The sequence below is a fragment of the Alicyclobacillus sendaiensis NBRC 100866 genome, from assembly GCF_001552675.1.
Classification (GTDB): domain Bacteria; phylum Bacillota; class Bacilli; order Alicyclobacillales; family Alicyclobacillaceae; genus Alicyclobacillus; species Alicyclobacillus sendaiensis.
The window spans coordinates 55462-107795 of the sequence record NZ_BCRQ01000001.1; the positions used below are offsets into that span (position 1 = coordinate 55462).

General features: G+C 63.9%; 49 protein-coding genes, 1 other RNA gene, 1 CRISPR repeat array and 2 riboswitches (1 of these 53 running past the window's edge). Of the genes, 34 read left to right on the plus strand and 16 right to left on the minus strand.

Going from position 1 to position 52334, the window contains the following annotated elements; all coding sequences use genetic code 11:
- The 3 genes in view from AS26_RS00345 to AS26_RS00355 are tightly spaced (at most 21 nt apart) and all read right to left on the minus strand, a layout consistent with a single transcriptional unit that may run on beyond the window.
- Nucleotides 1-240, minus strand: the 5' portion of a protein-coding gene (locus AS26_RS00345) for a DUF2273 domain-containing protein (RefSeq protein WP_062305196.1). It extends 15 nt beyond the left edge of the window; only the first 240 of its 255 coding nucleotides appear in the window; the start codon lies at nucleotides 238-240; the stop codon falls past the left edge of the window.
- Nucleotides 233-787 carry an alkaline shock response membrane anchor protein AmaP gene (gene amaP / locus AS26_RS00350; protein WP_245629525.1) on the minus strand — a complete coding sequence of 185 codons (555 nt, stop codon included), beginning with the start codon at nucleotides 785-787 and terminating at the stop codon, nucleotides 233-235. Before amaP ends, AS26_RS00345 begins: the two co-directional genes overlap by 8 nt.
- Before the next feature lie 21 nt (nucleotides 788-808).
- Nucleotides 809-1549, minus strand: a complete 741-nt coding sequence (locus AS26_RS00355) for an Asp23/Gls24 family envelope stress response protein (RefSeq protein ID WP_062305198.1) — start codon at nucleotides 1547-1549, stop codon at nucleotides 809-811.
- A gap of 720 nt (nucleotides 1550-2269) precedes the next feature.
- On the opposite strand from AS26_RS00355, the gene AS26_RS00360 reads away from it, so the two are divergent.
- The 14 genes from AS26_RS00360 to csb2 (AS26_RS00425) all read left to right on the plus strand — a co-directional run bounded on the left by AS26_RS00360 (nucleotide 2270) and on the right by csb2 (AS26_RS00425) (nucleotide 20852).
- The gene (locus tag AS26_RS00360) at nucleotides 2270-2530 is read left to right on the plus strand and encodes a metal-sensitive transcriptional regulator (RefSeq protein ID WP_062305287.1); all 261 of its coding nucleotides are present in this window, start codon (nucleotides 2270-2272) and stop codon (nucleotides 2528-2530) included.
- 35 nt (nucleotides 2531-2565) lie between these two features.
- Complete coding sequence (locus AS26_RS00365) at nucleotides 2566-2769, plus strand: heavy-metal-associated domain-containing protein (protein ID WP_062305202.1); 204 nt, start codon at nucleotides 2566-2568, stop codon at nucleotides 2767-2769.
- A gap of 139 nt (nucleotides 2770-2908) precedes the next feature.
- Complete coding sequence (locus AS26_RS00370) at nucleotides 2909-3721, plus strand: Dam family site-specific DNA-(adenine-N6)-methyltransferase (protein WP_174519907.1); 813 nt, start codon at nucleotides 2909-2911, stop codon at nucleotides 3719-3721.
- Nucleotides 3722-3799: 78 nt separating this feature from the next.
- Nucleotides 3800-4591 (plus strand): COG4705 family protein, encoded by a 792-nt coding sequence (locus AS26_RS00375; protein WP_062305206.1) that lies wholly within the window; start codon nucleotides 3800-3802, stop codon nucleotides 4589-4591.
- A gap of 78 nt (nucleotides 4592-4669) precedes the next feature.
- A riboswitch (purine riboswitch) is annotated at nucleotides 4670-4772 on the plus strand.
- Nucleotides 4773-4937: 165 nt separating this feature from the next.
- Entirely contained in the window at nucleotides 4938-6407 is a 1470-nt protein-coding gene (locus AS26_RS00380; RefSeq protein WP_062305208.1) for a purine-cytosine permease family protein, read from the plus strand.
- Between the two features lie 123 nt (nucleotides 6408-6530).
- Nucleotides 6531-6642, plus strand: a riboswitch (TPP riboswitch).
- Between the two features lie 169 nt (nucleotides 6643-6811).
- A complete protein-coding gene (thiC, locus tag AS26_RS00385; protein ID WP_062305209.1) occupies nucleotides 6812-8536 on the plus strand; it encodes a phosphomethylpyrimidine synthase ThiC in 1725 nt (574 codons plus the stop codon).
- A 124-nt stretch (nucleotides 8537-8660) separates the two neighbouring features.
- Nucleotides 8661-9437: a CRISPR direct-repeat array (repeat unit 37 nt; unit sequence GCTTCAATGGGGCCGCCGACGATCACGGCGGAGTGAC).
- A 410-nt stretch (nucleotides 9438-9847) separates the two neighbouring features.
- Nucleotides 9848-10483: a CRISPR-associated protein Cas4 gene (cas4, locus tag AS26_RS00390; RefSeq protein WP_062305211.1), complete on the plus strand. Its 636-nt coding sequence runs from the start codon at nucleotides 9848-9850 to the stop codon at nucleotides 10481-10483.
- The gene (gene cas1c, locus AS26_RS00395; protein ID WP_062305212.1) at nucleotides 10471-11511 is read left to right on the plus strand and encodes a type I-C CRISPR-associated endonuclease Cas1c; all 1041 of its coding nucleotides are present in this window, start codon (nucleotides 10471-10473) and stop codon (nucleotides 11509-11511) included. Before cas4 ends, cas1c begins: the two co-directional genes overlap by 13 nt.
- 11 nt (nucleotides 11512-11522) lie before the next feature.
- Complete coding sequence (gene cas2 / locus AS26_RS00400; protein ID WP_062305214.1) at nucleotides 11523-11813, plus strand: CRISPR-associated endonuclease Cas2; 291 nt, start codon at nucleotides 11523-11525, stop codon at nucleotides 11811-11813.
- Nucleotides 11814-13000: 1187 nt separating this feature from the next.
- Nucleotides 13001-13249, plus strand: a complete 249-nt coding sequence (locus tag AS26_RS00405) for a hypothetical protein (RefSeq protein WP_062305215.1) — start codon at nucleotides 13001-13003, stop codon at nucleotides 13247-13249.
- A gap of 27 nt (nucleotides 13250-13276) precedes the next feature.
- Nucleotides 13277-15895: a type I-G CRISPR-associated helicase/endonuclease Cas3g gene (cas3g, locus tag AS26_RS00410; protein ID WP_062305217.1), complete on the plus strand. Its 2619-nt coding sequence runs from the start codon at nucleotides 13277-13279 to the stop codon at nucleotides 15893-15895.
- Complete coding sequence (cas8g1, locus tag AS26_RS00415; RefSeq protein ID WP_062305218.1) at nucleotides 15885-18233, plus strand: type I-G CRISPR-associated protein Cas8g1/Csx17; 2349 nt, start codon at nucleotides 15885-15887, stop codon at nucleotides 18231-18233. The genes cas3g and cas8g1 overlap by 11 nt, the downstream gene beginning before the upstream one ends.
- A gap of 16 nt (nucleotides 18234-18249) precedes the next feature.
- Nucleotides 18250-19221, plus strand: a complete 972-nt coding sequence (gene cas7g / locus AS26_RS00420; RefSeq protein WP_062305220.1) for a type I-G CRISPR-associated RAMP protein Csb1/Cas7g — start codon at nucleotides 18250-18252, stop codon at nucleotides 19219-19221.
- The gene (gene csb2 / locus AS26_RS00425) at nucleotides 19218-20852 is read left to right on the plus strand and encodes a type I-G CRISPR-associated protein Csb2 (protein ID WP_062305222.1); all 1635 of its coding nucleotides are present in this window, start codon (nucleotides 19218-19220) and stop codon (nucleotides 20850-20852) included. Before cas7g ends, csb2 (AS26_RS00425) begins: the two co-directional genes overlap by 4 nt.
- A gap of 84 nt (nucleotides 20853-20936) precedes the next feature.
- Here the strand turns inward: csb2 (AS26_RS00425) and AS26_RS00430 are convergent, their stop codons facing one another.
- Nucleotides 20937-21722, minus strand: coding sequence for a sulfite exporter TauE/SafE family protein (locus AS26_RS00430; protein WP_083515931.1), 786 nt, complete (start codon nucleotides 21720-21722; stop codon nucleotides 20937-20939).
- Between the two features lie 185 nt (nucleotides 21723-21907).
- On the opposite strand from AS26_RS00430, the gene AS26_RS00435 reads away from it, so the two are divergent.
- The 6 genes from AS26_RS00435 to AS26_RS00460 all read left to right on the plus strand — a co-directional run bounded on the left by AS26_RS00435 (nucleotide 21908) and on the right by AS26_RS00460 (nucleotide 25767).
- On the plus strand, nucleotides 21908-22216 hold the full coding sequence (locus tag AS26_RS00435) for a rhodanese-like domain-containing protein (protein WP_062305223.1): 309 nt from the start codon (nucleotides 21908-21910) through the stop codon (nucleotides 22214-22216).
- A gap of 54 nt (nucleotides 22217-22270) precedes the next feature.
- Nucleotides 22271-22666, plus strand: coding sequence for a DsrE/DsrF/DrsH-like family protein (locus AS26_RS00440; protein WP_062305225.1), 396 nt, complete (start codon nucleotides 22271-22273; stop codon nucleotides 22664-22666).
- Nucleotides 22667-22822: 156 nt separating this feature from the next.
- Nucleotides 22823-23419, plus strand: coding sequence for a sulfurtransferase TusA family protein (locus tag AS26_RS00445; protein WP_062305227.1), 597 nt, complete (start codon nucleotides 22823-22825; stop codon nucleotides 23417-23419).
- Complete coding sequence (locus AS26_RS00450) at nucleotides 23416-24555, plus strand: MBL fold metallo-hydrolase (RefSeq protein WP_083515932.1); 1140 nt, start codon at nucleotides 23416-23418, stop codon at nucleotides 24553-24555. The genes AS26_RS00445 and AS26_RS00450 overlap by 4 nt, the downstream gene beginning before the upstream one ends.
- A 94-nt stretch (nucleotides 24556-24649) precedes the next feature.
- On the plus strand, nucleotides 24650-25450 hold the full coding sequence (locus AS26_RS00455) for a sulfite exporter TauE/SafE family protein (protein ID WP_062305228.1): 801 nt from the start codon (nucleotides 24650-24652) through the stop codon (nucleotides 25448-25450).
- Nucleotides 25451-25506: 56 nt separating this feature from the next.
- Nucleotides 25507-25767 carry a metal-sensitive transcriptional regulator gene (locus AS26_RS00460; protein WP_062305230.1) on the plus strand — a complete coding sequence of 87 codons (261 nt, stop codon included), beginning with the start codon at nucleotides 25507-25509 and terminating at the stop codon, nucleotides 25765-25767.
- Here AS26_RS00460 and AS26_RS00465 read toward each other — a convergent pair.
- Entirely contained in the window at nucleotides 25751-26569 is an 819-nt protein-coding gene (locus AS26_RS00465; protein ID WP_062305231.1) for an acyl-CoA thioesterase, read from the minus strand. The two genes, AS26_RS00460 and AS26_RS00465, sit on opposite strands and share 17 nt — an antisense overlap.
- A 392-nt stretch (nucleotides 26570-26961) precedes the next feature.
- Between AS26_RS00465 and csb2 (AS26_RS00470) the strand changes: the two genes are divergently transcribed.
- The 6 genes from csb2 (AS26_RS00470) to AS26_RS00495 all read left to right on the plus strand — a co-directional run bounded on the left by csb2 (AS26_RS00470) (nucleotide 26962) and on the right by AS26_RS00495 (nucleotide 32473).
- Complete coding sequence (csb2, locus tag AS26_RS00470; RefSeq protein WP_062305233.1) at nucleotides 26962-28488, plus strand: type I-G CRISPR-associated protein Csb2; 1527 nt, start codon at nucleotides 26962-26964, stop codon at nucleotides 28486-28488.
- A gap of 109 nt (nucleotides 28489-28597) precedes the next feature.
- Complete coding sequence (locus AS26_RS00475; RefSeq protein WP_245629526.1) at nucleotides 28598-29992, plus strand: hypothetical protein; 1395 nt, start codon at nucleotides 28598-28600, stop codon at nucleotides 29990-29992.
- A gap of 127 nt (nucleotides 29993-30119) precedes the next feature.
- The gene (locus AS26_RS00480) at nucleotides 30120-30317 is read left to right on the plus strand and encodes a hypothetical protein (protein WP_062305234.1); all 198 of its coding nucleotides are present in this window, start codon (nucleotides 30120-30122) and stop codon (nucleotides 30315-30317) included.
- A gap of 262 nt (nucleotides 30318-30579) precedes the next feature.
- A complete protein-coding gene (locus AS26_RS00485; RefSeq protein ID WP_062305235.1) occupies nucleotides 30580-31113 on the plus strand; it encodes an RNA polymerase sigma factor in 534 nt (177 codons plus the stop codon).
- Complete coding sequence (locus AS26_RS00490; RefSeq protein WP_062305237.1) at nucleotides 31113-31622, plus strand: anti-sigma factor family protein; 510 nt, start codon at nucleotides 31113-31115, stop codon at nucleotides 31620-31622. Before AS26_RS00485 ends, AS26_RS00490 begins: the two co-directional genes overlap by 1 nt.
- On the plus strand, nucleotides 31619-32473 hold the full coding sequence (locus AS26_RS00495; protein ID WP_062305239.1) for a DUF8173 domain-containing protein: 855 nt from the start codon (nucleotides 31619-31621) through the stop codon (nucleotides 32471-32473). Before AS26_RS00490 ends, AS26_RS00495 begins: the two co-directional genes overlap by 4 nt.
- A 139-nt stretch (nucleotides 32474-32612) precedes the next feature.
- Here the strand turns inward: AS26_RS00495 and AS26_RS00500 are convergent, their stop codons facing one another.
- On the minus strand, nucleotides 32613-33269 hold the full coding sequence (locus tag AS26_RS00500; RefSeq protein WP_245629527.1) for an undecaprenyl-diphosphatase: 657 nt from the start codon (nucleotides 33267-33269) through the stop codon (nucleotides 32613-32615).
- 181 nt (nucleotides 33270-33450) lie between these two features.
- Between AS26_RS00500 and AS26_RS00505 the strand changes: the two genes are divergently transcribed.
- Nucleotides 33451-35799: a glycoside hydrolase family 3 N-terminal domain-containing protein gene (locus AS26_RS00505; protein WP_062305241.1), complete on the plus strand. Its 2349-nt coding sequence runs from the start codon at nucleotides 33451-33453 to the stop codon at nucleotides 35797-35799.
- 130 nt (nucleotides 35800-35929) lie between these two features.
- Nucleotides 35930-37126 carry an ROK family transcriptional regulator gene (locus AS26_RS00510; protein WP_245629528.1) on the plus strand — a complete coding sequence of 399 codons (1197 nt, stop codon included), beginning with the start codon at nucleotides 35930-35932 and terminating at the stop codon, nucleotides 37124-37126.
- 34 nt (nucleotides 37127-37160) lie between these two features.
- Here AS26_RS00510 and AS26_RS00515 read toward each other — a convergent pair whose 3' ends face one another.
- Nucleotides 37161-37379 (minus strand): hypothetical protein, encoded by a 219-nt coding sequence (locus AS26_RS00515; RefSeq protein WP_062305243.1) that lies wholly within the window; start codon nucleotides 37377-37379, stop codon nucleotides 37161-37163.
- Between the two features lie 314 nt (nucleotides 37380-37693).
- Between AS26_RS00515 and AS26_RS00520 the strand changes: the two genes are divergently transcribed.
- The 4 genes from AS26_RS00520 to AS26_RS00535 all read left to right on the plus strand — a co-directional run bounded on the left by AS26_RS00520 (nucleotide 37694) and on the right by AS26_RS00535 (nucleotide 41287).
- A complete protein-coding gene (locus AS26_RS00520) occupies nucleotides 37694-38305 on the plus strand; it encodes a DUF47 domain-containing protein (RefSeq protein ID WP_062305245.1) in 612 nt (203 codons plus the stop codon).
- 11 nt (nucleotides 38306-38316) lie between these two features.
- Complete coding sequence (locus AS26_RS00525) at nucleotides 38317-39300, plus strand: inorganic phosphate transporter (protein ID WP_062305246.1); 984 nt, start codon at nucleotides 38317-38319, stop codon at nucleotides 39298-39300.
- Between the two features lie 129 nt (nucleotides 39301-39429).
- Nucleotides 39430-39675: a hypothetical protein gene (locus AS26_RS00530; protein ID WP_062305248.1), complete on the plus strand. Its 246-nt coding sequence runs from the start codon at nucleotides 39430-39432 to the stop codon at nucleotides 39673-39675.
- 343 nt (nucleotides 39676-40018) lie between these two features.
- Entirely contained in the window at nucleotides 40019-41287 is a 1269-nt protein-coding gene (locus AS26_RS00535; protein WP_062305250.1) for an MFS transporter, read from the plus strand.
- Nucleotides 41288-41291: 4 nt separating this feature from the next.
- On the opposite strand, the gene AS26_RS00540 is transcribed toward AS26_RS00535, so the two are convergent.
- The 3 genes from AS26_RS00540 to AS26_RS00550 all read right to left on the minus strand — a co-directional run bounded on the left by AS26_RS00540 (nucleotide 41292) and on the right by AS26_RS00550 (nucleotide 46059).
- Complete coding sequence (locus AS26_RS00540; protein WP_062305251.1) at nucleotides 41292-42341, minus strand: Gfo/Idh/MocA family protein; 1050 nt, start codon at nucleotides 42339-42341, stop codon at nucleotides 41292-41294.
- Between the two features lie 13 nt (nucleotides 42342-42354).
- On the minus strand, nucleotides 42355-44754 hold the full coding sequence (locus AS26_RS00545; protein ID WP_062305253.1) for a bifunctional diguanylate cyclase/phosphodiesterase: 2400 nt from the start codon (nucleotides 44752-44754) through the stop codon (nucleotides 42355-42357).
- A 72-nt stretch (nucleotides 44755-44826) separates the two neighbouring features.
- On the minus strand, nucleotides 44827-46059 hold the full coding sequence (locus AS26_RS00550; protein ID WP_062305254.1) for a WD40 repeat domain-containing protein: 1233 nt from the start codon (nucleotides 46057-46059) through the stop codon (nucleotides 44827-44829).
- A gap of 242 nt (nucleotides 46060-46301) precedes the next feature.
- On the opposite strand from AS26_RS00550, the gene AS26_RS00555 reads away from it, so the two are divergent.
- A complete protein-coding gene (locus AS26_RS00555) occupies nucleotides 46302-47294 on the plus strand; it encodes a Gfo/Idh/MocA family protein (protein WP_062305256.1) in 993 nt (330 codons plus the stop codon).
- 55 nt (nucleotides 47295-47349) lie between these two features.
- Here the strand turns inward: AS26_RS00555 and AS26_RS00560 are convergent, their stop codons facing one another.
- The 5 genes from AS26_RS00560 to AS26_RS00580 form a co-directional block, all read right to left on the minus strand.
- The gene (locus tag AS26_RS00560; protein ID WP_062305258.1) at nucleotides 47350-47886 is read right to left on the minus strand and encodes an acyl-CoA thioesterase; all 537 of its coding nucleotides are present in this window, start codon (nucleotides 47884-47886) and stop codon (nucleotides 47350-47352) included.
- Nucleotides 47887-48021: 135 nt separating this feature from the next.
- Complete coding sequence (locus tag AS26_RS00565) at nucleotides 48022-48849, minus strand: metal ABC transporter permease (RefSeq protein ID WP_062305260.1); 828 nt, start codon at nucleotides 48847-48849, stop codon at nucleotides 48022-48024.
- On the minus strand, nucleotides 48846-49721 hold the full coding sequence (locus AS26_RS00570; protein WP_062305262.1) for a metal ABC transporter permease: 876 nt from the start codon (nucleotides 49719-49721) through the stop codon (nucleotides 48846-48848). Before AS26_RS00570 ends, AS26_RS00565 begins: the two co-directional genes overlap by 4 nt.
- Entirely contained in the window at nucleotides 49718-50539 is an 822-nt protein-coding gene (locus tag AS26_RS00575; RefSeq protein ID WP_062305263.1) for a metal ABC transporter ATP-binding protein, read from the minus strand. Before AS26_RS00575 ends, AS26_RS00570 begins: the two co-directional genes overlap by 4 nt.
- Entirely contained in the window at nucleotides 50536-51477 is a 942-nt protein-coding gene (locus tag AS26_RS00580; RefSeq protein ID WP_062305265.1) for a metal ABC transporter solute-binding protein, Zn/Mn family, read from the minus strand. Before AS26_RS00580 ends, AS26_RS00575 begins: the two co-directional genes overlap by 4 nt.
- A gap of 133 nt (nucleotides 51478-51610) precedes the next feature.
- Here AS26_RS00580 and AS26_RS00585 point away from each other — a divergent pair, with 133 nt between their 5' ends.
- Nucleotides 51611-52066 carry a Fur family transcriptional regulator gene (locus AS26_RS00585; RefSeq protein WP_062305267.1) on the plus strand — a complete coding sequence of 152 codons (456 nt, stop codon included), beginning with the start codon at nucleotides 51611-51613 and terminating at the stop codon, nucleotides 52064-52066.
- A gap of 46 nt (nucleotides 52067-52112) precedes the next feature.
- On the opposite strand, the gene ssrS is transcribed toward AS26_RS00585, so the two are convergent.
- A non-coding RNA gene (ssrS, locus tag AS26_RS00590) (6S RNA) lies at nucleotides 52113-52290 on the minus strand.
- Nucleotides 52291-52334 lie beyond the last annotated feature (44 nt).

Genomic DNA, 52334 nt, shown 5'->3' on the forward strand with positions numbered 1-52334 from the left:
CGGGCGCCTGCGGTTGGCGAGGAACCCCAAGAGGCGCTCTGCGATGCCGGCCAAGGAACCTTCCTGTTCCCAGATGCGCCCGAACCAATAGAAGAGCGCAATGAGCACCGCCAGTAGCACCATTCTCCAGAATCCTACAATCATCCACGCCACCCACACAGCGAAACCCAGCATCAGGCCGTGATATCGATGCGGCAAGTTGATCAGCCATTCCCACGCTTCACGCAAGGTTTCACGCACCGCTACCACTCCAAACGCGCATGGCTCGGTTGCCATCGCCGAGTTCGGTCACCTGGACGAGGACCCGCTCCACAGGCACGTGCGTTGTCTCTTCGAGATACGATTTCACCGCGTTTTGCGCCTCTTTCGCGACGGCTGCGATGTCGATGTCCGGCAGGACGCGCATGCGCAGTGTCAGAATGAGACCTCCTTGACCCTGGCGAACGACCGTTTCAAACGAGGACACGCCCCGGAGTTGGGAACCGCGCCGGTTGGCGAGCTGGATGATGGTGTCGTAGGCGATCCGGATGGGGCCGTGATCGCCCGTGACCATGACGGCGTCCAGCTTTGGGTCCCGCCGCCGCCGGAAGAACAGGAATCGGATGGCGATGAGGGCGGTGACGCCGCCCACCACCATCGTCACGACGTTGTACGGATACCGGGTCAACTCCATTTGGGCCCAGCCAATGGGGACGGCTGCGCCGACGAGAGCGACGGCGACGCCCAGGATCAGGGACACGATGGACAGAATGAACAGGAGCAGGCGGTCAAACAGGTTCACCTTCATTCCCCCTCATATGGACGAATGCTACTCGCGCATTTGGTCCTTTGCCTTGACCGCCGCGCGATCTGCGGCGTCCTTCGCGGCGTCCGCAGCCCGGCTCGCGACGTCTTTGACGGCTTCCGCACCTTGCTGCGCTGCGTCCTTCGACGCCTCGTACGCCGATTGCGCCGTCTGTTTCACCGCTTCAGCGCCCTGCTGAGCTTTTTCCGCCGCTGCGTCCATCACCTGCTGCGCCTTTTCCTTTGCCGTTTCCATCGCGCCCGCAGCAGCTTCCTTGGTCGCCTGCGTGGCCGACTGAACTTTGCTCTTCGCCGTGTCGTACCCTTGCTTGACCAGAACCGTGCCCTGCTGGATCAGATTTGAAACCTTGCTTGGGAAACCGAATCCTTCGCCTTCTTCGTCTTCGTCTCGGAGCGACAAACCGATGACATGCACGTGGACAGCTGCGACGCGCAGCCCCGTGTATTGCTCGACCGAGGCCTGGACGTGCTCCTGAATCTGTGCCGCGACATCCGGGATTCGATACCCATACCGGAGCACGACCTGAACGGTCAGCGTGCAGGCGTCATCGGCGAATTCAACTTTCACGCCGCGCGTCAAATTGCGCCGACCGGTGATCTGCTCTGCCAACCCGCTCACCGCGGAACCGGCCATCTTCGCCACGCCTTCGATTTCAGACATGGCCGCGCCGGCGATGGTCTGAATCACATCCTCCGCAATGTGAATCGTGCCGCTTTGCGCCAGGGTATACTCCAAGTTGGCCATTCGCCTTCTCCTCCTTCAGGTGGAATGTGCGATGAGTGTCACTTCCTGCGGTCGCCCTTGTCCGCCGCCGGGGAAGTCGACTCACCACCTTTCCCGGAGTCTCGTTTGTGTGCGATTGTATCAAAGAATATCTAAAAAGGAAATCCGTATATCAGATCTATTGAATATGTATATCTATACATGTTGTGTAAATGCATCTTTTCATTGGCGATCTCGGCGCGACCACCGCGGTGTCCTCGAATCCTGTGTGCGAGAGCGTCCTTTGTGGGTCGAAACCTGGAGGTCGTTCGCGATTGAGAACGTACAACGAGGAATGATCTCGCCGCCGGGTAGGGCTGAGGATGCAAGATGCACGTGGATCAAAGCCTCGCGGGGCCGAGGGCATCTTCTGAGGTGCCGTCCATCTCGTCGGCGCGCAGGATTCCACGCTGAATGCGATGCCCTACGTGCCTCGGTATGTTGACACCAGCATAACCCAAGGATGGACAAAGGACAACCTCTGCGTGTCGATGATCGACGACATCCGTCGTCTTCATCACGTCCGTCGCTCGGCGAGCGGCACCCCGGCGGCGCGCGGGAGGTGGATACCGTACAGGGGTTTCGTATACAATAGGCGTAGCGAGGCACAGTTGATGCCCGGCGGGTCCGGGCGCCGGAGGGAAAGACGTGGACCCATTGCACGCGGACGAATCGCATGGACATGCGCACAGCTACGAGCCGATGAAGCCGGATCTGCTTCGCCGCCTGCGGCGAATTGAGGGCCAAGTGCGCGGGCTCCAAAAGATGGTCGAAGACGGGCGATATTGCATCGATATTCTGGTCCAGATTGCCGCGGTGAAAAGCGCTCTGCACCAAGTCGGGCTGGCTATTCTCGAATCCCACACGCGCGGATGCGTCGCCGAGGCGTTGCGCGAGCGGGATCGCGAAGAAGAAAAAGTCGAGGAGCTGATTCAGGTCCTGCGCCAGTTCACCAAGCTGTAAGGGAAGCAAGAACCGCGGCGAGGGGAGGTGAGCTGATGGCGACGACAACCCTGCGCGTGAAGGGCATGACGTGCGACGGCTGCGTCCGCTCGGTGACGCGCGCGCTGACGGCGGTCGAGGGCGTCTCCAGCGTGGACGTGAGCCTTGAGAAGGGGGAGGCTGTCGTCACGCATGCCGATTCCACGCCCGTGACCGCGCTGCGGTCCGCGGTGGAAGAGGCGGGATACGACGTGGAGTGAGCGGATCGGTCTCGGTCGGGATCCACTCCTTGGCCGAGATCGATCCGTGTTTCCTCTTGCGGTAGACGGCGGATCTGCCTCCGTTTAGAATAGGGGGCAGACGAGCCGCCTCGTGCGGCCGCGAGGGGAGGCGGCGGGCGTGAAGCCTTTTCTCAAGTGGGCAGGGGGCAAGTACCGCCTTCTTCCTTATATTCAGCGGGTGCTGCCGCCCGGGCGGCGTCTGATCGAGCCATTTGTTGGGTCTGGCGCCGTGTTTCTGAATACCAGCTATCCCACGTACGTGCTGTCGGACATCAATGCGGACGTGATCGCCCTGTACCGCGTGCTGAACGAGTACGGCGAGGCGTTCATCGAGGAATGCCGGCAGCTGTTCATTCCTGAGAACAACTGTCCGGAGGTCTACTACGCGCTCAGGGAGGAGTTTAACGCTTCGCGCGACGTGGTGAGGCGATCCGCTCTGTTTGTGTACCTGAATCGGCATGGCTACAACGGGCTTTGCCGGTATAACGCCGACGGGCGCTTCAACGTGCCGTTCGGCCGGTACAAGCGGCCCTATTTCCCCGAGCGGGAGATGCGATATTTCTACGAGAAAGTCCGGTGCGCCGAGTTGTTGTGCGTCGACTTTCGCGAGGTGATGCGCATGGCCGAGCCGGGCGACGTGGTGTACTGCGATCCGCCGTATGTCCCGCTCTCGAAAACGGCAAACTTTCGCCAGTACGCGGCGCAGGGGTTTGGCGAAGCGGAGCAGCGGGATCTCGCCCGCATTGCGGAAGAGCTCGCCGATCGCGGCATTCCCGTCCTCATCTCAAATCACCTGACGCCCTTCACGGAGCGGGCGTACCGCCGCGCCGAGTGCCGCCCCCTTCAGGTTCGCCGCGCCATCAGTTGCCAGGGTGCTCGCCGAGGCTACGCGCCAGAAGTACTCGCCCTGTTCGCGCCGCGATCGCGTTGAACCTGTTGGGCCGCCGCGGCGTCCATCACCGTGGATCATGGACGGCGCGCAAGGGACGCGCACACAGGGGGGATCGGCATGTCCACGGCGCGCGCGAGTACGCGGCGCATACGGCCGTTGGTCATCAAGGTGCCGGAGATCACGGTGTGGTTTTGGATTGTGAAGCTGCTGACCACGGCCATGGGAGAAGCGACCTCGGACTTTCTGGTCTTGCACCTCAACAAGTACCTGGCGGTGGTGCTCGGCGCCATCGCGTTTGGCATTGCGTTTTGGCTCCAGTACCGCGCCAAGCGGTATGTGCCCTACATCTACTGGACGTTCGTCACGATGGTGGCTGTATTCGGCACCATGGTGGCCGACGCCATCCACATTGTGCTCGGCGTGCCCTACTGGGCGTCCACCACGGCGTTTGCCATCCTATTGGCCGTGGTGTTCATGGCCTGGTATCGCGTCGAACGCACGCTCGACATTCACAGCATCGTGACGAGGCGCCGCGAGTTGTTTTATTGGGCCGCTGTCCTGGCCACCTTCGCCATGGGCACGGCCTGCGGCGACATGACGGCCACCACGCTTCACCTGGGTTACTTCGCGTCAGGCATTCTGTTCGCCGTGCTATTTGGCGCGCCTTTTTTGCTGAAGCGGTGGGCGGGCATGAACGAGATCTTCGCGTTTTGGTTCTCGTATGTCATGACGAGACCGCTTGGCGCGTCGTTTGCGGATTGGCTGGGTGTGGAGAAGGCGTACGGCGGCTTGGGCTTCGGGCGCGGCGCTGTGGCACTGGCCACCACGCTTTGCATCATCGCGGCCGTCGGTTATTTGACGATCACGTCGAAAGACCGGCCCAACGAATCCCTCGTGTCGAATTTGTAACAATTGCACAAACGTCACCGTTTCGCCGCCCGCGTGAGATATCTTCCATTGATTCGCGCCTCGGCGCTCGATACACTAGGCGTGTGATCCAAAAGGCCTCGTATAATGCCGGGAATATGGCTCGGCAGTCTCTACCAAGCGACCGAGAATCGCTTGCGCTACGGGGCCGTTGTCATAGAGCGGTGCCGCGATTGGGCGTTCCCGCGAGCTTGGGACCATGGCTCGTGTGCGAGCGCATCGTGCCCGATCTCTCCGTCAACGGCCTCATGGCGAGACGAACCGACGGGTTCGGTCGCCCGAGGTCTTTTCTGTTTTTCATCACCAAACAAGAGGGGGAGTTCGGCCCATGGCCACCGCGGACGAGCTTCGTCAAACGGCACAGGTCGACGAGGCGTTTCGACTCGAAACAGAGGGCAACGGCATCATCGCGGAACACCATCGCCACGGGATGCCGCGCGAATTGTTCTACGTGTGGTTCGCCGCAGTCCTGACGTTTACAGGTGTCGTGACCGGGCAGCTTTTCACGGGCGTCTTCGGTTTGAACGTGTGGGAGAGCCTTCTCATCGTCCTTTTGTGTTCCATTTCGTTTGCGGCGCTCGGGCTGTACGTGGCGACCGGTCCGCGCGCAGGCACGGTGACGCTCACCATTTCTCGGGCCGCGTTCGGCGTGCACGGCGGCAAGATTCCCGCGTTTTTCAGCTGGTTCACCGCAGTCGGTTGGGAGAGCGTGACCATGGTGCTCACCGTCTGGGCGATGCTGAGCCTCGCGCAGTACGTCGGGCTTCCGTCGACCGGCGTCGGTCCCACGCTTGTGGCGCTCGTCATCACGCTGTTTCTGACGTATCTCGTGCCGATTCTGGGCCATGCCACGCTTGTGGTCATGCAGCGCGTGCTCGCCATCATTCTCGCCGCCTGCACGGTGCTCGTGCTCTTCGCTGTGTTGCCTGATGTCAAATGGAACTTCAACCCGCCCGCGAGCGCGCTCGCTGCCCACGGGGTGTTCCCCACCTTCCTGCTCGCGCTCTCCGTTGGACTTGCGAGCACCTTCTACGGTTGGGCGAACTTCGCAGCTGATTATTCCCGCTACCTGCCGAAGGAGACCAAGACGAGCCGCATGGTGTGGGCGACGTTCCTCGGGGGCGGCTTGGCCAACTTCATCATGATGGGGCTCGGCGTGGTGCTCGGCACCGTGATCAGCGCCAAGGACTTCTCTCAGAATCCCGTTATGGCCATCGCGAAGGCCATTCCGGAGTGGGCCGCCATTCCGTTCCTGATTGTCGTGGTGCTCGGCGACATCTGCGCCAACTACCTCAATGCATACAGCTCCGGCATGAGCTTTCTCTCCATGGGGATTCGGCTGAAGCGCCACTTCGCCGTTGCCTTGGACGGCGCCATCTGCACGGCCATCGGCATTTACGCTCTGTTCTTCTCCAACAACTTCGTCGACTTCTTCGAGAACTTCCTGGATCTCATGATCACGGTCATGGGACCCTGGGCAGCCATTTACATGGTTCACCATTTCATCGTCCGAGGTCGGTATTTCGCGCACGATCTCGTCGATGCATCGCCGACCTCCGTCTATTGGTACAACGGCGGGGTCAACTGGCGGGCCATCGCCGCCTTCGTCGTGGGGGCTGCGGCAACCTTCCTGTCGGTCAACAGCGCTCTGTGGCAGAGCCCGCTGACCAACGCTTGGTTCGGCGGCGCAGACGTGTCCGCGTACGCCGCACCGATTGTGACCGGGTTGGTGTACCTGCTCCTTGCGCCGCGAGGCGAACGCGCCGACGCGCGCAAGGTGGAGGCCAAGGCGTCCTGATCTCCTGCGGCTCCTTCACAGGCCGCGCGCCAGTCGGTGCGCGGCCCTTCGCGTGATCGAGAGATCAGAGATTTCGGAATACAGATTGCTCCCCGCGCATATTCGTCCTATCATGGAACTGTCAGCTGCACACACGGGAGCTCGGTGTCACCGGGCTGAGAGGGCGGCTATGGAGCTGCCGACCGTTGAACCTGATCTGGGTAATGCCAGCGTAGGGATTGCGATGAAGTGCAGAATCTCCGTCGAGCGCTGATCCGCGGCAGGCGGCGCGTTCCTTTGGGTGTGGCCCATGAAGCGTGGCCATGCTGTGCCAGCCGACGGTATGGCGCTTTGCCCCTGCGAACTCCCCAAAGGTCAGGGCCGTCGGGCGCCCATCCGCCCCTCCCGAATGAGGAGGGTTTGTCGTGAAGAGCACAGGCTTTGCCCCGTATTTCCCAGCAAGCCGCAAGGTTTACATTTCCGGATCGCGCCCGGATCTGCGCGTGCCCATGCGCGAGATCGAACTCGAACCCACGCGCACGGCCTCCGGATGGCGCGACAACACACCCATCCGCGTCTACGACACCAGCGGGCCCTATACCGATTCGCAGATGGACATCGATCTGCGCGCCGGGTTGCCACCGCTTCGCGCGGCTTGGATTGACGAGCGCGGCGACACCGAGTGGAAAGCGCCGACGAGGCCGGCCGATGTGGACGAGGCGCTTTTGCCTTTCCGCCGGCATGCGCGGCGCGCCAAGCCGGGCCGAATCGTCACACAGATGCATTACGCCAGACGGGGCATCATTACGCCCGAAATGGAGTTTGTGGCCATTCGCGAAGGGATGGATCCGGAGTTCGTGCGCCAGGAAGTTGCAAGCGGTCGAGCCATCATTCCGGCCAACATCAACCACCCGGAACTCGAGCCGATGATCATCGGGCGGAAATTCCACGTCAAGGTCAACGCAAACATCGGGAATTCCGTCGTATCCTCTTCCCTCGAGGAAGAAGTCGAGAAGATGCGATGGGCCATTCTGTGGGGCGCGGACACCGTGATGGACCTCTCAACGGGGAAGCACATTCACGAGACGCGCGAGTGGATTGTTCGAAACGCGCCCGTGCCCATTGGCACGGTACCCATCTATCAGGCGTTGGAGAAGGTCGGAGGCAGCATCCCGGACTTGTCGTGGGAGGTTTATCGAGAGACCCTCATCGAGCAGGCCGAACAAGGGGTGGATTACTTCACCATTCACGCAGGCGTGCGACTGCAGTACATTCCGCTCACGGCCAATCGGGTGACGGGCATCGTCTCCCGCGGCGGATCCATCATGGCTGCGTGGTGCCTGGCCCATCACCAGGAGAACTTCCTGTACACTCACTTTGACGAGATTTGCGAAATTCTCGCCGCATACGACGTGTCGATTTCGCTGGGCGACGGCCTGCGGCCGGGATCGATTGCCGACGCCAACGACGAGGCGCAATTTGCCGAACTGGAGACGCTGGGGGAATTGACCGAACGCGCATGGGCTCACGACGTCCAGGTGATGATTGAAGGCCCGGGTCACATTCCGTTGCACCTCATTGAGGAGAACGTCATCCGCGAGCGTGAACTCTGCCATGACGCGCCGTTCTACACGCTCGGCCCCATCGTGACGGACATCGCGCCTGGCTATGATCACATCACCTCGGCCATCGGGGCAGCCATGATCGCGTGGCACGGTACGGCCATGCTTTGCTACGTCACGCCGAAGGAACACCTGGGTCTGCCCAACCGCGACGATGTGAAAGACGGCGTGATCGCCTACAAAATCGCGGCGCATGCAGCCGATGTGGCGAAGGGACATCCTCGGGCACAGCACTGGGATGATGCGCTTTCGAAGGCGAGGTTTGAATTCCGCTGGCGCGACCAGTTCCATCTCGCGCTCGATCCCGTCCGCGCCGAGCAGTTCCACGACGAGACGTTGCCGGCGGAGCCTGCGAAGACAGCGCACTTCTGTTCGATGTGTGGGCCGAAATTCTGCAGCATGCGGATCACCCAAGACCTTCGCGCGTACGCCGAGGCGCGGGGGCTGGAGCTGGACGACGCGATTGCCGAAGGCATGCGGGAGAGAGCCGAGGCATTTCGAACCGGCGGGAGCGACGTGTATCGCTGAGCGCTCGCCACCCATGCAAAAGGCCGCTTCGCTGAAGAAGCGGCCTTTGCTGTTGCGATTGAGTTGCCCCGCGGCGGCCTGGATCAGGGCGGAGTGACGCTGGGCGTGGCCGCGCCCCGGCCGGGCTTCAATGGGGCCGCCGGCGATCACGGCGGAGTGACGAGATCTGGAAGATCCTGTATGACTACCATAATCTATATGCTTCAATGGGGCCGCCGACGATCACGGCGGAGTGACTTGGCAAGCCTGGGAGCGATACGATCCGGCAAAAGGTGCTTCAATGGGGCCGCCGACGATCACGGCGGAGTGACATCAGGCAAAGGAATGCCGCGCACGTCTTCCACTGTGGCTTCAATGGGGCCGCCGACGATCACGGCGGAGTGACGAGCGGTTCGGTTCGGAGGCAGCGCTGGTGTAATACGCTTCAATGGGGCCGCCGACGATCACGGCGGAGTGACCAACAGCGGCCTATGGACGTAGAGGGCGGTGTCTTGCTTCAATGGGGCCGCCGACGATCACGGCGGAGTGACAGTACACCTGTTGAAACAGCGCATGGCCGAGGATGCGGCTTCAATGGGGCCGCCGACGATCACGGCGGAGTGACGAAGTTGGATCAGGAGCCGCAGGAGCAGTGATCGTTCCAGCTTCAATGGGGCCGCCGACGATCACGGCGGAGTGACGAAGTTGAGGTCAATGACTTTTCGATTGATGACATTGTGGCTTCAATGGGGCCGCCGACGATCACGGCGGAGTGACCTCGACATCGACGCGGAGGGAATCCGCGAGGCGCTGCTTCAATGGGGCCGCCGACGATCACGGCGGAGTGACTTGGCCGACTCGAGATAGGGCGCAAGGTCCGTTCTAGCTTCAATGGGGCCGCCGACGATCACGGCGGAGTGACCCTTGCCTCCACAGCCCGCTTCTAGCGCGGGTTTGCGGGCGAAAAACGCGAACCTACTCGCAGCGTGCCAAATCCTCAAACCATTGATGGTTGCATAATACCCTGTTTTTCACCAAAAGTCCAGTGCTGGCGCGGATTTTCCTCTCTGCGCGAACCCCCGGGCATTTGCACACCGATACAGGTTCGCGGATCGCGTACTCTGCAAGGGCTCTTCTCAGCATGCTCTAAGTCTCCCAGTCCCGCCGCCGCAGCATGCCATTGCATCGAATCCACGTGGCAGCGAGGCGTCCACGGGCCACGCGGTCCGCTCGCTTCTCGTTCCAGCCTTGTCCATCTGAGTATGATCTGCCTCTGACCTGGGCATCCTATGGCTACAACGAAAACAACGAGGGAAACAAGGGGGATGAACGGTGGAGGACGACAGGTTAATCCCCATCTCGGCGCTGCAGCACTACGCGTACTGCCCGCGCCAGTGCGCGCTGATCCACGTGGAACAGACCTTCCTGGAGAACGAGCTCACGATGAACGGTCACCTTCTGCACCACCGGGTTGACGAGGACCACGTGTTTTCCGCCCGCGGGCACAAGATCGTCACCGGCATGCGCGTGTGGTCAGACCGCCTCGGCATCATCGGCCGCTGCGACGTGGTCGAATGGCACGGCGAAACACCCTATCCCATCGAGTTCAAGCACGGCAAGGTGCGTCGGAGTCGCGCGCAGCAGATCCAGCTCTGTGCACAAGCGCTGTGCCTCGAGGAGATGTTTCAAACTGACGTTCCCGAAGGGGCCGTCTTTCACATCCATAGCCACCGGCGGTCGCGGGTGATCTTCGATGACGCGCTGCGCGCTCAGACCATGGACGTGATCGCGCGCGTGCGGGACATGCTCGTGCGAAACGAGGTGCCGCAGCCCGTGGCAGACAGGCGCTGTGTCCACTGTTCACTTCAACCCGCGTGTCTGCCGCACTGGGCGAAACAACCTTCGGATGCGGCGTTCTGGCGCATGATTGAACAAGATCTCGGGGGTGAAGTCCCGTGCCGCCTGTGATTCTGAAAACGCTGTTCGTACAGCGGGACGGCGCTGTCGTGCGCGTGCACCAAGACACTGTGGTGGTGACGTTGGAGGGCGCGACGCTCGCGCGCGTGCCGATGCACCTGCTTGAATCGATTGTCGGGATCGGCCGCGTCTCCTTCACCTCGCCTCTGCTCGAGCGGTGCGCCGCCGAAGGTCGATCCGTGGTGCGCATGACCCGGCAAGGCCGCTTCCTGTACCGCATCGAGGGCCGCCTCTCGGGCAACGTCCTTCTGCGAACCGCCCAACACGACGCGGCCCGTTCTCCAGATCGCTCCCTCGCCATCATGCGAGCCATCGTCGCGGGAAAGGTCCACAACCAGCGCCAGCTCGTCCTGAAGGCTGCGCGCGATGTCGCAGATCCAGCGGATCGGGCCATCGTTCGCGAGGTGGCCGACGATCTCGCCCGCGAACTTCGCAAGCTTCCCTCGGCTTCACACCCTGACGAGGTGCGCGGGATTGAAGGCGTAGCCGCGCGGAGGTATTTCTTGGCGCTTAGGCATCTGCTCGCGCCTCCCATCCGCGCGGCCCTGGCTTTCGACGGGCGCAACCGCCGTCCCCCGCGCGATCCCGTGAACGCTGTTCTCTCTTTCCTCTACGCCCTGCTCACGCGGGACGCGGAGAGCGCCCTGCTCGGCGTGGGGTTGGATCCCCAAATCGGCTTTCTGCACACGCTGCGCCCGGGGCGTCCATCGCTTGCGCTCGACTTGGTGGAGGAGATGCGTCCCATTCTGGCCGATCGCGTCATGCTCTCGCTCTTCAACCGCCGTCAGCTTCAGCTATCCGACTTCGAGCCGCTGCCGGGCGGAGCTTGGGAGTTGACCGAGGCGGGCAGAAGGACGCTTTTTGGCGAGTGGGACAGGCGAAAGCAGGTCGAGATCGAACACCCGTTGCTCAAGCAGCCGGTGGCGTACGGGCGACTGCTCGACGTGCAGGCGAGGATGCTCGCTCGGGCCATCCGCTCGCAAGGGCTTGGCTACACGCCGTTTTTGTACCGCGGATAGGGGGCGCGGGCATGTTCTACGTTGTGACCTACGACGTCGCCACGGATACCAAAGAGGGCCAACGGCGCCTTCGGCGCGTTGCGCAGGCGTGTGAGGGATACGGCCAGCGCGTGCAGAAGTCGGTGTTCGAGTGCGTCCTGGATCAGACGCGCTACGTGGAACTCGTGCATAGACTTGGGGACGTGATCCGCCGCGACGAGGACAGCGTGCGCATCTATCGGACGCAGGATTTCACGCGGAACAGCCTCGTGGTGCTCGGGAAGGATCTGGGGCTGCATCTGGATTCGCCGTGGACGGTGTGAACGAGCTGGCGGGATTGAACTGTGTCGGATCGGTGGTCGAGAATTAACGCAGATGCTTCTCAGTGGATGCCACCGCCCACTCAAGGCGCCGTACCCCATGAGGACGCGGACGAACTAACTGCTACGTTGAGAGTTCATCATAGGGCTTCAACAGACCACGGTCCATTTTCGTGAGTTCCAACTTTCATAATATTTAAAACAATAAACGAAGATGAGAGGTCGGGAAATAGGCCTCCTTACACGTCTGTAGCCCATAAACGGATATGTCTTCAATTGGGCCCGACCTCTCGCCCCTAATGATACAGCGGCAACAACAGAATGTCAACTTATGTGAGCCTATATGAAATCGCGCGTGTGCTGCGACAACCGAGCAGTATTCATCTCAAGCGACAGGAAATTTACATAGCTTCCTCGAATGTTCAACATAAGAGACCTCACCTCTTCGTCCGCGCTGCAACGTTGGTTCTATTGCGCTCAGTGAGGTCGTTTCTCTTTCTTCTCGTGACATCCTCTCGATACGGCTCCTATCCCTTTATACGCTCAACGGCCCTTAGAAATCAGTGTGGGGATAATAAAACTCTGATTGAGGGTAATGAGCACCAGCTGTGACCAATTCGAAGGAGGTCACTCCGACACGTACCCGAGAAAAGTCATCCAGGGCCATTTCGGAATTCAGGTTGATAAATGCTGAGTACTTGCTTTGAAGTCATAAAACCCGGCGTTGGGAAGCGAGACGCACTGGGCAATCTGGCGATCGATAAGCATCGCCTACGATCCACCCGTCCCGCTGGTCACGTTCTCGTTTTGGATCCCCAATCGACTCTGTCATGACAAAGGGGGTTCTTTCCCTTGGGTGGTTGAGAAGAGACTCGACTCATCACGTTGCTCTGGCTTGATAGGCGAATCAAGGAGTAGCCTGCGCGTACTTCACCGACGTGTCTTGTGGCCATGGCCACCCGAAACCGCCCAACACAGAGTCGTGCGTGCCTGGGAATCAGGATTTAATTCAAGACAACAAGTCGCAAAGTGTTGTTCCATATGCTTTTATGGGCTTGACTTCATGAGCGCGCCCAGTTATACTAACGGTGCAAAGGGAGATGGTGCTGTGCGAGAGCTATGTGCGTAGCCCAGTTCCTCGATAACCCTTTGATTCTTCAGTCTTTTTTTGGATTGGAGGTGACAAGGAAATGAGAAAAAGGCGCCCAAACAAAAGTGGCCGGGGGTATGAAGGCGCAAGAAACTCCATCGCCCACCTCCCCGACCTCAGGAGAAAATCATCAACCTTATTTCTCTTTATACCATCGAACGCGGTGGCGGCGCAATGGGTGGGAGTCGTTTTTTATGCTTACTTAATCGCCATCCATATCAAGATCGCCATCCATGTTATGATTGAAATCATCGGGCATGTCAGTTTTTTGATCAATATAATCATTTAAATTTGACATCAACCAAAGGTGACGCCCATGCACTTCTCTGAATTTTTTCGCCAAGCCACCGGCGCATCGCCGTACCCGTGGCAAATCCGTCTCGCCACCTCTCCCTCGTGGCCGGACTTGCTCCGCATCCCAACCGGTGCGGGCAAGACGGGCGCCATCCTGGCGTGGGCCTGGCGCAGAAAGTACGGCGGTGACGACCTGCGCTCACGGACGGGGATGCGGCTCGTGTATGTCCTGCCGCAGCGGGCGCTGGTCTCCCAGACGGCCGCCACCGCCCGCGACTGGCTCGCGAGACTCGGCCTCGACGGCGAAATCGGCCTGTCGGTGCTGATGGGTGGGTCGGTGGATCACGCGTGGGATCTCGAGCCGGATCGGCCGTGGATTCTCATCGGCACGCAGGATCAGATCCTTTCCCGCGCGCTCAACCGGGGCTACGGGGGCGTGAGCCGCTTTCGCTGGCCGCTCCAGTTTGCGCTGTTGCACAACGACGTGCAGTGGATTGTCGACGAGGTCCAACTGTTTGGGGATGGTCTGGCGACCACGGCGCAGCTCCAGGCGTTCCGCGAGCAGTTTGGCACGTTCGGCCCGGCCCACACGCTCTGGATGTCGGCCACTGCCTCCCCGGAGTGGTTGCAGACGGTGGACGTGCGCAAGGCCGAGAGGGAGATACAGGTCTGGGAGCTCGATGAGGCGGATCGACAAGCGCTGCAGGAGCGCCTCACGGCGTCGAAGCCCCTTCATCGCTGTCCGGTGGAGCTTCGCGGGCCGCTCGTGAAGAATGCGTCCGCGTACGCGAAACAACTTGCGGACTGGTTCACCGCGGAGTGTCACGTGGATGGACTGGCGCTTGTCGTGTTGAATCGCGTGAGCCGCGCACAGGCCGTGTATCAGGCGCTGCGCCAGGCCATGCCGCACGAGGACATTCGCCTCGTACACGGCCAGTTCCGCGGACGGGATCGCGCTTGGCTCGCCGAAGAAGCGCGCGCCCTCGGCGACCGGCGCGCCATCCTCGTGGCCACGCAGGTGGTGGAAGCCGGTATGGACATCGACGCGTCGCTCATGGTTACCGAGTTGGCGCCTTGGGCGAGCATGGTGCAGCGCTTTGGGCGGCTGAACCGCACGGGAAAGCGGGCGTCGGCCCGCGCGTATTGGATCGACGTGGATGGGGCGGACGAGCAAGCTTGTCTGCCGTATGCGCCAGCTGCTCTTGAGCGATCTCGCGCTCAACTCGCGGAGCTCCAGGATGTGGGTCCCGCCCATCTCCCGCGCGACGCCGAACCGCTCGCGTATGGCCGCGTCCTCCGGCAACGGGATCTCTTGCAGCTCTTCGACACGACGCCGGATTTGAGCGGGAACGACATCGACGTCTCGCCGTTCATTCGCGAGATCGAGGACCGCACCGTGTCCGTGTATTGGGGAGCCTGGGAGGGGGAATCTCCGCCGGAGGGGCTGAGAGAGGTGGCCGAGGAAGACGTGTGTCGCGTGCCGCTCTCCAGGCTCCAGGATTACCTCAAGCGGAAGCGGAAGGTGCGCGGAACGGAGCAAACCAGGCGCGCCTACACGTGGAATTCTATTCTCGGACAGTATGAACTCGTGTCGGAACAGCGCGTCTTTCCCGGCTGGCTGTACCTCCTTCGCGCGGAAGACGGCGGGTATGATCCACAGCTGGGCTTTGATCCCGAGAGCTGGGTCAAAGTTGCGGATCCCGTGCAGGTCGCGCCTGTCACCGAAGTGGACGCCGAAGACGCCGAGGAAGATAACGGACCGGCCCCTGCGCGGCCAGTGACGTTGGCAGCGCACACGCGCGATGTCGTGCGTGAGGCGGAGGCGCTCGGCCATCTCGCGGGTGACGAAAACCTCGCCGACGCCTTGCGCGAAGCGGCGTTCTGGCACGACGCAGGCAAACGGCATCCGCTCTTCCAAGCGAAGCTGCGGTTGGCCATGCTCGGCGAAGCGCGGTACCGGGATCAGTACGGAGAGCAATCGGGCAGCCTGTATCCTCCCCATGAGCCCGAACTGCTCGCGAAAAGCGGTGTCGAGATCGGAAAGATGCCAAGCGTGAGGGTGCTTGTGGCCGACGCTGCTTCCTCCGCTCCGGAGCCGGGCTCGGGGACGATCTCGGCGGCGCAGGACGGCGAAAACCTGCCTTCGGATGGCGCTCGCGGGGAAGTCGCCACGCTGGCCCCGCCCGCACTCACCGCGCGCAGGGTCCGCGGATTTCGCCACGAGCTCGCGTCGGCGCTCTCTTATCTCGACGCAGTGCCGCCCGCGGCCGTCAATGACCTTCGCAGCCGCCTGGTGGCCTACCTCATCGCGGCGCACCACGGGAAGATCCGCGGCCAGATCCGGGCGAGCGCAACCGAGCAGGTGCCGCCGGACGGGAGGCTTTTCGCGCGCGGCGTCTGGGAGGGCGATGCGCTCGCGGCGTATGCCATCCCGGGTCTCGGCGAATGGCCAGAGGTGCGCCTGAGCCTGTCCATCATGCGCATGGGCACGGATCCGCTCGGCAGGGAAAGCTGGGCCGAAGGCGTGCACCGCCTGCTCCAGGCATACGGCCCGTTTCGACTCGCTTGGTACGAGGCGCTTCTGCGCGTGGCCGACGGCCGCGCGTCGCGCCGGGAGGAGGTGGAATCCCGTGAGCCATGATCTTCGTCTTCTCGGTTGCCGCCCGGTGCCGATGGCCGGCTACCTCAAGGCCATGGCCGTCCTCCGCCTCGTGGCCGAACAGGCCGATCCCGCCGCTCGCGGCTATTGGCACCAAGACGTCTTTTGCCTCCGGACCGAACTATCTTCGGACGATCTCGTCGATTTCTTCCTGCGCGCGTATCGGCCCACGCCCATCATGGCGCCGTGGAACGGGGGAGGCGGCTTCATCCGCGGGAAAAACAGCGAGCCGGTCGACTGGCTCCGCAACACGAGCGGTGAACGGTTTCGGCCGTATCGGGACGCTTTGCGGGCCGTGGATCGCGTGCTCGAGGGCGCGCCCCTGACGGAGAAACCCAAGGACGAGGAAAAAGTGGCGCTCCTCGCGCGCCTGCGCGCCGAATTGCCGGACGAGGCGGTGGAATGGCTCGACGCCGTCGCTGCCATCACGGCCGACCGTTTGGGGTTCGCGCCCATCTACGGCACTGGCGGCAACGACGGCAACTTCGAATTCACAAACAACTTCATGCAGCGGCTACAGGAGTTGTTCGGCCCGGATGGTGCGCCGACCGAGGCCGCTGAAGGATTGCTCCGCGCCGCGCTCTTCGACGAGCCGGTCAGCGGCCTGCTCAACGTCTCCATCGGTCAGTTTCAGCCAGGACAAAACGGCGGCCCGAACGCCGGGCCAGGATTCGAGGCCGGCCGCCGCGTCAATCCATGGGACTTCATCTTCTCGCTCGAAGGCGGCATCCTCTTCTCCGCGGCTGCCGCGCGCAAGTTCGGCCGCCAGCACACCGACTTCACGTACCCCTTCACGGTTCGACCGGCTGCGGGGGGCCAGGGGGCGATGAGCGTATCGGACGAGGGAAAGAAGGCGCGCGCGGAAATGTGGCTGCCGCTTTGGCACCGCCCCGCGTCACTCGCCGAGCTCGAGCAATTTCTCCAAGAAGGGCGAGCGCAGGTCCGGTCGCGGGTGACGTCGGTCGGATGGCGCCCGGCGCAGAGCGGCATCGACTTCGCGCGGGCGTGCGCCGGCCTCGGCATCGATCGCGGCATCGACAGCTTCCAGCGCTACGCCTTTCTCGAGCGGTACGGGCGCATGTACTACGCCGTGCCTCTCAGCCGCTTTCGCGTTCACCGGCGGCCTGAGGCGGACGTCCTGGACGATCTCGACCGCTGGTTGACACAGGTTCAAACCCTGCCGTCCATGGAGGAGCCTCCGCTCTCGGCGTTGTCAGCGCTCCGCCGCGTCGAGGATGCGGTATTCCAACTGTGTCAGCACGGTGGGCCTCACCGCGTCCGCGACCTCATCGTGGCGGTGGCGCAACTGGACCGCGTCATCGCGAAGCGGCCCGCCCTGCACAAGCGGATTCCGCCTCTTGAGCTGAAATCCCCGGCGTGGATTGAGCGGGCGTGGCCTCAGGAGCCCAGGGAGCAGGCCGAGTTTGCGCTTGGGCTCGCCATCGGCGTGATGCAGGACGTGGGAGACATCTCGCGCCGCCAGTATTTTGCACCCGTGGTCACCGACAAGCGCCAGGCGTGGCACTGGGCGAGCGACGAGGAGATGTCATCTGCCCGCGTTCGGCTCGCCTTCGACAGCCCGGATCTCACGCGCTGCCTGATCACCCTGGCCGAACGTCGCCTGTTGGACGAGGAGCGCGCACGCCGGCGCAAAGACGATGCGGAGGTGGCCAACCCAGGCAAGGATCATCAGGACGGCAGTTTTGGAGCTAGGGTGAACAGCAAGTCGAAGGTGGGCTTTCACAGTCAGCACGAATGCTTTGCCGCCCGTCTCGATCATCTCGGCCGGTTTTGGTCAGGCCAGACGCGGGATGATCGCATCCTCGACTACGCATGGGCGTTTTCCGCGTATCGTGGGGATCCGCCGAGGGCATTCGCGCGGGAGAGCGCGCAGGCCGCGCGCCTCGAGGCGGCCACCGCGTGGGTTCCGTATCTTTACGCACTCCTGCGCGTCACCTTGACCGCAGAGCGAAATCTTCGCGATGCGATTCAGGCCGTTTCGCTCCGCCGCTCGGGGCAGCCGCCGGCGGTGGAAGATTTCTCGCTTCCCGTGCCGCGAGAAGTCTTGGCGCTCCTCGCTGCGGATCGCCCCCCAAGCGCGGTGCGGGCTCGCGAAGTCCTGGAGCGCCGCCTGCTCGCGAGTGGACTTGCGCCGCGCCACCGGGGCACCGAGACCTTCGGCCTCTCTCCGCGCCGTCTGCTCGCTTCGGCCGTCGTGCCGATCTCGTCGACGTCGCTCGAAGTCCTCGTGCGTCGCCTGTGGCCCATCCAGGACGAGGGCGTCGATGCGACGGAGAACAACATCGTGTTCGAATCGTGAGAAAGGGGTTTTGTCGATGGCCATCTCGGTTGAACCTCTCCACACCGCGCCGCGGCTTTTGCTTCGTGCCGAACTCGCGCCCATTGCAGGCACGCGGTTTCAACCGACCGGGTTTCCCGACCTTGGCGCGGCTGAATACGATCACCCGACGGAGCCATACCGCATGTTGCTCGTGGAGTCGCCGCAAAGCATGGCCAACCGCCTGGAAAGCGTGTGCTGGGACGAAGCGGCAGAGGACTGGCGCCCGCCGCTTCGAGGGCTGCCGCGCGTGGACGTGTACGATCAGCACGGGGGATTTCTGACCAATTCCGTCCTCGAGGCGCACCGGTTGAACTCTCCCTACATTTTGGAGGGGAAGGACACGACGGTCATGCAACTTCTCAAGCGAGAGCTTGGCCTGCTCGGCGAGTCGTTGCCGGTGGACGTGCGGAAGCTGGCGCGCACGGTGTTCAAGTATGACCCAAATTCCGTCCTCCACGGGCTCTTCCTCGCCAAGAAGGAGCTCGCGGGCGGCAGGCTTCGCCTTTCGCGCCTGCTCTCTTCCTTCATCGAGGCCGAGGACGCCCGCGTCGCGCCGAACGGCGGGGTGAAAAACGATCGCGTCGATCCCACAGGGCCCACGAATCAGGGCTTCGGGAATGTTCCGTTCCACCGCGATGAATACGTGGCCCGCCGCGTTCACGCGTATTTCGTCCTGGATCTCGCGCTGCTCCGCTCGTACGGTCTCGGCGCCACCGCGGAGACGTTCCTCACCCTCTTTGCGCTTTACAAGATCCAGCACTTCCTGAGTGAGGGGCTCCGCCTCCGCACGGCATGTGACTTTGAGGTCAAGCAGGTGGAAGTGATTCGGCCTTCCGGGTTTGAACTGCCGACGGCGGAGGAGATCGACCGCGAGCTTCCAGGACTCATCGATCGCCTGCGGGCTGAAGGGCTTTTGGCGGCGGAAAATCTGCGCGTGCGCTATGCAGTGAAAGAAGTCAAGTCGTGACGGCGACACCGCACAAGGGAAGTGGCCACGTGGTTGGGATTGAGTTTTGTTTCCTCGCAGGAACGTATCACGCCACGCCGTGGGGGCGCCACGCCAACGAGGCGGACGTCGAGTGGCCGCCTTCGCCGTGGCGCATCCTGCGGACGCTCATCGGCGTGTACCACCGCTATAGCCTCTGCGAGCGGTACGATGAGGACGTTTTGCAGCGCTTAATTGAGGGGCTCGCCGCGGAACGGCCCGTTTTCAGGCTGCCTCGCGCGGTGCACACGCACACCAAGCACTTCATGCCCATCGCGGGCGGCAAGACGACCCTCGTTCACGACGCGTTTCTGCGCGTGCTGCCGGAAGATCCGCTCGGCGTGTACTGGCCCGAAGCGCAGCTCGACGCCGAGGCGCTCGCGCTGCTCGGCGAGATCGCCACGCTGATGCCGTATCTCGGGCGCGCGGAGAGCTGGGGCGAGGCGCGCCTCGTGAGCAATCCGCCCGACCGCTGGGACGCCATGCCCATGGAGCTCGACGCGGCGAGCGAGATGCTCGAGCGCGGGGAGGGCGAGATGGTGGATCTTTTGGCGCCCGTGTCGCCGAGCGAGTGGCCGCTCGTGCGCAGCAAGTGGCCGGTTCGCAAGTCGAGCCTCGCTGGCGTGAACCACCTCACCGACGCCCTGCGCCTTGGCACCGACGTCATCGAGAAGGAGAGGCTGAACGTGCCGCTTGGCGCCACTCGCGTGCTGTACGTGCGCCGCAGGCTGGATCTCGCCGTCCCATCCGGCTCGCGGCCGTCCGCATCCCTCCGGAGGGACGTGCCAAGGATTCAAGCCAATGTCGCGCGCTTTCGGCTTGTGAGCAAAGTGCGGACGCGGGTCCTCTACGCGCTCGACGTGGGTGAGGTCATGCACGAGGCCCTCGAGTTCATCGGCGCGAAACGAGATCGCCTGACGCCCGCCCTCACGGGCCGGGATCCAAAGACGCGATCGCCCCTGCGTCTCGGCCATGCGCACGCGTTCATCCTCCCCGTCGACGAGGACCTGGACGGCTATCTCGATCACGTCTTGGTCTACAAGCGCGAGCCATTCGATCAGGAAGATCTGGACGTCCTTCAGGCCTTGCGTACCTTGAAGACGCCGGAGTGGTGGCCGGGGCGCGAGCGCCGCTGGCAGCTGTACTTCGAAGGCATGTGGCATGTGCCAGCAGGCTCGTTCTCGCGTGGGGAGCCGGCTGATGACGTGCCGGACGCCTACGTGCGACCGTCGCGCGTCTTCACCTCCATCACGCCCTATTTGCATCCCTGGCACTGGAAACGAGGCGGGGCGAAGTTTGGGCCGGCGGATCAGATCCGCGAGGAGCTTCGCCGGCGGGGGTTTCCAGAACCGGTGTCCGTGGAAGCCCTCGCCCAGATTCGGTTGGCCGGCTTGCCGTACGACGCGCGCAAATTTCGCAAGCTGCGCTACGGCGCGCGCCAGGAGCTTCCCGCGCGAAGCGGCGGGCTGTGGCGGATTGAATTTGCAGAGCCCGTGTACGGACCCATTGCCCTCGGCGCCAACTGCCATTACGGCATGGGGCTGTTTTACGCCGGAGAATTGGACGGCGTGAGGTTCCCAAGCGAACGGCAGGCGAGTGCAGAGGGCGGTTGAGTCCCAAGGGGCGCGGGCGCTCCGCGCGACGAAAGGAGCGCCCCGGAAGCCCCGGAAGCCCTCGTGTGGCGCGCCGTTTGCGCCTCACCATCCGAACACCGTCATCCAGATCCGCGCGCATGTCGCGGTGATGAGCGCCGCAAGCAGCCAGCGCAGCCAGCGCGCGTCCATGCGCCGGCCCAGTTTGGCGCCGAGTGGCGCCCCCACCGCGCTCGCCCACGCGAGGACCAAAGCAGGCCCCCACATCACCTCGTGTGCCACCCACTTGCCCACAAAACCGCCAAGCGAAGCGACGAACGTGATGGCGATGGATGACGCGATGGCCACGCGCGTCGGGATGCGAAGGACCCCTAAGAGGATGGGCATGAGGAGGAAGGCTCCCGCGGAACCCACCACGCCGGAAAACAGGCCCACCAGCGCTCCCAGCGCTACGGCCAACGGGCGAGGGTAGTCGATCTCGTCGACGTCGCCGTGCCACTCGTCCGATGCGGACGGGCGAAACATGATGAGCGTCGCTGCGGTCGCGAGCGCGGCATAGACGACGTTGACCACGCGCTCCGAATAAAAATGGGCCATATAGGCCCCCATAAAGCTCCCGGCGAGCATGGCGAGGCCCATGTCGGCGATGAGCCGGCGGTGCAGATAGCCTGACTTCCGGTAGGCCCACGCCGCCGCCAGCGACGCGCACAGCACCTGCACCGAGCTCATCCCGGCCACCTGATGCGCGCTGAACGCGCCCACGCCCAAGAGCGGAGGCAGATACAGGAGCAGGGGATACTTGACGATGGCGCCTCCGACGCCCACCATGCCGGCGAGGACCGAGCCGGCAAAGCCAATCGCGAGAAGCGTGGCGAACATCTCCCAACTCACGCGCGTCACCCCTTCTTGTCCTTCGGATGATACAAGCTATGCGCGTGAGCGGCGCAATATACCTAAGGGGGTATCTTGACATGTGTGCGGCGCGCTTTTATACTATACCCCGTACCGTACATGAAGCTGTCGTCGCTGAATGCGGCGGTCAAGAAAGCGTACGATAGGACGAGGAGGTGATGGGCATGAGCCAAGTGCGCGGTATCCTGGCTCAGGATCTGGAGGAGCGATTAAAGCGGGGAGAAAAGCTGCAGATTATCGATGTGCGCGAACCTGCGGAAGTGGCGTCCGGGATGATTCCCGGCGCGAAGAACATCCCGCTGAGCGAGTTGCAGGAGCGGTTCCGGGAAATTGACCCACATCAAGAGACCGTCATGGTCTGCCGGAGCGGGGCGCGCAGCGAACGCGCATGCCAGTTTCTGATGGCCCAGGGGTATTCGAATCTGTGGAACCTGATGGGCGGCATGCTCGGCTGGCGCGGGCCTGTGCAATAAAGCTGACCCACCTGCTGAGATCACCACATGGAGTTTGATTTGAGGAGGAACATCATGTCGAAGAAAGTCGCCATCATCGCATCGAACGGCGGCCTCGAAACGGCCTACAAGGTTCTGAACATCGCCATGGCCGGGGTCGCGACGGACGCCGAGGTAGCCATCTTCTTCACCTTCGAAGGGCTGAACATCATCCACAAGAATTCCGCACAGCTGCTCAAATTTAAGCCAGAGAACGAGCCGTTTGCGGAAAATTTCAAGAAGCACAACGTCCCATCCATCCAAGAGATGCTGCAAATGGCGAAGGAGAGTGGCGTTCGGCTCATCGCTTGCCAGATGACGGTCGACGTGATGGGCCTCAAGCCGGAAGATTTCATCGACGGTGTGGAGTTCGCCGGAGCCGTCAACTTCCTCGATTTCGCGTACGACGCGGACGTCACCATCACCTTCTGACGCCCTGTAAAGTTTCGCGCAAGCCCGCGCCTCGCGCGCGGGCGGCTGGCGCGGATCCGACGCTCCGATGACTTGGTGTGGAGACAAACGCCGTGCGCCTTCAGGGCGGGCGTTCGGATAGATAGACGAGTGAGACTGCTAGGAGGCTGATCGAGCATGACTGGGCAGACGACGTTCACGGTCGACAAGCTGATCGACTGCAAGGGGCTTTCTTGCCCGATGCCGATGGTGCGCACGAAGAAGGCCATTGACGAGATGGAGTCTGGCCAGGTTCTGGAAGTTCTCGCGACCGATCCCGGCTCCGTCGCCGACATCCGCAGCTGGGCGACGCGCACGGGCCACCAGTACCTCGGCACGGTGGAGAAAGACGGCGTGTTTCGCCACTACATCCGCAAGGCGGCGCCGGATGAGGTGAAGCCGGAGAAGAAGTACCCGCACGTGGCGACGAACGAGGAGCTCGCCGAGCGGGTAGCCAAGGGAGACGCCGTCGTGATCGACGTGCGCGAACCGATGGAGTACGCGTTTGGCCACATCCCGGGGGCTGTGTTGGTGCCGCTCGGCTCGCTCGAAGCCCGCATCGACGAGCTTCGGGCCTACGAAGGCCAAGACATCTACGTGGTCTGCCGCACGGGCAACCGCAGCGACATGGCCTGCCAGATACTTGCCGATCACGGCTTCACGCGCGTGAAAAACGTCGTGCCTGGCATGTCGGCATGGAATGGACCCGTGGAACAGTCGGAGGTGGAGGAATGATGGAACTGACCCTCACGGCTTGGACGCCTGCGGAAGTGTATGATCGCATTCTGCGCCGCGAACCGTTTTTCCTGCTCGACGTGCGCAACGAGGACGCGTTTGCGGACTGGCGCATCGAGGGGGACGCGATCGAGGCGATGAACGTCCCGTACTTCGACCTGTTGGACGGCGTGGATCAGTTGGTGCCGAAGCTGCCCAAGGACAAGGACATCCTTGTGGTGTGCGCCAAAGAAGGATCGTCCAAGTTTGTCGCGGAGGAGCTCGTGAAGGCGGGGCTTGAGCGCGTGGCGTATTTGCAGGGCGGCATGCGCGCCTGGAGCGAGTATCTGCATCCGGTCAAGGTGGGCGATGTCGCTGGCGGCGCCCTGTACCAGTTCCTGCGCGTCGGCAAGGGATGCCTGTCGTACGCCGTCGTCTCGAACGGTGAGATGGCTGTGGTCGATCCGGCGCGCTTCACGGACGTGTACCTGCACTTCGCCCAGGAGAAGGGCGCGAAGATCGTCGCCGTGATCGACACCCACCTGCACGCGGATCACATCTCAGGCGGGCGCCAGCTGGCGGAGGCCGCGGGCGCGACTTACTACCTGCCGCCGGGCGACGCGGGCGAAGTGACGTACGCCTACGAGCCGCTGACGGACGGCAAGGAAATTCGCATTGGCCAAAGCCGAATCGTCATTCGAGCACTCCATTCGCCGGGGCACACGCCGGGCAGCACGTCGCTCATTGTCGATGACAAGTATCTGCTCTCTGGCGACATCCTGTTTGTGGGTTCCATCGGCCGCCCGGATCTGGCGGGGCGCGCCAAGGAGTTTGCGCCGGACTTGCGGCGGACGCTGTACGAGACGTACCGGCAACTTCCGGGCCATCTCCTCGTCCTGCCGGCGCACTACGCGTGGGCGTCCGAGGTGAACGACGAGGGCGTTGTGGCTGCGACGCTGTCGGAGCTTTACGCGAAGAACCCGGGTCTTCAGATTCAGGACGAGGGCGAATTTGTGACGACTGTGACGGAGAACTTGCCGCCGCAGCCAAACGCCTATCAGCAGATCCGGATGGTGAACATGGGCAAGCTCGCGCCGACCCCGGACGAGGCGAGCGAGATGGAGATTGGCCCCAACCGCTGCGCGGTGCACGGGTGAGTCTACGAAGCGAGCCAAGGCATTGTTGCGCCCGGATCAATACCTGTATGGGTATTGATCCGGGCGGAGTACTACGATTTGAGGGGGAAGCTCGATGGTCGCGCTGAGTGGCTTACAGATTGTGCTTGCCATCGCATGTGGCGGGGTCGTCGGCTTCACGCTGGGGCTCATCGGCGGCGGTGGATCCATCCTCGCCGTCCCCTTGCTGCTCTATGTGGTCGGGATCCACAACGCCCATATCGTCATCGGGACGACGGCGCTCGCCGTGGCGGTCAACGCGTGGATCAACCTCATCCCGCATTGGCGGCACGGCCACGTGCGATGGAAGCCCGCCATATCCTTTGCCATCCCAGGCGCCATCGGGGCGGTGGTGGGCTCCATCTTTGGCAAGATGCTCAACGGGAAGGCGCTTTTATTTCTGTTCGCGCTTCTCATTCTGGTCATCGCGGTTCGCACGCTGATCCAGGCGCGCCGCGGCAGTGCGAAGCCCGCGGCCGCGGATTCCGCCGGATCGTTCCGATGGGGGCGAGTGCTTGCCACGGGCGGCGCTACGGGGCTGTTGTCTGGATTCTTTGGCATCGGCGGCGGATTTTTGATTGTGCCTGGCCTCATGTTTGCGACGGGGATGGAGATGATTGACGCCATCGGGAGCTCGCTGGTGTCGGTTGGGCTCTTCGGCGTCACCACAGCCGTCTCGTACGCGGCCTCGGGACTCGTGGCGTGGAACGTGTTTGCGCTGTACGTGCTCGGCGGGATCGCCGGCGGATTTTTGGGCACGATCGTCTCGACGAAGTTGGGCAGCCGCAAGTCGCTGCTTCAGACCATCTTCGGCTCGATCCTCGTGCTTGTTGCACTTTATATGTTGTACGATAACATCAGTATCTTGATCCACTGAGGCCGGCTTCTCGGATGCCGCCCGTCCGACATTGCGGCGACAAAGGTGGGATTCTTATGGAATACAACGTTCAGATGAAAAACCGCCTGAAGCGCATCGAAGGACAGGTGCGCGGGGTGCTTGGCATGATGGAACAGGGCAAGAGCTGCAAAGAAGTCGTGAATCAGCTCACGGCCATTCGCACGGCGGTCGATCGCGTCATCATGTATGTCGTCGGCGAAAACATGGAACAGTGCATCCGCGAAGAGTTGGCGGGCAACGGCTCCGCGGAGCACGTCATCCAAGAGGCCATCGATCTGCTCATGAAGAGCCGCTGATGGGCGCCTTCATGTACACGAGCTGCGTCGTGGTCGCCAAGAGCTCACCGTCCTGAGACCACACTTCGCCGACTTGGTCGAAGTAGCCGTGGGAAAAGCCGGTGGCCCGGGCGACGCCGAGCAGCTCGTTTGTCCCTTGGCGGAAAATGGTCTCTGGGTCGGCGAGAAAATAGACCGTGAACGTCACGGTCCCGATGGGCACGGGCCGCTTCAGTTTGACATAGACGCGCGGCACGAAGGTGTCGCAGAGCGCGGCGAGCGCGGCGTGATCGAGCGGGCGCGGCGGATCGTCCCGCATCCACTGGTAGGTGGTGGCGTCCTGAACGTCGTCGAACGCCGAGCCGCGGATGAGGCGAACATGGTACCACTGCATCCACGGGAGCGGCGCGGGTGCGACGAACCTCGGGACGTCGGCTGGTCTTGGCACGTCGGGCATGACAGCCTCCGTGTGCACGAACGATTCGCGCCGCATACCGAAGACGGCTGTGGCGGTGGTGATGACCTCCCCATCCTGCATCATGGTCAGCATGAAATGCTGGGTCGAGCGGTTCGTGCGGACGGGGATGGCCTCGATGACGAACGGAGCCACCTTGGCGGGCGCCGCGAAGTTGACCGTCAGCGCAAGCGGATGGCCGAGGCGTTCGGGATGGGACAGGGCGGCTTTGAGCATGGTGGCCGCGGTCACACCGCCGAACGGCCCCACCATGTTGTAGTACTCGGCCTTCACGTGCCCGTGAAACCGTTGGCCGTCATACGAGAGCGCGGTCGCCTCGTCGAATGCGTGGGTCACAAGCTGAGACATGAGATCCTCCTCAAAGGGCGGCCGATGCCGGATTCGAATATGAAATAGCATATCAAATGAAAAATCAGCAGGAAAGCGCATCCGTTCCCAGGGATCTGCCACTCCAGGGGCCAAAATTGCACGACGTTGGTCCGTTGAGGACCTTGACGACCAATCCTAGGAAGACTACGATGGGTGCGTCAGGCTGTCCTTCGGAGCGTCGAGCGCAGGCCCCATTGACGGTAAGGAAGGAAGCGTTATCTCGGGATTGCTCCGCTTCTCGCCTCCGCCGGAGGCACGCGTTCCCATGAAGGTTTCTGAGAATTGGGAAAGAGATGGGAGGTCTGCGTCGCTTTCGCTCCTCGCTCGCGCCGTCCCCATGCGCGAATCATGCAGAGAGGGGAAGTGGCACTGTGATTGGAATCTCCTTCCGTTTTGCCGCAGGCGCGCACCCTGTGCCGCTCGAGTATCCCTTGGAATCAGACGTGGAATGGCCCCCTTCGCCGTGGCGCCTTTTGCGCGCGCTCGCCATCACCGCCATCCACATGCGCTTGCACGCGTCAAGCCTCGGCGCGCTTCACTCCCTCGTGGAAGCGCTCTCGCTTGAGCCGCCGGTCTACACGCTCCCTCCTGGCGCCGAAATCGCCCGCCGAGGCGCGGAAGGTCACGCGCCGCGTTTCGTCCTGCGCGTCCCGCGTCCATCCGCCCTGTGCGTGTCCTGGCCTCATCTGACCCTCACGCGGGCTGAACTCGAGATCCTGGAGCGCATCCTGGCCGAATTTCCATCCGCATGGTCGGCCGAGGACTGGCTTTGTTGCGACGTGTTGCACGACTTGCCGGATCGGGTGGACGCGCGCCCGGTCTCGTTCACGGACACGGGAGAGGAGGAGGCGCACCGGGTCTTGATGCAGTGGCTGTGTCCGCTGCCTTCGCACGTGTGGGTGAACGCCTCGTCCTCAGGCACCATTGCCGGCAGGCGACTCGCCCACCTGTTCGACGCCCTGACCCAAGTCGCTGACGGTGTGCCGACGCCCGCTGCGCAGCGGGTGACCTATGCCGTGCAGGGATTCGCGGCGCGGGAATCGCGGCGGACGCGGCGCTCGTATCGCCTGTTGGTCGCTCGAGAACAGGTGAACGCCGCTCGCTACGCCATTGCAGCCGCGAGTCGCCCGCGCGTGACGGATGCCCTGGACATCTCAGAAGTGTTTCACCAGTCCATCCTGAGCCGCTACGATGACCGCGAGGAGCCGGCTCCGCTCATCATCACGGGCCACGAGCCCAACGAGCCGGGGGCGGTGAGCCGGCGGGGCCACCAGCACGTATTTGTGCTGCCGGAAGATCTCGATCACGACGGCCTCCTGGATCACGTCCTCATCTACGCGCAGGAGCCGTTTCCCGAGGGCGTGATCGCAGCGCTCGAGCGCATCCGCACGCTCGTCACGCCGGATTGGTGGCCGGGCCCGAAGCGAAGGTGGCGCGTCTCGCTCGAAGACCTGTGGCGCGTTCCGAGGGCTGGCGAAGCTTTGGCGCCTATGCCTGAAGATCACCTGATAGGCCCCGCGCGCATTTTCGCGTCCATCACGCCGTATCTTCACCCTTGGCACGCCAAGCACGGCGGGACCAAGTTCGGGCCCGTGGAGCAGATTCGCAAGGAACTCAAGCTCCGTGGCCTGCCGGAACCCGTGGCCATCACGCCGCTCGCGGCGGCGCACGTCGCGGGACAGCCCGTGCCCGCGCACAAATTCCGTCGGCTGCGCTACGGCAAGCGACAGAACATCCCCGGCCGGTGGGGGTCGTTCTGGCGACTGGAGTTTGCCGAGCCGGTGTACGGGCCCATTGCGCTCGGCGCCAACTGCCATTTTGGCATGGGCTTGTTTGCCGCCGATGTGGACGAGGCGGATCGAGCCTACAGCTCGACCGAAGATGCCGAGATGACGTGACGACGGGCGTGGCAGTGGGGTGGGTCACATTTCCTGATTCTCCTGCAACCTGTGCGCCGTGGGCCACATAGCCCCCTCTTCCTCCGGGAACACGAGGAGGAGGAGGTGATTGCAGTTGATCAGGTGGGTTCGCCTGCTTGCAATCACGGGCGCAGCCATGGGCGCGGCAGCCGCGGCGCTGCCGAGCGCGGTCCGCGCGGTCGAGGGTCCGAGCGCGGCTCGCAGTCCGCACCCGGCGGCGGTGGCGTGGCAGTCGACTTCCGCCGCGCCGATGGTCTATGGCCTGCGCCGGTTTCCGTATCCGTACCGAGCCATGCTGGCGATCTCGTCGGACGCAGACAGTCAGACGCTGCGCAAGTTCAACCTCGTGCACCGGTTCATCAACACGACGGAAGCGACGCCCATCGGCAAAGGGCTCGGGCTCGACTACGCGGACTCGTTTTTCGTGTATACCGCAAACGACCAGCGCCACATCGTGGACGAAGTGGGGCGCGTTCCGCTCCAGCGCGAGCTCTCGTACTTCCTCGGGACGAGCCAGTCGCCCTACGGCGCGAAGGCCATTCACGCCTACATCCAGCATGGCTGGATCGACACCCTGCATACCTACGGCGACTTCAGCCAAGTCGACCAGCACACCACGCGGTTTCGTCGGCAACTGGCCGCACAAGCCGTCGCCGCGCTAAGGGCGAACGGCGACGTCGTGGACGTCTGGACGGACCACGGCAACCGGTCCAACGTCGACAACTTCGGCGCCCGCGGCCGCGGCCGGTTTTACGCGTACCAGCAGGGAGACCTGCCGAGATCGCCCTACTACCACACGGATCTCACCCTTCCCTATGGCATCCAGTTTGTGTGGCCGGACATCTCCAGCAACGTGTTCTCGCGCCCATCGGTGGTGTTTCCGCTGCGGTTGGCCGATGGGCGGTGGGTGTGGGGATTTTGGCGCTATACGAACGAGCGCTACACGCCGCGGGGGGCGGTCGTCTGGAACTGGACGCCGTATGGGCTCGACGAGCAGCTCTCCGAGGCGCACCTGGCTCGGCTTGAGGCGGACGGCGGGTTTGCCGTGGTGGCGCAGCACCTGTGCGGCGCGCCGTATCCCGGCGTCCTGCCGAGGGACGCCGTGGCAGCGCTCGAGCGCCTCGCCCGGCACGAGCAGAGCGGCAGGCTGCTCGTGACGCGCACCAGCCGCCTGCTTCACTACAACGTCACCCGGGATCACCTCCGCTACGATGTGACGCACGCCTTCGGCCGCACGTATATCCACATCCGAGCGGTGGACGATCCCGTCTTGGGCCGCCATGCCCCGACGCTCGACGAGGTGCGCGGGATCACGTTCTACACGGACAACCCGCGCCGGACAGTGCTGGAGCTCGGCGATCGGCCCATCGATCCCGCCATGGTCGTTCATTACCCTTCCGACGGCGTCCACCCGTCCATCGGGATCCGCTGGTACCCCAAGGATACGGCCGATCACGCCATCGACGTCCCGGGCGTGTCCTAGGCGTTTCACACAGGGAACTTTGCGCGGGCTGGCCTCATCCGGGACACGCGCCGCGCCAAGAAGCCCGGCGGCCCAGTATCCTGTAGTATCCCGCGAATACTCAGGGTCGAAAGGGAGGATACACGCCATGATGAAGCCGTGTCCGCCGATTGTATGTCCGCCTATCTACGAGTACAACGACTGCTACGTGTGCCGGGAGGTGCCCATCATTCAGCCCGTGGTGCGGGTCAATCGCCAGTTCATCGTCAACGTCCCGCGCTACGTCGTGCAGCCCGAGACGAAGAACGTGACGGTCGATCCCGGCTGCCCCGGAGGCAACTGCTGAGCCCTCCGCCTGAACACGCGCAGGCTCAGTGAATCGGCTGTTCCGCCACGCGCGGAGCGGCCGATTTTTGTTTTCCAGCTTCTTGTATGCCGTGGACGCGGGTACAATGGAGGCGAGAGGGGCGTGCGGCTTTCGCAGGGCCCATCCTTTCGGTGAACCGCGGCGGGGTGGGAGGCGTCTATCGTGCGGATCGCTGCGGCTCTGTCCATGGCGCGCCTGGCTTGGGGGCGGACCGACGCTCGCCGACGGAGGTGATGCCCGTTTGGAACAAGCGGACCTCGAACTGATACGCCGAGCGCGGCACGGTGATCCGCAGGCGATTGAAACCATCGTGCGCAATTATCAGTCCTTTGTATATCGAACAGCCTATGGCATTCTGCAGAACGCCGCGGACGCCGAAGATGCGACGCAGGAAGCGTTCATCCGCGCGTTTCGCTCGCTCGGACGGCTTCGCGAGGACCGCACGTTTCCGACGTGGCTCGCGCGCATCGCGGTCCGCATCTCGCTCGACATGGTGCAGGCCAAAGCGCGCCGCGCGCAAGATCCCACGGAGGAGATCCACGGTTCCGTCGCTGGCGGCGAGGACGCCGCCTCGCTGCGGATCGATCTCGAGCGCGCATTGGCGAAGCTCAGTCCCGAGCACCGGACCGTGATCGTCCTGCGGGCGTTCCACGGGCTGGAGTACGACGAGATCGCTGAAGTGCTCGACATCCCCATCGGCACCGTGCGATCCCGCCTGCACCACGCGCGCATGCAGTTGCGCATGCATCTGAGCGGCGAGAGGGGTGATAGCTGATGCAATCGTGTGAGTTCGTGGAGCCCATGTTGTCCGCGTACCTGGACGGCGAGCTCGCGAAAGACGACAGGGACTGCGTGGAGGCGCATCTCGAGGTCTGCGCCCGTTGCCAGCGCCTCGTCGATGCCCTGCGGGCCGACGATCACGCGCTCGCGTCGTGGGCGAGAACGCTCGCGGCACCGGCCGACATGCCGATGCGCGTCCTGAATGCCCTCGGCCTGTCGCGCCAAGAGGTGCAGTCCCGTCGCCTCGCCTACGTGTACTTCGCGAGCCTGGCTGTTGGGGTGGCGCTCGTGCTCGCCGCTGTGAGCCTGCCCGCCGCATCGCTGGCGGCCATCCTGTTCCACTTTGCGCTCGCCATAATCCGCGCGCTGTTCGCGCTGCCTTGGTCCGTGCACGCCGAGTGGCTCGTGGTGTTGGGCGCGCTGTGCCTCGTCATCCTCGTGCTGTCGCTCACGTTTCTGCGCCGGGCGCTTCATTGGACCAGAAGCGAGGTTGTCTGGCGATGACGCGGGTGAAGCGAGGCCTGGCCGCGGCCATCGGCGGCCTCACGTTGCTCATCGCTTCGCCTGCCGTCGCGCAGGCGTCCGTCGTCTCGAATCAGGGGCTCATCCGAACGAGCACCACCGAGGTGTTGCCCGGCCAATCCGTCGGTGACATCATTGTCGTCGGCCACGATCTGACCATCGCCGGCACGGCTGATCACGTCCTCGTCGTCAACGGCAACGTGGATCTTCTGCCCAGCGCGCGGGTGGATACGGTCATCGATCTCGGCGGCGACGTCCGCACGCTGCCCGGCGCCACCGTGCACAAACTGCTTCACGCGACGCTCGGCAATCCGTTTTGGAGCGGCGCCATTGTCGCGGGACTCGGCGCGCTCGTCGCCTGGATGGGCCTGTTTGCCGCCGGAATTGTCCTGACCGCGCTGTTGACCGTCATTGCGGCTGCGCTGCGCGAGAGCATCGAGGTGCCTCTCGCGGAGCTCGAGAAGTCGGCGCGCCGAGCCGGCCTGAGCGGCGTGTTTGTCACGCTCGCCGTATTGGCCTTGGCGGGGCTCTTCGCCGCGACGCTCGTCGGCATTCCCGTGGCCGCGCTGTGCCTGGCGCTCTACGCGCTTGGCGCTCTCGTGGGCCTGGCCGTCGTATCGGTCTGGATTGGCAGGATGATTGTCGGACGGGAGCGCGCGCGAGAAGTGTGGAAGGCGGCGCTTTGCGGCGTGAGCTTCATCGTCGCGTTTTCGAGCATCCCCATCATCGGTCAGATTCTGTTTCTGGTGCTGTGGCTCGCCGGCGTCGGCGTCACCGCCGAGTGGCTGTGGCGGTGGCGCCATCGCAGAAAGGCCGAGCGGGCCCCGACCTGACCCAAGCGCACGAAAGAAAAGAGCCCTTCGCGCACCCAGGCGGAAGGGCTCTTTCCGTTGGCGGATGCAAAAACGCGCGCTGCGGGCATCGCGCGACGTGCCGCGCGCCGGACGTCCTCCTTGTGCGGGCGTGCTCGCCTCACCCGCGCGACGTGCGGCGAGTGCGCTGCGCTTCCTGCGCCTCCTTGCCGTAGCCAAACGGTTTGGCCACGAGCCGCGCGAGCGGCATGATGCGCGGCGCGAGCGGCCGCACCACGGCACTCGCCACCAGGCCTACGGCCATGCCGCCCATCACGTCGGTGGGGTAGTGCACGCCGACAAACACGCGGGCGATCATCACGAGCACCGCGATGATTGTGAAGGGCAGCCAAATCCATCTCGGCGTGCGCCCCCACGATCCACCTGCGAATCCCCACGATCCGGCGCTGTGATCGCTCGGGAACGAAGCATCCGCGGGATGTGGAATGAGCTGGGTGTACGTGCCCTTCGGGAACACCACGAACGGACGCGGCCGAAACCAGACGAAGTGGGAGATGACGACGTTCAACACGAGCGCGAGCACGCCGGAAAGCCCGGCGACCGCCAGTTGATTCCGGCTTCTGAGGTCGTCCTTCGGAAGGGCAAACCAGTACGCGATGAACAGCGCCGCGTAGAGCTCCAGCGCATCCTTCGCGAAGAAAATCATGACGTCGTCGAGCAGCTTGCTTTTGCCCGCCAGGCCGTTGATGAGGTGGTAGATGTGCACGTCAAACGGGTTCAACAGCGCCGCGTGAATCACGCGATCACTCCTTTCCATCGCACCGCACCCATGGACTGGCGTGGGGCAGAAAGAGTTCATTGGGCGGGCGGGATCGGCTGAAAAATCCTATTGCGCCAACCAAATCGTTTTAGTAATTTGGTGCTAAAGACAAGCGAATCGATGAAAGCGTTTGAATTCAGCAGACGCTTCGGCGCCTGACGAGCAGAGGAGGCTTCCCGTGACACCCATCTATCTTGATCCCGCACAGTCTGTTGAAGCGCGCGTCGACGCGCTCTTGGCCGATATGACGCTGGAAGAAAAGGTCGCCCAACTGACGTCCATCTGGGCGTTCGAAGTCCTGGATGACCTCGAGTTCTCCGCTGAGAAGGCCGCCGCCCTGCTCGGGCAGGGCATCGGGCAAGTGACCCGCATTGGCGGCGCTACGAATCTCGACCCGCCCGATGTGGCCCGCCTCGCCAACCAGATTCAGCGCTACCTGCGCGATCACACGCGCCTCGGCATCCCCGCGCTCATCCACGAGGAGTCGTGCAGTGGCTACATGGCCAAAGGCGCCACCTGCTTCCCGCAGACCATCGGCATCGCGAGCACCTGGGACGTCGATCTCGCCCGCCGCATCGGGGCCATCATCCGCGACCAGATGCGGGCCGTAGGGGCGCGCCAGGCGCTCGCGCCGCTCCTCGACGTGGCCCGAGATCCGCGCTGGGGCCGCGTGGAGGAGACGTTCGGCGAAGATCCGTACCTCGTGGCGCAGATGGGCATCGCCTACGTCCGTGGGCTGCAGGGAGATGATCTGAGCCAGGGCGTGATGGCAACCGGCAAGCACTTCGTGGGCTACGGGGCGTCCGAGGGCGGCATGAACTGGGCGCCGGCGCACATCCCGGAGCGGGAGCTGCGCGAGGTGTATCTCTTCCCGTTCGAGGCAGCCGTGCGCGAGGCGGGGCTAGGCGCCATCATGCCGGGCTACCACGAGCTCGACGGCGTGCCCTGCCACGACAATCCGGGGCTGTTGCGCGAGACCCTGCGCGGCCGCTGGGGGTTCGAAGGGCTCGTGGTGTCGGACTACTTCGCCGTGAATCAGCTGTTCGAATACCACCAGGTGGCGCGGGACAAGGCGGAGGCCGCGGCGCTCGCGGTGCGGGCTGGCGTGGACGTGGAGCTGCCGACGCGCGACGTGTACGGCAAGCCGCTCATCGAGGCCGTGGCGCGAGGGCTCGTGAGTCCGGCCGAGATCGACGAACTCGTGCGCCGGGTGCTCACCTGGAAGTTCCGGCTCGGCCTCTTCGATCACCCGTTTGTCGATGAGGGCGCGGCCATCGCCGTCTTCGACAACGCGGCGCAGCGCCAGGTGGCGCGGGAGGCGGCGGAGAAGTCGATGGTGCTGCTCAAAAACGACGGGCTGCTCCCGCTCGCAGCGGCGGGCACCATCGCCGTGATCGGCCCGAACGCGCACACGACGCGCAACTTGGTGGGAGATTACGCCTATCCGTGCCACATCGAGTCGCTGCTCGAACAGTCGGAGGACAACGTGTTTCAGACGCCCCTTCCGAGCGGCGTGAAACACGTGGACGAGTTCATCCCGATGCGGACCATCCTCGAGGCCATTCGCCAACGGGTCGGATCGCAGGCGCAGGTCGTCTACGCGAAGGGATGCGACATCCTCGGCGGAGACGACGCGGAGCTCGACGAGGCGGTGGCGCTTGCGGCGAAGGCGGACGTGGCGGTGGTGGTGGTGGGCGATCGCGCCGGGCTCACGGACGCGTGCACGACGGGCGAATCGCGCGACAGGGCGTCGCTTTCGCTCATCGGGCGGCAGGAGGAACTCGTGCGGCGCGTGCTCGCGACGGGCACGAAGACGGTGGTGGTGCTCGTGAGCGGCCGGCCGCTCGCCATCCCGGACATCGCGGAGCGGGCGAACGCCGTGCTTGCGGCGTGGCTGCCGGGCGAGGAGGGCGCGGAGGCGGTGACTGGCGTGCTGTTTGGGGACGTCAATCCGTCCGGCAAGTTGCCCATCACAATCCCGCGCAGCGTGGGGCAGGTGCCGATTTACTACGGGCACAAGCCGTCGGGCGGGCGGTCACACTGGAAGGGCGCGTATGTCGACGAGAGCAATCTGCCGCTGTATCCGTTCGGGCACGGCCTGTCCTACACGGAGTTCGCGTACCGGGATCTGGCGCTGTCGCCGAGCGTCATGGGCGTGCACGACGAGGTCGAGGTGTCGTGCGTGATTGAGAACGTCGGGCCGCGAGCGGGCGAAGAGGTGGTGCAGCTGTACGGGCGCGACGTGGCGGCGGACGTGACGCGGCCGGTCAAGGTGCTCTGCGGCTTCGCGCGGGTGGGGCTTGCGCCGGGAGAGAAGGCGCGGGTGCGGTTCCGGGTGTCCGCGCACCAGTTTGGCTTTTATAACCGGGAGATGCGGTATGTTGTGGAGCCGGGCGAGATCGAGTTCATGGTGGGCGCGTCGTCCGAGGACATTCGCCTGCGCGGGACGGTGCGGGTGGATGGCGCCGTGACGGAGATCGAGCGCGAGAAGGTGTACCGGAGCGGAGTGGACGTCGAGCGGATGTAAGGACGTGAGAAGAGGGGCGCTCCGCGGGCGAACGCGGGGCGCCCCCCTTTGCGCTTGCGGGCAGTCAAATAAGGTACAATGAAACCGAGGTTCATGGACGCCATCCATCATCACGCAGGGGAGACTCGTCTTGGAGAAAACGGCAGATCAGGCGTTGATGAAGGAAATCAACAAGTCGATTGTCTTAAACCGCATTCGGTTTCACAGCCCGATTTCGCGCAGCCAGATTTCGAGCGAGACGGGCTTGAACAAAGCGACGGTGTCCGCGCTCACGGAAGAGCTCATTCGGGATGGCTTGGTGCTGGAGGTAGGGCAGGGGAGATCGCGCGTGGGGCGGCGGCCCATCATGCTGTTGTTCAATGCCAGCGCGGGCAGTGTGCTTGGCGTCGAGCTCGGCGTGGAGTACGTGCGCGTCGCCATCACCGACTTTGCTGCTCGCGCGCTCAGCGTGCGCGAGGAGCCGCTGCCGAAAAACCTGGGTGCCGAGGAGGTGCTCGAGCGGCTTCGGGGCTCGATTGCGCGCGCGCTGGCCGAGGCTCCGGAAAGTCGCTACGGGGTCATCGGCATCGGCGTCGGCGTGCCAGGCCTTGTGGACTTCGCGCGCGGCGTGGTCCTGCGCGCACCGCATCTCAAGTGGGAGAACATCCCGCTCAAGGCCATGATGGAGAGTTGGTTCGGGAAGCCCGTGCTCGTCGACAACGAGGCCAACGCGGGCGCGCTGGGCGAGAAGCTGTACGGGGCGGCGACGCACGTGTCGAGCCTGGTGTACATCAGCGCGGGGACGGGCATCGGGACCGGAATTGTCGTCGGGGACGAGCTCATCCGCGGCGCCGACGGCGTTGCCGGGGAATTTGGTCACATGAGCATCGATGTACACGGCGAAACGTGTCCCTGCGGCAATGTGGGGTGTTGGGAGCTGTACGCGTCGGAGCGGGCGCTCGTCGCCGTCTACGCCAAACTGACCGGCGAGGAGCTGGACTTTGACGAGGTGCTCGCCCGGTTTCGAGCGTCCGATCCGGCTGCGCTCCAGGCGTTTCAGACGGTCGGGCGGTACCTCGGCGCGGGCGCGGTGAATCTGGTGAACGGGCTGAACCCGGCCATGATCATCCTCGGCAATCGCCTGGCTGAGGGCGGGCGCATGGTGACGGACGCGATGCAGCAGGCCATCGTGTCGCGGTGCCTCGTGAGCCCTTATGCGAAGGTTGTGGTGCAGGCTTCTCAGCTCGGGCGGGACGCGTGCGCCATCGGGTCCGCGGCGCTCGTTCTGCACGACTTCTTCGCAGGGCCCCGCGCTCGCGTCACGTCTCGCGCGCCGGCAGGTCGATGAGGCCGCGCCAGTGCGGTGCGCGGCCCAGACGTCTTCAGGGACCGTACGGGCTTCGGCTTGCGGACGGCCGCTGCTCGGCACCACCATTCTGTGTCCGCGTGAACAGCCGCTCGATGGCGTTGAACAGCGCGTCGCGACTCTGTGGGATGCACAGGAGTGTCGCACCGAGGCCGACGCTGATCCCGCCGATCACGGGCCATCCCCAACGGTTTTCCTCGCGGCGAACCCCAAACGCTCGATGACATCGAGACATCGTCAGACCACCTCGCGGTTAACGTTCCTCAACCTGCGGAAATCATGCGACCGCTCTGCGGCGGCTCTCTGACCCCGCGGCGAGCCCATCAAACGCCTTTTCGCCCATGACCTGCGCGATGCGTCGGCCTATATCGGCTGCAATTGGGCACACTGCACCAAGGACCATCCCGCGTGCGTTTGGGCTCGAATGTGTCCAAGTCTCGAATGTTGTCGAACTTGGACGAGGTTTTACGGAAACTTAACAAAACACTCACGACATCTTTACGCGAATCATGTAGTTTCTTAACGATTCGATTCAATGGGGGATGAGCCGTGTCGAAGCGCAGTGATCAGCTGTTTGCGTTTCTGGTCGAGATCGCAGAGAACATCGCACAGGCGACGGAGACGTTCCAGCGGGAGCTGGAGCAGGGGGGCGATTTCGGCGCTCTTGCCAGCCGCATGAAGACGTATGAGGACAAGGGCGATGAACTGATTTCCAAACTCATCTCGCTCCTCAACAACACGTATATCACGCCGCTCGAGCGCGAGGACTACGTCATGCTCGCCACGACGCTCGACGACATCATCGACGGCATCCACGCCTGCAGCGTGCGCTTCACGCTGTATGACGTGACGGGATCCACGCCGACGATGATCGAGTTTGCCAAGGACATTCATCGCAGTGCCAAGGAGATTCAGGAAGCGATTCACAAGCTGAACGAGCGCAAGCTGCTTCAGATTCGCGAACACGTCAAGGAGTTGAACGTCCTGGAGAAGCACGGGGACCAGCTTTTGCACGCCGCGCTTCGGTCTCTGTTCGCGGAGAGCAAGGACGCCATTGAACTCATCAAGCTCAAGGAGATCTACGAGATTCTGGAGAGCGTGACGGATCGCTGCGAAGATGTGGCGGACGTGCTCGAGTCCGTGATCCTGAAAAACGCCTGAGGTGCGTCCGCATGCTGGTTGTCATTGTGCTCATTGTGATTCTGGGACTGGTGTTCGATTTCACCAACGGATTCCATGACACCGCAAATGCCATCGCGACGAGCGTCTCGACGCGGGCTCTGTCGCCCCGCGCGGCGGTGTTGCTCGCGGGCGCGATGAACCTGATGGGCGCCATGACCTTCACTGGCGTGGCCAAGACCATCGGGGGCAAGATTGCGGATCCCCTGAAGATCCCGCACGGGACCATCGTCGTCCTGTGTGCACTCGTGGCCGCGATCTTCTGGAATTTGTTCACATGGTATTTTGGCATTCCGAGTTCTTCATCCCACGCCCTCATCGGCGGGCTGACGGGAGCCGTGATCGGCGCGGCCGGTTTTCACGCGGTGAACCTGGCCGGATTCACCTCGATCATCGAGGCGCTGATCACGTCGCCCATCTGCGCCTTCGCGCTGGGCTTCGCCATCATGGGGGCTTTTCGCGGCGCGTTCGGGTGGCGATCGCCGCACCGGGTCAACCGCGTGTTCCGCGTGCTGCAGTGCTTCTCGGCGGCCGCGCAGGCGTTTATGCACGGCACGAACGATTCGCAGAAGACCATGGGGGTCATCACGTTTGCCCTCATTGCTGGGGGATACCAGCACACGATGCACGTCCCTCTGTGGGTCAAGACGCTCTGCGCCGTCGCCATGGGCCTCGGCACGGCCTCCGGCGGCTGGCGGATCATCAAGACCGTCGGATCGAAAATCATCAAAATTGAGCCCATCAACGGGTTTGCCTCCGACTTGACGAGCTCCATCATCATCTTTGGGTTCACGCTGTTCAAGCTGCCGGTGAGCTCGACGCATGTCATCTCGTCCGCCATCATGGGCTCGGGCGCGGCGAAGCGGGCGCGCGGCGTGCACTGGAACGTCGCCGGGCGCATCCTCGTCGCGTGGCTGGTCACGATTCCGATGTCCGGGCTCATCGCGGCGGGACTCACGAAATTGGCGCTCCTTTGAGGTGGGAAAGGCGGTAGGGACAAGCCGCGGAAGGGTCGTCCTTTTCGTGGGCCTCCCTCCCGGGCGGCGTTCGACGCGTTGAAACATGATCCCGCGCGATCTCGTCTCCTTGGTAGGAGGTGGAGGTCGATGCGCGCCAAGTGGTTCGCCGCGGGATGCGTCGCACTCTTTCTGATTTCCGTCATCTCGGTGTGGACGTTTGCGGAGCAATACGTGCTCGCCGCGTACGCGGGCGCGGGAGTCCCGGAGGGGCAGGCCGCTTACCCGTGGGGCGTCTTGCTGGTGCTGGCCGTGTGCGTTGGCAGCGTGTCGGCCGTTGCTGCGGCCATCCTGTTCGCCCGGATGGCGTGGAAGGATTGGCGGATGTGGCGTTGAGCCAGACAAGCATCGCTCCTCGAAGAGAACCCGCCTGTGGACGTCATGTCCAAGCGGGTTTTTCTTTTGCTCCGAAAGGAATGCAAGATTGACATCTAAAATGTCATGATATATTGTATGATCACATTGTCAGACAATAAAAGGAGGAGCGTTCCGCATGTAGGAATATGCGCGTTGATCCCGGTGCAGGGGTCCGGTACGTTCGAAGGCAGCGAGGCGGTTCAACAGGTGGAGAGGGGGAGAAAAGGGGCGCAGCGCGTGTGAAACCGGTTGCAATAAAGTGTAGGCGAGTTTGTTATGCGAAGATGTCGACAACATTTCACGGAAAGGGTGACCTCCGCACATGGATCAGGGACCTCAGAAGCCGTTCTGGCGGTATGAGAATGGCGTCGTCCTCATGATGTTCTTCACGTTCGGCTTCGTCTTCATGGAGCGCCTGAGCGTGGTGTACCTGTTTCCCTATGTGGCGCCGGATCTCAAGCTGAACGACGCTCAGCTCGGCATGATCGTGTCCGTGCTCGCCATTTGTTGGGCGCTCTCCGGCTTCTTCTTCGGCACCATTTCAGACTTTTTGGGATCGCGCAAGAACGTGCTCGTCCCTATCACCTTGGCCTTTTCGCTGCTGTCCTTTCTGACAGGTGTAGCGAAGAATTTCGGGCAGATGCTCGGCATTCGCGCCCTGATGGGCGTGTCCGAAGGACCGGTGCTACCCATCGCTCAGGCCGCCGTGATGGCCGACTCCTCGGAGGCGAGGCGCGGGTTCAACATGGGCTTTGTCCAGAGCGCGCTCGGCCTGATTGGGTCGACGTTTGGCCCGCTTATTCTCACCTGGGCGGCCACGAAGTACTCCTGGCACGTCGGCTTTTACGTCGCGGGAATTCCGGGACTCATCATGTTCTTCGTGCTCCTCTTCTTCATGAAGGACCCGAACAAGCGCATGTCGAAAGAGGAGCTCGCGAAGAGCGAACACCGCCTGCGCAAGGAAGATTTTCCGGTGGTCTTCCGGACCTGGAACATCTGGTTCACGCTGCTCATCGCCATCCTCATGATGACCTGGCTGTTCGCCTTTACCTCGTTCGCGCCGACGTTCCTCGTCGAGTATGACCATTACACGGGCGAGCAGATGGGCGTCATCTCTGCGGCGATGGGCCTGGGGACATTCTTCTGGGGGTTCATGGGCCCGTACATCTCCGACAAGTGGGGGCGCCGGCCGACGCTGGTGTTGTTCTCCTTCATCGCGGTGCTGTCGCCGCTCGTGCTCATCTTCGTGCACGGTTCGGTCGCGCTGATGTGCGTGCTCGGGTTTTTGACCTGCGCAGGGCAGGCGTGCTTCCCGCTGTTCATGGTGGTCATCCCGGGCGAGTCGCTTTCGCCGAAGTACGTCGGCACCGCGGTGGGGTTGGTGCAGATGGTTGGCGAGCTGATTGGCGGCGCCGTGATGCCCACCGTCGCGGGCGTGGCCGCCGATCACTTCGGGCTTCCGGCGCCGATGTGGATTGCGGCGGCGGGGGCGTTTGTAAGCGGCATCATGGCGTTCTTCATCCGCGAGACCGCGCCCGTCCGCCTGCGCCGCCGCGGCCAGGTGGCGGCGAGCGAACCGGTCCGACTCTGATGCATCAGGAGCGCGGCGCAACCGGGCTGCCGTCGGCGACGCGCACGGCGGCTCGGATGGCCGCGCTTTCGATGGCCGCGTACATCATGCGAGCGCTTTCGACGTTGTCTGTCGATTCGGTCTCCGCCGGTCGCCCAGTCCTCAGGGCTTCGAGCATCTCGCGCAAGCACGCGGCGTGACCCTGTTCATCCATCGGCTCCACATCGATGCGCACGCGCCTTGACGAGCGCAGAAACCCGTCCGCTTCCTCCACCACCACGTCCGCTTCAGGACCGGTCGATCCGTCCCATACGACGGTGCCTTGGCTTCCCACGATGCGCCACGTCGACTCCCACGAGGTCCGGAATCCCTCCGCGGACCAACTGCCGCGATAGCTGAACACGGCCCCATCCTCCATCTCGAACGCGCAGACGGCGCTCGCGTACCCATGGTACCAGGAGCTCGCCGGGTTGTAGGCCAGGCACAGGGCGGTCTCCGCTCTGGCGCCGCCCAGCAGGAACCGCGCCTGGTCAAACGTGTGGATGGCCATGTCCAAGATCAGCGGGTGTTCCATGTGCTCTCGGAACCCGCCGAAGTGAGCGCCGATGAAGAAGTCCGCGTGGACCTGTTCCACGCGGCCGATGAGCCCCTGCTCGATGGCCCTCCGAATGGCGCGAAGGTGCGGTTCATATCGGCGGTTCTGCATCACGAGGTAGCGCCTGCCGGATCGCGCCACGGCGTCGAGAATGGCTTCCGCGTCCGTTCGGGTGGGTGCGAATGGCTTCTCGGCCATCACGTCGCAGCCCCGCTCGAGCGCAGCCACGCAGATCTCGCGCCGGGCCTCGGGAATGGCGGTATCGACGACGAGATTCGGACGGGTTTCGTCGAGCAGGTCCTCGACGGTCGCGAAGAGGGGCACCTCCAGCCCGTGTCTCACAGCCATCTCCCGCGCTCGCGCCAGATCAAGGTCGGCCAGCGCCACAATCTCCACGTCCGGTTCCCGTTGGAGACATGTCACCCACGTGTTGGCCATCTGTCCGCAGCCGACGATTCCGACCCGAAACGGACTCCCCATATCCTTCCACCTCTCATCCCGTCGTGATGGACAGTGCCTCGAGATCCGACGGCGGGACGGGGCGGGCGAAGTAGAACCCCTGCGCCTCGTCGCACCCGAGGGACTCGATGACGGACAGCTGTTCTTTCGTCTCCACGCCTTCCGCGACGCACCGCATGCCGAGGTTGTGCGCGATGTCCACGATGCTCGCCACGAGCGCTCGCGCCCGCCCGCCGTCCACCGCGCGCTGCGTGAAGGCGCAATCGATCTTGACCACATTGAGCGGGAGGTGGGTCAGGCGGCTCAACGAGCTGTAGCCCGTGCCAAAGTCGTCGAGCGACACCTCGATGCCGAGTGCCTGGCAGCCGGCCAGAAATCGTTCGGCGCGCTCGGCGTCCATCATGGCGCTCTCGGTGACCTCGATTTCGAGGTATTCCGGCGGCAGGCCGGTTTCAGCGAGGACGTCCCGCACCACGTCGAGGAAGCCTTCGGTCAGCACCTGATACGGCGACAGGTTGACCGCCACGCGCAGCGGCCGCCCGGCGTCGAGCCACGCCTTGGCTTGGCGACACGCGGTCCTGAGGCACCACTCCCCGATGGGTACGATGAGGCCCGTCTCTTCGGCGATGGGAATGAATTCAGACGGTGGCACGCACTCGCCGGTGGCGCGGCGCCAGCGAAGCAGAGCCTCCACGCCGACGACCGACTTTCGGCGCATGTCGATCTTCGGCTGGTAGTGAATCTCGAACTCGCCGCGCTCAACCGCCGTCCGCAGCTCCTGTTCGAGCTCCAGCAGGCTCTTCGCACTGGCGGCCGCCCGCTCCTCGAACAAGCGGTACGTGCTACGGCCTTCGGCTTTCGCCGTGTACATGGCGAGATCGGCATGGCGCAGCAACATGTCGCGCGTGATGCCATGGCGCGGGAAGCTCGCGATGCCGACACTCGCCGTCATGTACAGGGGGCGATCCTCCACGCGAACGGGTTTGCGCAGGCGGTGCAGGATGGCGTCCGCGACCGCGACAGCGCGCTCCATCGGTTGGCGGAAGAGCGTGATGGTGAACTCGTCGCCCCCCATGCGCGCCACGAGCGCGTCCTCGCCGGCAATCTCCTTCAGAATGCGGGCAATCTCCTGAAGCAGCTTGTCTCCGAACTCGTGTCCCAGAGTGTCGTTGACGGATTTGAACCGGTCGAGATCGACGAACAAAATCTGCATTTCGTCGTCCGGGCGGGCGGTGCGAATGAATTCGTCGACGCGCGCTTCGAAGTGGCGCCGGTTGGCGAGCTGCGTCAGGGTGTCGTGGAACGCGAGGTAGTTCATGCGCTCGGCCGCCGCCTTTTCCGCGGTCACGTCGCGCGCCACCAGAAACACGCCCTCGATCTCGTCGTCCAGCACGATGGGGATGTGCGTGGCGCTCATGAAAAGAGCTCTGCCGTCCGCTTGCAACACGAACTCGCCGTTCGTGGTGCTGCCGGCCAGCGCTCGCCGGTAATCGGCAAACACCCTCGGCCGATCCCGCCGATCGATCATGCGCGCGAACGCCCGGGCGGATTTGCGCAATTGGTCCTCGGGCACGAGCTCCTTCGCGCGGGGATTCTGGTCGACGATGGTCCCGCGCGCGTCGAGCGTGAAGATGGCGTCCGAGTGATGCGTGTACAGGGAGCGAAACCGCTCGTCCGCGAGCCGGAGGCGGCGCCGGTCCGCCTGCATCCGCCGGTCGAGCATCACGGTGGCGATGGCGGCGAGCAGGACGAACACGCTGAACACCGCGACGACCAGCGCGAGCGGGCCGCTGTACGCCATGGGGGCCGTGAGCCGCCGGGCCGGCAGCACGAACACGGTGGCCCACATGCCCGTGTAATGCATGCCGGCGATGGCGATGCCCATGACGAGCGCGCACACGACCTTGGCCATCTGCGCCAGCCATCCTCGCGCCGTGGCCAGCCGGAACGAGAGCCAGAGCGCCACATAGGAGGCGACGACCGCAATGATCACGGACAGGACAAATGGTCCCGCGCGATAATAGAAGCCGCCGCCCTCGACCTTCATGGCGGTCATGCCCGTGTAGTGCATGAACACGATGCCAGCGCCCATGAAGAGGGCTCCATAGGCGAGCTTCGCCTGCGAGGCGGATCTCGCCACCACGTACAGCGCGGCGCCTGGGCCGGCCATGGCGAAGAGCAGCGACAGGCCGACGACGGCCCAGTTGTACGTCATCTGTGCAGGAAGCATCAGCGCGAGCATCGCCACGAAGTGCATGGACCAAATCCCAATGCCCATGGCGACGCCGCCGAGCACCACCCAGACGAGCTGGCGATTCGCCCGGGTCTCGAGCACGCGGCGGCCGAGATCGAGCGAGGCGTAGGCAGCGAGCGACGCCACGACGTAGGAGAGGATCACGAGCGTCGGGATGTACGTTTGCGGAACAGGCTGCAAAATGCGTCATCATCCTTTGGACTCAATTGAAACGCTGCATCAATTCGCCGCCCGGCCCGCGAAATCCTCTGCTCACGCGCCAACAAACCGCGTGGGCGCAAAGGTGAAACTCACGCCCACCTCGCCGGCGAACGGGGAGGATTTGCCGCCAATCGGCACCCAATCGCCCCCAGAGGTCAGTTCCCAAAGTCCGCCGAGATCGCCGCCGTTGGTCACCAGCGCGCCTTGGGGCGACCACGCGAATTTTGGCGGCGTGGCGTTCCGGTTGGTCGCGTGGGTCTTGGTCCACACGGGCGTCCAGCGCCCGCCGATGAGCTCGAAGATCTGGCAGCGGGAGGCGTCGCTCACGGTCAGCACGCCTCGCGGAGACCAGCCGAACTGGTAAATCTTATCCGCACCGATGTTCGGGCCCGCCCCCTGCACCTGCTGCCACCGTCCGCCTTGAAACTGCCACAGGCCGTTTTGCGATCCGGCCCTGCCGCTCACCGTGAGCACGCCCTCAGGGGACCAGCCGAATTGGCCCACGTCGGTGACGGGGCACGGCACGCCGCCCGGTTGGACAAAGCGGCCCCCTTCGCGGATCCACACGCCGTGCGCGCTCGTGCCGACGGCGAGATCGCCGTGTGGGGCGAAGCCGACGGTCAGGGAATCCGCGGCGAACGGCTCGTGCGCGCTGGTCACGGCGACAAAGCGGCCGCCTTTGAACTGCCAAACGGTCGTCGCGCCGTTCTCCGGCACCGACACCACCGTGAGCACGCCTTTCGGCGACCAGGCGAGTGAGGCAATGTAACCGAGCTGCGCGCTGCCAGGGACCTGCTTCCATCCTCCCGGCGTCTGTTTCCAAATTCCCGGCAGAGTGCCGTCGTCCGGTACGACGTACAGCGTTCCATCCGGTCCGAAGGTGTGCAATTGAACGTCCGTGTCGTTGCGGATGGACACCAGATGCCAGCCCTTGTGGTACGTCCACAGCATGTTGGCCGAGGACATGCCGGGTGTGGACGCGTCGGGCGATCCGCTCGTCACCGCCGCCACCTCCCCGGTCGGCGACACGTCCACCGATTCGAACAGGGTCGACGGCGCGCTCAGAATGGACGACGCCGGGAAGTACACCCACTTTCCACCCGCGTATTCGGCCACTTCCGTCGATCCGCACGCCACGAGCGCGCCGGGGGACGCGCCCTCGGGAAGTTGGTCGTTTTGTGATGTCGAATGGGGCGGCGCAGGCGTGGCGGGCGCCGTCCCACACCCCGCGAGCGCTGCCGAGACGGCGAGCGTGGCGAGGGTCGCGCGAAGGCCTGGATGCACGAAGGATCACCTCGTCCTCATTATGCTCGCGCGGGGAGCGGCGCCGCAAACGAAGGCGCTCTCGCGCCACGAGCTGCTGCGAAATCGTCGAAAAAGATCCGATCTCGCCGCCTTTGTTCGACATGCGAGATCCGATCGCGCCAGCCTTGTTCGACAACGGAGATCTGATCACGCCGACATGCACCGCGGTATGGCAGAATGGAGAGGAGGCGAAGCCGATTGACGGTTGAAGGGGTGTTCGGATGAGGAAAGTCCGCTTTGGCATTCTCGGATGCGCGGATATCGCTATCCGCAAGGTGATTCCTGGGATTCTTTCGTCCGAGACAGGGGAGCTTTACGCCGTCGCGAGCCGCGATGGCGCCAAAGCCGAGGAGGTGGCGCGCCGGTTCGGGGCGCCACGCGCGTGCGGGAGCTACGAGGATCTCCTCCGGGACCCCGACGTGGACGCGGTGTACATCCCGCTGCCGAATCACCTGCACAAGCCCTGGACGATGCGCGCGGCTGAGGCGGGCAAGCACGTGTTGTGCGAAAAGCCCATCGCGCTTGACGCCCGCGAGGCGCAGGAAATGGTTGACGCATGCCGGGCGCGGGGCGTACATCTCGTCGAGGCGTTCATGTATCGCCACCACCCGCGCTACGACCGCGTGATCCATCTCGTCCGTTCCGGGGCCATCGGGGCCGTGCGCGGAATTCGTGGCTCGTTTACGTTCAACAACGCGCACGACATGGGCAACATCCGCTACCGCCGCGATTGGGGAGGCGGATCGCTCTACGACGTCGGCTGCTATCCCATTTCCGCCGCGAGGCTCATCGTGGGGGAGGAGCCGGTCGCGGCCACGGCGCACGCGTTTTTCTCGGACCAGCACGACGGCGTCGACATGTACCTCGCGGGCCTCGTCGAGTTCGAAGGCGGCGTCTCGCTCACCTTCGACTGCGGCATGTGGGCGGCGGAGCGCAACGAGGTCGAGGTGGTGGGCGCAGACGGCCGCCTCATCTTGGAGCACGCCTTTGTCGGCGAGCCGGTGACCCTGCGCGTCGTGTCGCCCGAGGGGGATCGCGTGGAGACGTTTGATCCGCTCGACCCCTATGCGCTCGAAGTGGACGATCTCGGCCGTGCCATCCTGGAAGATAAGCCACTTCGCTTTCCGCCCGAGGACGCCATCAAGAACATGAGCGTGATCGACGCTTGCCTCCGATCCGCGCGCACGAGGCAGCGCGTCGCCATCGAGCGCTGAAGCCACAGGCTTGTCGCCACGCACAAAAAAAGCCGCCCCGCGCGGGCGGCTCCGTTCAAACCATTTCCCAGAGGCGATCCGGCTTCAGGTGCGCGGCCAACAACCGGCTCTGCTCGCGGTGTTTCCGGCGAGCCTCGGCGCGCGCCGGTGCGCTCTCGTACAGCGCCTTTTCCTCCTGCGTCTCGGGAATGACGGGCGGCACCGGAATGGGTTTACCGTCCGGCCCCAGCGCCACAAACGTCAGAAACGCCGTCGCCGCGATTTTCCGCTCTCCGGTTCGAAGGTGTTCAATCACGACCTTGACGAAGACCTCCATCGACGTGCGGCCCGTTGACGTCACGTACGACGTGAGGCAAACCGAATGTCCTTCGGTGATGGGCAACAGGAAGTCGACGCTGTCGGTCGACGCCGTGACGGTCTGCGCTCGAGCGTGACGCTCCGCCGAGATGGAGGCCACATCGTCAATGTAGGCCATCAGTTTGCCGCCGAACATCGTGTGGTGGTCGTTGAGATCGCCCGGGAAGACCCGCAGGATCTTCGTCGCGCGCGACTCCTTGCACGTCTTTGGGCGAAGCCGCTCTTGTTCGTCCATCCTCTTCCCCCCCTCGCCGAGAACGAACCCTTATGACGAGAACCATGCTATCAGACGCCTTGCGTGAGTGGCAAATCGTGTAAGCGCTCTCGGGATCGAAGGTGAAGCAGATGTCGAAAAACGGCCATCACCCACTCAAGCGGCGCCAGCCTGGGTTTTGCGTCCGAGCGCGCGAGAGATGGCGCGCGCAGCCGCGTACGCGAGCGCGGACAGGCAAGCGACGAAGAACCCAACTGGCCATCCCAGGGCAAACGACAAAAAGAGCGACAGCCACGTGATGACAAGCGACAGCGCGATGCTCTGCACAATCGCTTGCCAGGGCCTGTGGGCGAGATGGCGCGCGGCGAGCGCCGGGCCGACGAGCAGGCTGAAGGACAGGAGCGCGCCAACCACGGGCATCATGGCGCTCGTCGCTAGGCCCAAGCTCGCGAGTAGCGCCCAATCGGCCGTTCGGTTGGACGCGCCGCGCACGAGGGCGGCTTCCCGAGCGACGGTGGTGAAGAGGAGCACGCGGTGAAAAGCCACGACCAGTGCGATGGCAGCGGCCGACACACACGCCGTCTCCACCACGCCGGACGAGCTCACGCCGAGCACCTGGCCAAACAGGAGCGACATGGCATCCGCCGCGTACAGGTTGCCGAGGCTGAGAAACAGGGCGCCCGTGCCGAGTCCCAAGGCGAGCACCAAGGCCGTCGCCACATCGCGCCGATCCCGTTCTGCCAGCGCACCGATGCCGAGCGCGGCGATGGCCGAATAGAGGCTCACGCCAAAAAGCGAATTCACGCCGAAAAGCAGGGCACCGCTGGCGCCGGCGAAGCCGATTTTCGGGAGCGCGTGCGCCGCAAACGCGGTGCCCCGCAGCACGACGTAGAAGCCAATCCAGCCCGCTGCGACGGCCACGAAGCTCGCCGCCAGAAACGCGTGGCGGGCAAACGGGAAGGCAAACATCACGAACGGGTTCATGGCAGCTCGACCTCCGCTCTGCGCTGAAACGCCACCCGATGCGTGGCCGCCGCGATCGCGTACGCGAAGAAGGTGAACGCGGCCACGAAGAAGCTCACCGGCCAGCTCGTGTGCTGGGGCAGCCAGGTGTAGCTGTCGTACGACAAGAGCACGCTCGCGGCCACCAGCAGGGCGCCAAGCAGGCCGCCCACGAGCCCGGCCCGAAGCGGGCTCGTGGTGAATCGCGCAGCGGTCGCCGCTGGCCCCACGATGAGCGCCGTGGCGAGGAGCGATCCGGCCACGAGGGCGTCCGTCTCCACGGCGACCGCGAGCACCACCATGAACGCGATGGAGATGGCGCGCACCGGCACGCCCCGCACGCGGGCCAGGTCCGGGTTGACGGACGCGAGGGCGAGCGGGCGCCAGATGAGGAGCATCGCCACCACGCAGGCGGCCGCCGTCAGCGAGATCCACGGCACGAGGGCGGGATCGAGCGTGAACAGCGAGCCGAAGAGCACCGCCATGGATGCGTTGGCGTGCGCGAGCTGCGCGTCGAGGTACAGGAACAGGGCGCCGAAGCCGAGCGCGAGGGACAGCACCACGCCTGTCGCGAGATCGCGTTCGCCGCGCGTCCGGCCGCCCGCGAGCTCCATCCCGACAGACGCCAGGACGCCAAATGACAGAAATCCAAACCAACCGTTCATGCCCACGAGGTACGCGCCGGCCCCGCCGGTGGTGCCGACGTCCGTCAACACGTGGCCCGCAAAGGACTGGCCGCGAAGCATGACGAACGCGCCAACCAGACCGGAGAGGAAGGCAATTTCGGTGCCGGCGATGAGCGCGTGCTCGACGGGCGCGCTCGCGAGCGCTTCGCCGATCCAACCGAGTGTCATGGCAGCATCACGCTCGCCTCTGGGCTGGCCGACGAGACGGCGTGTGCGTGACCGTCCATCGCGCCGGCGGCCACGATGATGCGGCCTCCTGCGCGCAGCACCTCCACGGGGTACCCGTAGAGGCCGGACAGCACCTCGGGGCGCAGCACGTCGTCCAAGGCGCCCTTGGCCATCCTTCCGTTGGCCAGATACAGGATCTCGTCGGCGCGGCCGATGAGCGGATTCACGTCGTGCGCCACGAGCAGCACGGCCATCTGGCCCTCGTGCGCGAGCCGCTTCACGAGTTCCACCACCTGGTGGGTGGAGGCGAGATCGAGGTTGTTCAGCGGCTCGTCGAGCAGCAGGACGCGGGGCTTCGACACCACAGCCTGCGCAATCAGCAGCCGTTGGCGCTCGCCGCCCGACAGCCTGCCGATGCGCCGATCCGCCAGGTGGAGCGCGTTCACCTGTGCGAGCGCCGCGTCAATCGCCTCGCGGCGCTCCTTGGTCGGAAGGGGGAAGCCCAGGCGATGGCCGTCCAGGCCCAGTCCGACGAGATCGCGCCCCGTGAGCGGAACGTCCTCGTCCAGCTGCACCGACTGGGGCACGTAGCCGATGGCCTTGTTGCGCCGCCTGACGGGCTTCCCGTCGATCTCGACCGCGCCTGCAACGGGCCGGACGAGGCCCGCGATGGCCTTGAGCAGCGTCGATTTCCCGGCCCCGTTTGGCCCCAGCACGCCGACGAACTGTCCGGCGCGAATCTCACCCGTCAGGTGCGCAAACACGGTGCGGGAGCCGTACGATACGGTGAGATCGCGGAAGGAGATGGCAGGATTCACGAGATCGCCTCCAGCGACGTGCCGTGCGCGAGGGCGTTGTAGATGGCGTTGGTCTCTTCAAGCATCCACCGTTGATACGTAAGCCCTGTTGGCTCCGTCTCGTACACGGCCACGGTCGGAATATGTTCGCGCTCGGCCAGGTGGAGAAACGTCTTGGTGACGTTGGTTACCACCTGCTTGTTGTAGCAGAAGACGCTCACCTCGTGGTGGGTGAAGAGCTGCGTCTGCAGCGCCACGTCCTGCGGCGACGGGTCTGTCCCGTTCATGATGGCGGCTTGGAACGCCCACGGGGTCTTGATGGCGAGTCCAGCTTCCTGAAGCAGGTAGTCCGACACCGGCTCGGTGACCGCCGCGCCGCGGCCGTGGTAAGCCGCTTTGAGGCGGGCCACCGCCTCGTCCCACGGTTTGAGCGATTGAATGAAGGCGCGCGCGCGGGCCTGGAAGTAGGCCGCGTGGCTGGGATCCAGTTTCCCCAAATCGGCCGCGACGATCTTCGCGAGCCGGGGCATGGTATTCAACTGATACCAAATATGAGGGTTCGCCGTGTCGGCCTGATAGCCGAGCGCTTCTCCGGCGTCAATCACGAGACGTTTGGGGTTCGGAGACGCCTGTTCGAGCTTGTTCATAAACTCATCGTAACCGAGCCCGTTTTGCACAACGAGGTTGGCTTCGGCCACCGCGATGGCGTCCTTCGGGTTGGCCTCGTACTCGTGCGGATCCACCGCGGGGTTGGACATGATAGCCGTCACAGACACGTACGGCCCGCCAATCTGGCGAATGAGATCCGCGTATTCGCTCTCTGCGCCAACCGCGCGGATGTTCGCCTGTGGCGCTGCAGGCACACCGCTGTTCGACGCGGGCTTGGCGATGCCGCAGCCCGTCACGATGAGCGCGGTGGACAGCGCGGCAGCGGCTGTGTTCCACCATGGGCGCTTCATGTTCTCTCTCCACCCTCTCAAATCAGAACGATTCCGATTTGGGTTGCCGAGAGGAGTATATCAGGTTGTGCGCGGTTTGTAAATCGGATTGATTTCGATTTATGATAGGGGCGAAAGAAGGGAGTTGCATCCGGTGCACGAGACCACGGCCTCGATTCTTCAGGCTTTGAAAGAGGCAGGCTATAAATTTACCGGCAAGCGGCGTGCGGTGGTGGATCTCTTCGTGGAGAACCGAGATCGGTATTTTTCGGCGAAAGAGGTGTACGATCACGTCAGCCAGATCTACCCGTCCGTGAGTTTCGACACCATCTACCGGACGCTCGGGATCCTCGTGGAGCAGAACGTCATTGAGCCGATGGAGTTTGCGGACGACAGGGCGCGCTACCGCCTCCAATGCGCGCGCGGACATCACCACCATCTCGTGTGCCTGCGATGTGGAGCCTCCATTCCCATTGAGGAGTGCCCCATCGACCGAATCCGGCAACAGGTGCCGAACTTTCACATTGCCGACCACCGGCTCGAGATTTACGGCTATTGCCAACGATGTGCACAAGAGGGCGGCGAGCGGCTTGAGCGCGGGCAGACATGAAAAAGCCGCCCGCCGAGCGATGTCCGCGTCGACAAGCGGCTTGGTATGTAACCCCGTTCTGCCGTGGGGCAATCGGTTTTGCATCCCCATCTCCAAGGTGGGTATCCTACCGCCGGTTTCAACCGTCCACAACGCCGAGGCATGGCATCCGCAGACGGACACGGATTCCCGTAGGTCCTGCGTGGATGAAAACCAAAACTGCCCCACGAACATCACAGGAGCTTGTTGCTGTAGTATAGCACGCTCTGCGGCGAATGCCAAGCATACG

Coding starts and splice junctions, on each gene's coding strand:
- amaP (WP_245629525.1), bottom strand. CDS start 787: ATGAAGGTGAACCTGTTTGACCGCCTGCTCCTGTTCATTCTGTCCATC.
- AS26_RS00355 (WP_062305198.1), bottom strand. CDS start 1,549: ATGGCCAACTTGGAGTATACCCTGGCGCAAAGCGGCACGATTCACATT.
- AS26_RS00360 (WP_062305287.1), top strand. CDS start 2,270: ATGAAGCCGGATCTGCTTCGCCGCCTGCGGCGAATTGAGGGCCAAGTG.
- AS26_RS00365 (WP_062305202.1), top strand. CDS start 2,566: ATGGCGACGACAACCCTGCGCGTGAAGGGCATGACGTGCGACGGCTGC.
- AS26_RS00375 (WP_062305206.1), top strand. CDS start 3,800: ATGTCCACGGCGCGCGCGAGTACGCGGCGCATACGGCCGTTGGTCATC.
- AS26_RS00380 (WP_062305208.1), top strand. CDS start 4,938: ATGGCCACCGCGGACGAGCTTCGTCAAACGGCACAGGTCGACGAGGCG.
- cas2 (WP_062305214.1), top strand. CDS start 11,523: ATGTTCTACGTTGTGACCTACGACGTCGCCACGGATACCAAAGAGGGC.
- AS26_RS00405 (WP_062305215.1), top strand. CDS start 13,001: ATGAGAAAAAGGCGCCCAAACAAAAGTGGCCGGGGGTATGAAGGCGCA.
- cas3g (WP_062305217.1), top strand. CDS start 13,277: ATGCACTTCTCTGAATTTTTTCGCCAAGCCACCGGCGCATCGCCGTAC.
- cas7g (WP_062305220.1), top strand. CDS start 18,250: ATGGCCATCTCGGTTGAACCTCTCCACACCGCGCCGCGGCTTTTGCTT.
- AS26_RS00435 (WP_062305223.1), top strand. CDS start 21,908: ATGAGCCAAGTGCGCGGTATCCTGGCTCAGGATCTGGAGGAGCGATTA.
- AS26_RS00440 (WP_062305225.1), top strand. CDS start 22,271: ATGTCGAAGAAAGTCGCCATCATCGCATCGAACGGCGGCCTCGAAACG.
- AS26_RS00445 (WP_062305227.1), top strand. CDS start 22,823: ATGACTGGGCAGACGACGTTCACGGTCGACAAGCTGATCGACTGCAAG.
- AS26_RS00450 (WP_083515932.1), top strand. CDS start 23,416: ATGATGGAACTGACCCTCACGGCTTGGACGCCTGCGGAAGTGTATGAT.
- AS26_RS00455 (WP_062305228.1), top strand. CDS start 24,650: ATGGTCGCGCTGAGTGGCTTACAGATTGTGCTTGCCATCGCATGTGGC.
- AS26_RS00460 (WP_062305230.1), top strand. CDS start 25,507: ATGGAATACAACGTTCAGATGAAAAACCGCCTGAAGCGCATCGAAGGA.
- AS26_RS00465 (WP_062305231.1), bottom strand. CDS start 26,569: ATGTCTCAGCTTGTGACCCACGCATTCGACGAGGCGACCGCGCTCTCG.
- AS26_RS00480 (WP_062305234.1), top strand. CDS start 30,120: ATGATGAAGCCGTGTCCGCCGATTGTATGTCCGCCTATCTACGAGTAC.
- AS26_RS00490 (WP_062305237.1), top strand. CDS start 31,113: ATGCAATCGTGTGAGTTCGTGGAGCCCATGTTGTCCGCGTACCTGGAC.
- AS26_RS00495 (WP_062305239.1), top strand. CDS start 31,619: ATGACGCGGGTGAAGCGAGGCCTGGCCGCGGCCATCGGCGGCCTCACG.
- AS26_RS00500 (WP_245629527.1), bottom strand. CDS start 33,269: ATGGAAAGGAGTGATCGCGTGATTCACGCGGCGCTGTTGAACCCGTTT.
- AS26_RS00515 (WP_062305243.1), bottom strand. CDS start 37,379: ATGTCTCGATGTCATCGAGCGTTTGGGGTTCGCCGCGAGGAAAACCGT.
- AS26_RS00525 (WP_062305246.1), top strand. CDS start 38,317: ATGCTGGTTGTCATTGTGCTCATTGTGATTCTGGGACTGGTGTTCGAT.
- AS26_RS00530 (WP_062305248.1), top strand. CDS start 39,430: ATGCGCGCCAAGTGGTTCGCCGCGGGATGCGTCGCACTCTTTCTGATT.
- AS26_RS00535 (WP_062305250.1), top strand. CDS start 40,019: ATGGATCAGGGACCTCAGAAGCCGTTCTGGCGGTATGAGAATGGCGTC.
- AS26_RS00540 (WP_062305251.1), bottom strand. CDS start 42,341: ATGGGGAGTCCGTTTCGGGTCGGAATCGTCGGCTGCGGACAGATGGCC.
- AS26_RS00555 (WP_062305256.1), top strand. CDS start 46,302: ATGAGGAAAGTCCGCTTTGGCATTCTCGGATGCGCGGATATCGCTATC.
- AS26_RS00560 (WP_062305258.1), bottom strand. CDS start 47,886: ATGGACGAACAAGAGCGGCTTCGCCCAAAGACGTGCAAGGAGTCGCGC.
- AS26_RS00565 (WP_062305260.1), bottom strand. CDS start 48,849: ATGAACCCGTTCGTGATGTTTGCCTTCCCGTTTGCCCGCCACGCGTTT.
- AS26_RS00570 (WP_062305262.1), bottom strand. CDS start 49,721: ATGACACTCGGTTGGATCGGCGAAGCGCTCGCGAGCGCGCCCGTCGAG.
- AS26_RS00580 (WP_062305265.1), bottom strand. CDS start 51,477: ATGAAGCGCCCATGGTGGAACACAGCCGCTGCCGCGCTGTCCACCGCG.